At 63.4% G+C, this 55638-nt stretch carries 60 protein-coding genes and 1 tRNA gene (1 of these 61 only partly in view); 25 read left to right on the top strand and 36 right to left on the bottom strand.

Annotation, left to right across the window (positions count from 1 at the left end; genetic code table 11):
• From BUA05_RS01575 to miaA, 5 genes are all read right to left on the bottom strand, one after another.
• Positions 1–21: the 5' end (the start) of an alpha-hydroxy acid oxidase gene (locus BUA05_RS01575; protein ID WP_072673075.1), read on the bottom strand. The gene continues 1128 nt to the left of window position 1, outside the view; the window shows 21 of its 1149 coding nt (coding positions 1–21); its start codon is at positions 19–21; the stop codon falls past the left edge of the window.
• Positions 22–88: 67 nt separating this feature from the next.
• Positions 89–1270 (bottom strand): ketol-acid reductoisomerase, encoded by a 1182-nt coding sequence (ilvC, locus tag BUA05_RS01570; protein ID WP_483866614.1) that lies wholly within the window; start codon positions 1268–1270, stop codon positions 89–91.
• The gene (gene ilvN, locus BUA05_RS01565; RefSeq protein ID WP_072672920.1) at positions 1239–1754 is read right to left on the bottom strand and encodes an acetolactate synthase small subunit; all 516 of its coding nucleotides are present in this window, start codon (positions 1752–1754) and stop codon (positions 1239–1241) included. Before ilvN ends, ilvC begins: the two co-directional genes overlap by 32 nt.
• A gap of 27 nt (positions 1755–1781) precedes the next feature.
• Positions 1782–3569: a biosynthetic-type acetolactate synthase large subunit gene (gene ilvB / locus BUA05_RS01560; protein ID WP_245790041.1), complete on the bottom strand. Its 1788-nt coding sequence runs from the start codon at positions 3567–3569 to the stop codon at positions 1782–1784.
• A 145-nt stretch (positions 3570–3714) separates the two neighbouring features.
• Positions 3715–4671, bottom strand: a complete 957-nt coding sequence (gene miaA, locus BUA05_RS01555) for a tRNA (adenosine(37)-N6)-dimethylallyltransferase MiaA (protein ID WP_072673074.1) — start codon at positions 4669–4671, stop codon at positions 3715–3717.
• Here miaA and serB point away from each other — a divergent pair.
• Positions 4664–5536 carry a phosphoserine phosphatase SerB gene (gene serB / locus BUA05_RS01550; RefSeq protein ID WP_072673073.1) on the top strand — a complete coding sequence of 291 codons (873 nt, stop codon included), beginning with the start codon at positions 4664–4666 and terminating at the stop codon, positions 5534–5536. The two genes, miaA and serB, sit on opposite strands and share 8 nt — an antisense overlap.
• Before the next feature lie 140 nt (positions 5537–5676).
• On the top strand, positions 5677–6513 hold the full coding sequence (locus BUA05_RS01545; protein WP_072672918.1) for a Coq4 family protein: 837 nt from the start codon (positions 5677–5679) through the stop codon (positions 6511–6513).
• Between the two features lie 9 nt (positions 6514–6522).
• Here BUA05_RS01545 and BUA05_RS01540 read toward each other — a convergent pair whose 3' ends face one another.
• The gene (locus BUA05_RS01540) at positions 6523–7209 is read right to left on the bottom strand and encodes a nitroreductase family protein (protein ID WP_072672917.1); all 687 of its coding nucleotides are present in this window, start codon (positions 7207–7209) and stop codon (positions 6523–6525) included.
• A 107-nt stretch (positions 7210–7316) separates the two neighbouring features.
• Between BUA05_RS01540 and BUA05_RS01535 the strand changes: the two genes are divergently transcribed.
• Positions 7317–8114 carry a Coq4 family protein gene (locus BUA05_RS01535; RefSeq protein WP_072672916.1) on the top strand — a complete coding sequence of 266 codons (798 nt, stop codon included), beginning with the start codon at positions 7317–7319 and terminating at the stop codon, positions 8112–8114.
• A 6-nt stretch (positions 8115–8120) separates the two neighbouring features.
• Here the strand turns inward: BUA05_RS01535 and purL are convergent, their stop codons facing one another.
• The 3 genes from purL to BUA05_RS01520 are packed head-to-tail and all read right to left on the bottom strand — an operon-like array spanning position 8121 to position 11513.
• Positions 8121–10385, bottom strand: a complete 2265-nt coding sequence (purL, locus tag BUA05_RS01530; protein WP_072672915.1) for a phosphoribosylformylglycinamidine synthase subunit PurL — start codon at positions 10383–10385, stop codon at positions 8121–8123.
• A 30-nt stretch (positions 10386–10415) separates the two neighbouring features.
• Complete coding sequence (locus BUA05_RS01525) at positions 10416–11090, bottom strand: hypothetical protein (protein ID WP_072672914.1); 675 nt, start codon at positions 11088–11090, stop codon at positions 10416–10418.
• 9 nt (positions 11091–11099) lie between these two features.
• Positions 11100–11513, bottom strand: a complete 414-nt coding sequence (locus tag BUA05_RS01520; protein ID WP_072672913.1) for a DUF2177 family protein — start codon at positions 11511–11513, stop codon at positions 11100–11102.
• Positions 11514–11594: 81 nt separating this feature from the next.
• On the opposite strand from BUA05_RS01520, the gene BUA05_RS01515 reads away from it, so the two are divergent.
• The 11 genes from BUA05_RS01515 (at position 11595) to BUA05_RS01465 (ending at position 21337) form a co-directional block, all read left to right on the top strand.
• Positions 11595–11864 carry an exodeoxyribonuclease VII small subunit gene (locus BUA05_RS01515; RefSeq protein ID WP_072672912.1) on the top strand — a complete coding sequence of 90 codons (270 nt, stop codon included), beginning with the start codon at positions 11595–11597 and terminating at the stop codon, positions 11862–11864.
• A gap of 4 nt (positions 11865–11868) precedes the next feature.
• Positions 11869–12780, top strand: coding sequence for a polyprenyl synthetase family protein (locus BUA05_RS01510; protein ID WP_084662422.1), 912 nt, complete (start codon positions 11869–11871; stop codon positions 12778–12780).
• A gap of 25 nt (positions 12781–12805) precedes the next feature.
• The gene (gene coaD, locus BUA05_RS01505; protein ID WP_072672910.1) at positions 12806–13318 is read left to right on the top strand and encodes a pantetheine-phosphate adenylyltransferase; all 513 of its coding nucleotides are present in this window, start codon (positions 12806–12808) and stop codon (positions 13316–13318) included.
• Positions 13319–13402: 84 nt separating this feature from the next.
• Positions 13403–14140, top strand: a complete 738-nt coding sequence (locus BUA05_RS01500; RefSeq protein WP_072673072.1) for a peptidylprolyl isomerase — start codon at positions 13403–13405, stop codon at positions 14138–14140.
• Positions 14141–14182: 42 nt separating this feature from the next.
• Complete coding sequence (gene queA / locus BUA05_RS01495; protein ID WP_072672909.1) at positions 14183–15220, top strand: tRNA preQ1(34) S-adenosylmethionine ribosyltransferase-isomerase QueA; 1038 nt, start codon at positions 14183–14185, stop codon at positions 15218–15220.
• Between the two features lie 10 nt (positions 15221–15230).
• Complete coding sequence (locus BUA05_RS01490; protein WP_072672908.1) at positions 15231–16175, top strand: ABC transporter ATP-binding protein; 945 nt, start codon at positions 15231–15233, stop codon at positions 16173–16175.
• Positions 16175–16942 (top strand): ABC transporter permease, encoded by a 768-nt coding sequence (locus BUA05_RS01485; RefSeq protein ID WP_072672907.1) that lies wholly within the window; start codon positions 16175–16177, stop codon positions 16940–16942. The genes BUA05_RS01490 and BUA05_RS01485 overlap by 1 nt, the downstream gene beginning before the upstream one ends.
• A 162-nt stretch (positions 16943–17104) precedes the next feature.
• Positions 17105–17641: an outer membrane beta-barrel protein gene (locus BUA05_RS01480; RefSeq protein WP_072672906.1), complete on the top strand. Its 537-nt coding sequence runs from the start codon at positions 17105–17107 to the stop codon at positions 17639–17641.
• A gap of 120 nt (positions 17642–17761) precedes the next feature.
• Positions 17762–18895: a tRNA guanosine(34) transglycosylase Tgt gene (gene tgt / locus BUA05_RS01475; RefSeq protein ID WP_072673071.1), complete on the top strand. Its 1134-nt coding sequence runs from the start codon at positions 17762–17764 to the stop codon at positions 18893–18895.
• A 54-nt stretch (positions 18896–18949) separates the two neighbouring features.
• Positions 18950–20974 carry an alpha/beta hydrolase family protein gene (locus BUA05_RS01470; RefSeq protein ID WP_245790040.1) on the top strand — a complete coding sequence of 675 codons (2025 nt, stop codon included), beginning with the start codon at positions 18950–18952 and terminating at the stop codon, positions 20972–20974.
• Positions 20975–21025: 51 nt separating this feature from the next.
• Positions 21026–21337, top strand: coding sequence for a chorismate mutase (locus tag BUA05_RS01465; RefSeq protein WP_072672905.1), 312 nt, complete (start codon positions 21026–21028; stop codon positions 21335–21337).
• On the opposite strand, the gene BUA05_RS01460 is transcribed toward BUA05_RS01465, so the two are convergent.
• The 8 genes from BUA05_RS01460 to rpiB form a co-directional block, all read right to left on the bottom strand.
• Entirely contained in the window at positions 21327–21569 is a 243-nt protein-coding gene (locus BUA05_RS01460) for a hypothetical protein (protein ID WP_072672904.1), read from the bottom strand. The two genes, BUA05_RS01465 and BUA05_RS01460, sit on opposite strands and share 11 nt — an antisense overlap.
• A complete protein-coding gene (locus BUA05_RS01455; RefSeq protein WP_072672903.1) occupies positions 21539–21964 on the bottom strand; it encodes an NAD(P)H-dependent oxidoreductase in 426 nt (141 codons plus the stop codon). The genes BUA05_RS01460 and BUA05_RS01455 overlap by 31 nt, the downstream gene beginning before the upstream one ends.
• 109 nt (positions 21965–22073) lie before the next feature.
• Positions 22074–22688 carry a 30S ribosomal protein S4 gene (gene rpsD, locus BUA05_RS01450; RefSeq protein ID WP_072672902.1) on the bottom strand — a complete coding sequence of 205 codons (615 nt, stop codon included), beginning with the start codon at positions 22686–22688 and terminating at the stop codon, positions 22074–22076.
• A gap of 178 nt (positions 22689–22866) precedes the next feature.
• A complete protein-coding gene (locus tag BUA05_RS01445) occupies positions 22867–23613 on the bottom strand; it encodes an RNA methyltransferase (RefSeq protein ID WP_072672901.1) in 747 nt (248 codons plus the stop codon).
• 9 nt (positions 23614–23622) lie between these two features.
• Positions 23623–24099, bottom strand: coding sequence for a transcriptional regulator NrdR (gene nrdR, locus BUA05_RS01440; RefSeq protein ID WP_072672900.1), 477 nt, complete (start codon positions 24097–24099; stop codon positions 23623–23625).
• An 8-nt stretch (positions 24100–24107) separates the two neighbouring features.
• Positions 24108–24323, bottom strand: a complete 216-nt coding sequence (locus BUA05_RS01435) for a hypothetical protein (protein ID WP_072672899.1) — start codon at positions 24321–24323, stop codon at positions 24108–24110.
• 22 nt (positions 24324–24345) lie between these two features.
• On the bottom strand, positions 24346–25668 hold the full coding sequence (gene glyA, locus BUA05_RS01430) for a serine hydroxymethyltransferase (RefSeq protein WP_072672898.1): 1323 nt from the start codon (positions 25666–25668) through the stop codon (positions 24346–24348).
• On the bottom strand, positions 25665–26144 hold the full coding sequence (rpiB, locus tag BUA05_RS01425; RefSeq protein ID WP_072673069.1) for a ribose 5-phosphate isomerase B: 480 nt from the start codon (positions 26142–26144) through the stop codon (positions 25665–25667). Before rpiB ends, glyA begins: the two co-directional genes overlap by 4 nt.
• 128 nt (positions 26145–26272) lie before the next feature.
• Between rpiB and BUA05_RS01420 the strand changes: the two genes are divergently transcribed.
• Positions 26273–27412: a sterol desaturase family protein gene (locus BUA05_RS01420; RefSeq protein WP_143150228.1), complete on the top strand. Its 1140-nt coding sequence runs from the start codon at positions 26273–26275 to the stop codon at positions 27410–27412.
• 31 nt (positions 27413–27443) lie between these two features.
• Here the strand turns inward: BUA05_RS01420 and rpoD are convergent, their stop codons facing one another.
• From rpoD to BUA05_RS01405, 3 genes are all read right to left on the bottom strand, one after another.
• On the bottom strand, positions 27444–29477 hold the full coding sequence (gene rpoD / locus BUA05_RS01415) for an RNA polymerase sigma factor RpoD (RefSeq protein ID WP_072672897.1): 2034 nt from the start codon (positions 29475–29477) through the stop codon (positions 27444–27446).
• Between the two features lie 63 nt (positions 29478–29540).
• Positions 29541–31427 carry a DNA primase gene (gene dnaG / locus BUA05_RS01410; protein WP_072672896.1) on the bottom strand — a complete coding sequence of 629 codons (1887 nt, stop codon included), beginning with the start codon at positions 31425–31427 and terminating at the stop codon, positions 29541–29543.
• 62 nt (positions 31428–31489) lie between these two features.
• Complete coding sequence (locus BUA05_RS01405) at positions 31490–31942, bottom strand: GatB/YqeY domain-containing protein (protein ID WP_072672895.1); 453 nt, start codon at positions 31940–31942, stop codon at positions 31490–31492.
• 140 nt (positions 31943–32082) lie between these two features.
• On the opposite strand from BUA05_RS01405, the gene carA reads away from it, so the two are divergent.
• The 4 genes from carA (at position 32083) to greA (ending at position 37878) form a co-directional block, all read left to right on the top strand.
• Entirely contained in the window at positions 32083–33261 is a 1179-nt protein-coding gene (carA, locus tag BUA05_RS01400; protein WP_072672894.1) for a glutamine-hydrolyzing carbamoyl-phosphate synthase small subunit, read from the top strand.
• Between the two features lie 59 nt (positions 33262–33320).
• Positions 33321–33629 carry a hypothetical protein gene (locus tag BUA05_RS01395; protein ID WP_143150227.1) on the top strand — a complete coding sequence of 103 codons (309 nt, stop codon included), beginning with the start codon at positions 33321–33323 and terminating at the stop codon, positions 33627–33629.
• A gap of 295 nt (positions 33630–33924) precedes the next feature.
• The gene (gene carB, locus BUA05_RS01390; RefSeq protein WP_072672892.1) at positions 33925–37278 is read left to right on the top strand and encodes a carbamoyl-phosphate synthase large subunit; all 3354 of its coding nucleotides are present in this window, start codon (positions 33925–33927) and stop codon (positions 37276–37278) included.
• A 123-nt stretch (positions 37279–37401) separates the two neighbouring features.
• The gene (gene greA, locus BUA05_RS01385) at positions 37402–37878 is read left to right on the top strand and encodes a transcription elongation factor GreA (RefSeq protein ID WP_072672891.1); all 477 of its coding nucleotides are present in this window, start codon (positions 37402–37404) and stop codon (positions 37876–37878) included.
• A 32-nt stretch (positions 37879–37910) separates the two neighbouring features.
• On the opposite strand, the gene BUA05_RS01380 is transcribed toward greA, so the two are convergent.
• From BUA05_RS01380 to BUA05_RS01355, 6 genes are all read right to left on the bottom strand, one after another.
• The gene (locus BUA05_RS01380) at positions 37911–38399 is read right to left on the bottom strand and encodes a GNAT family N-acetyltransferase (RefSeq protein WP_072672890.1); all 489 of its coding nucleotides are present in this window, start codon (positions 38397–38399) and stop codon (positions 37911–37913) included.
• Positions 38400–38410: 11 nt separating this feature from the next.
• A complete protein-coding gene (locus BUA05_RS01375; RefSeq protein WP_072672889.1) occupies positions 38411–38641 on the bottom strand; it encodes a DUF4170 domain-containing protein in 231 nt (76 codons plus the stop codon).
• A gap of 68 nt (positions 38642–38709) precedes the next feature.
• Positions 38710–39288 (bottom strand): hypothetical protein, encoded by a 579-nt coding sequence (locus tag BUA05_RS01370; protein WP_072672888.1) that lies wholly within the window; start codon positions 39286–39288, stop codon positions 38710–38712.
• Positions 39285–39671, bottom strand: a complete 387-nt coding sequence (locus BUA05_RS01365; protein WP_072672887.1) for a hypothetical protein — start codon at positions 39669–39671, stop codon at positions 39285–39287. Before BUA05_RS01365 ends, BUA05_RS01370 begins: the two co-directional genes overlap by 4 nt.
• Positions 39668–40108: a phage holin family protein gene (locus BUA05_RS01360; RefSeq protein WP_084662404.1), complete on the bottom strand. Its 441-nt coding sequence runs from the start codon at positions 40106–40108 to the stop codon at positions 39668–39670. The genes BUA05_RS01365 and BUA05_RS01360 overlap by 4 nt, the downstream gene beginning before the upstream one ends.
• 36 nt (positions 40109–40144) lie before the next feature.
• Positions 40145–40765 (bottom strand): dehydroquinate synthase/iron-containing alcohol dehydrogenase family protein, encoded by a 621-nt coding sequence (locus BUA05_RS01355; protein ID WP_072672886.1) that lies wholly within the window; start codon positions 40763–40765, stop codon positions 40145–40147.
• A gap of 172 nt (positions 40766–40937) precedes the next feature.
• Between BUA05_RS01355 and eno the strand changes: the two genes are divergently transcribed.
• Positions 40938–42224 carry a phosphopyruvate hydratase gene (eno, locus tag BUA05_RS01350; RefSeq protein WP_072672885.1) on the top strand — a complete coding sequence of 429 codons (1287 nt, stop codon included), beginning with the start codon at positions 40938–40940 and terminating at the stop codon, positions 42222–42224.
• On the opposite strand, the gene BUA05_RS01345 is transcribed toward eno, so the two are convergent.
• The 4 genes from BUA05_RS01345 to ribB all read right to left on the bottom strand — a co-directional run bounded on the left by BUA05_RS01345 (position 42221) and on the right by ribB (position 44928).
• A complete protein-coding gene (locus BUA05_RS01345; protein ID WP_245790039.1) occupies positions 42221–42637 on the bottom strand; it encodes a MarR family winged helix-turn-helix transcriptional regulator in 417 nt (138 codons plus the stop codon). The genes eno and BUA05_RS01345 overlap by 4 nt on opposite strands.
• Positions 42638–42878: 241 nt before the next feature.
• Entirely contained in the window at positions 42879–43091 is a 213-nt protein-coding gene (locus BUA05_RS14655; protein ID WP_143736636.1) for a hypothetical protein, read from the bottom strand.
• 162 nt (positions 43092–43253) lie between these two features.
• Complete coding sequence (ribH, locus tag BUA05_RS01340; protein WP_072672884.1) at positions 43254–43676, bottom strand: 6,7-dimethyl-8-ribityllumazine synthase; 423 nt, start codon at positions 43674–43676, stop codon at positions 43254–43256.
• Positions 43677–43680: 4 nt separating this feature from the next.
• A complete protein-coding gene (gene ribB / locus BUA05_RS01335) occupies positions 43681–44928 on the bottom strand; it encodes a 3,4-dihydroxy-2-butanone-4-phosphate synthase (protein ID WP_072672883.1) in 1248 nt (415 codons plus the stop codon).
• A gap of 81 nt (positions 44929–45009) precedes the next feature.
• On the opposite strand from ribB, the gene BUA05_RS01330 reads away from it, so the two are divergent.
• Genes BUA05_RS01330 through BUA05_RS01320 form a run of 3 tightly spaced genes read left to right on the top strand, consistent with a single transcriptional unit; the run spans position 45010 to position 46195 of the window.
• Entirely contained in the window at positions 45010–45507 is a 498-nt protein-coding gene (locus BUA05_RS01330; RefSeq protein WP_072672882.1) for a tyrosine-type recombinase/integrase, read from the top strand.
• Between the two features lie 35 nt (positions 45508–45542).
• Positions 45543–45866 (top strand): type II toxin-antitoxin system RelE/ParE family toxin, encoded by a 324-nt coding sequence (locus tag BUA05_RS01325; RefSeq protein WP_072672881.1) that lies wholly within the window; start codon positions 45543–45545, stop codon positions 45864–45866.
• Positions 45867–45871: 5 nt separating this feature from the next.
• Positions 45872–46195 carry a helix-turn-helix domain-containing transcriptional regulator gene (locus BUA05_RS01320; RefSeq protein ID WP_072672880.1) on the top strand — a complete coding sequence of 108 codons (324 nt, stop codon included), beginning with the start codon at positions 45872–45874 and terminating at the stop codon, positions 46193–46195.
• A 797-nt stretch (positions 46196–46992) separates the two neighbouring features.
• Here the strand turns inward: BUA05_RS01320 and BUA05_RS01315 are convergent.
• From BUA05_RS01315 to BUA05_RS01290, 6 genes are all read right to left on the bottom strand, one after another.
• Positions 46993–47068 (bottom strand) — tRNA-Lys (locus tag BUA05_RS01315).
• 130 nt (positions 47069–47198) lie between these two features.
• Complete coding sequence (rodA, locus tag BUA05_RS01310; protein WP_072672879.1) at positions 47199–48332, bottom strand: rod shape-determining protein RodA; 1134 nt, start codon at positions 48330–48332, stop codon at positions 47199–47201.
• The gene (mrdA, locus tag BUA05_RS01305) at positions 48329–50518 is read right to left on the bottom strand and encodes a penicillin-binding protein 2 (protein ID WP_072672878.1); all 2190 of its coding nucleotides are present in this window, start codon (positions 50516–50518) and stop codon (positions 48329–48331) included. The genes rodA and mrdA overlap by 4 nt, the downstream gene beginning before the upstream one ends.
• The gene (locus BUA05_RS01300) at positions 50515–51069 is read right to left on the bottom strand and encodes a rod shape-determining protein MreD (RefSeq protein ID WP_072672877.1); all 555 of its coding nucleotides are present in this window, start codon (positions 51067–51069) and stop codon (positions 50515–50517) included. Before BUA05_RS01300 ends, mrdA begins: the two co-directional genes overlap by 4 nt.
• Positions 51069–52010, bottom strand: coding sequence for a rod shape-determining protein MreC (locus tag BUA05_RS01295; protein WP_072672876.1), 942 nt, complete (start codon positions 52008–52010; stop codon positions 51069–51071). The genes BUA05_RS01300 and BUA05_RS01295 overlap by 1 nt, the downstream gene beginning before the upstream one ends.
• Before the next feature lie 47 nt (positions 52011–52057).
• Positions 52058–53101 carry a rod shape-determining protein gene (locus BUA05_RS01290; protein ID WP_072672875.1) on the bottom strand — a complete coding sequence of 348 codons (1044 nt, stop codon included), beginning with the start codon at positions 53099–53101 and terminating at the stop codon, positions 52058–52060.
• Between the two features lie 203 nt (positions 53102–53304).
• Here BUA05_RS01290 and mutL point away from each other — a divergent pair, with 203 nt between their 5' ends.
• The gene (gene mutL, locus BUA05_RS01285; protein ID WP_072672874.1) at positions 53305–55173 is read left to right on the top strand and encodes a DNA mismatch repair endonuclease MutL; all 1869 of its coding nucleotides are present in this window, start codon (positions 53305–53307) and stop codon (positions 55171–55173) included.
• A gap of 206 nt (positions 55174–55379) precedes the next feature.
• Positions 55380–55638: helix-turn-helix domain-containing protein (locus BUA05_RS01280; protein WP_245790049.1), on the top strand; the 259-nt coding region annotated here is incomplete at its 3' end.

Genomic DNA, 55638 nt, shown 5'->3' with positions numbered 1-55638 from the left:
GTGGCAATCGGAAAGGCGCATGGCGGTGCTGTCGCGCAAGGCGCAGCGCGGGGCAAGCCCGATGCGCTGCGCCTTGTGCGCGCCGGCGTCAGTTCCTGGTCTTGTCGACCAGCTTGTTGGCGCTGATCCACGGCATCATGGCGCGCAATTCGGCCCCGGTCTTTTCGATCGGATGCGCTTCGGCAGCCTTGCGTGCGGCCTTGAGTTCGGGCTGGCCAGCGCGGTTATCCAGCACGAAGTTCTTCACAAAGCGGCCCGACTGGATATCGGCCAGCACACGCTTCATTTCGGCCTTGGTTTCATCGGTGATGATCCGCGGGCCGGTGGTGATATCGCCATATTCGGCAGTGTTGCTAATCGAATAGCGCATGTTGGCGATGCCGCCTTCATACAGCAGATCGACGATCAGCTTGGTTTCATGCAGGCACTCGAAATAGGCCATTTCGGGCGCGTAACCAGCTTCGGTCAGCGTTTCGAACCCGGCCTGGATCAGGTGGGTGATCCCGCCGCACAGCACCGCCTGTTCGCCGAACAGATCGGTTTCGCATTCTTCCTTGAAGTTGGTTTCGATGATGCCCGAACGCCCGCCGCCAACCGCGCTGGCATAGGCAAGCGCAACGTCATGCGCCGCGCCGCTGGCATCCTGATGGATCGCGATCAGGCAGGGGACGCCGCCGCCGCGCACATATTCGCTGCGGACGGTGTGGCCCGGGCCTTTGGGGGCGATCATGATCACGTCGATATCCGACGGTGCCTCGATCAGGCCGAAGTGGACGTTGAGGCCATGGGCAAAGGCCAGCGCAGAGCCGGGCTTGAGGTGGCCCTTGATGTCGTTTTCCCAGATGCCGGCCTGATGTTCATCGGGCGCGAGGACCATCAGGATATCGGCCCACTTGGCCGCTTCGGTGTTGGTGAGCACCTTGAAGCCCGCCTCAGCCGCTTTCTTTGCGGTGGCAGAGCCTTCACGCAGCGCGATGGCGACTTCGGCAACGCCTGAATCGCGCAGGTTCTGGGCATGGGCGTGGCCTTGCGAGCCGTAGCCGACGATGGCGACCTTCTTCGGCTTGATCAGTTTGAGATCGGCATCGGCGTCGTAATAGACTTTCATTATTTCGTCCTTGCTTTCCTTTGATCGTCTCCCCGGCCTTGAGCCGGGGCCCCGCTGCCTTCCTGTTTTGTCGAAGGAAGCGGGATCCCGGGTCAGGCCCGGGAAGACGGAGTTGAATTCCTGTCCGTGCTCAGGCCCCCTGCGGCCCGCGCAGCATCCCAACCACGCCGGTGCGGCCGACTTCGACCAGCCCCAGTTCGCGCATCAGAGCGATGAAGCTGTCGACCTTGTCGGGCGGGCCGGTGATTTCAAAAATGAAGCTTTCAGTGGTGGTATCGACCGGACGGGCGCGGAAGATATCGGCCAGCCGCAGCGCCTCGACCCGCTTTTCGCCCGTGCCGGTGACCTTGATCAGCGCCAGCTCGCGTTCGACATGCGGGCCGGCAGTGGTGAGATCGGTGACCTTGTGCACCGGCACCAGCCGTTCCAGCTGCGCCTCGATCTGGTCGATCACCTGCGGCGGGCCGTTGGTGACGATGGTGATCCGGCTGACACCGTGATCTTCGGTGATGTCGGCCACGGTCAGGCTGTCGATATTATAGCCGCGCGCAGTGAACAGGCCGGTGATCTTGGCAAGGATCCCCGGTTCATTGTCGACCGTGATGGCGAGCACGTGGCGCTCGGAGGCTGCTTCAGCGATTTTCATTTTTGCGGTCTTCCCCGAAACAGCGCCCTAGACGAGCGCCTTGGCTTCGTCGTCCATCGTCCCGTCGACCTTGTCTCCGTAGAGGATCATGTCGGTGTGCGCCGCGCCTGACGGGATCATCGGCAGGCAGTTGGCATCCTGCGCGACAAGGCAATCAACCATAACCGGGCCATCATGGGCGAGCATCGCGGCGATGCCTTCATCCAGCTCGCTTTCGTCATGGATGCGGATGCCCTTCCAGCCGTAAGCCTCGGCCAGCCGGACGAAATCGGGCAGGCTGTCGGAATAGGAGTTCGAATAGCGGCTTTCATAGGTCAGTTCCTGCCACTGGCGAACCATGCCCATATATTCATTGTTGAGGATGAACACCTTGACCGGCAGGCGGTATTGCGACGCGGTGCCGAGTTCCTGAATGTTCATCTGAATCGACGCTTCGCCCGCAATATCGATCACCAGCGCATCGGGGTGGCCCAATTGCGCGCCAATGGCAGCGGGAAGGCCGTAACCCATCGTGCCGAGCCCGCCGCTGGTCAGCCACTTGTTCGGATCGTCAAAGTGGAAATATTGCGCCGCCCACATCTGGTGCTGGCCGACCTCGGTCGAGATGATCGGCTTGACCGAATGCGTCAGGGCATAAAGCCGCTCGATCGCCTTCTGCGGCATTATCATGTTCGGGTGCTTTACCGAACGTTCCGGATAGGCGAGGCATTCGCGCGCGCGCCAGCCCGCGATCCGCGCCTTCCATTCGCCCAGATCGCGGGGTTTGCGGGTTCCCCATGCCTCAAGCATCTGGCCCAGCACCGTGCCGCAATCGCCGACAATCCCCAGTTCGACAGCAACGGTCTTGTTGATCGAGGAACGGTCGATATCAATGTGGATCTTGCGCGAATCCGGCGAGAAGGCATCAAGCCTGCCCGTCACCCGATCATCAAAGCGCGCGCCGATGCAGACCATCACGTCGGCCTTGTTCATCGCCATGTTGGCTTCAAAAGTGCCGTGCATCCCCAGCATCCCGAGCCAATCGGGATGCACGCTCGGAAAGGCGCCAAGGCCCATCAGGGTCGAGGTTACCGGCGCACCGGTAATGTCCTGAAGCTGGCGCAACAGCTCGCTTGCATGTGGGCCGGAATTGATCACCCCGCCGCCGGTGTAAAGGATTGGCCGTTCGGCAGCAGCGATCATCTCGATCGCCTCGATGATCTGATCGGCAGGGGCGACCATCTGCGGGGCGTAGCGATGCGACCCCGCGCGCAGGAAAGCGCGGTTTGTCGACGGGATGGCGATCTGCACGTCCTTGGGAATGTCGATCACGACCGGGCCGGGACGCCCGGTGGTGGCGATGCGGAAGGCCTCGGAAATGGTGGCGGCGAGATCTGCCGGGTCTTTGACCAGATAATTATGCTTGGTGCAGTGGCGGGTGATGCCGATGGTGTCAGCTTCCTGAAAGGCATCGGTGCCGATCAGCGCGGTCGGCACCTGTCCGGTGATCACCACCAGCGGGATCGAATCCATCCACGCATCGGCGATGCCGGTGATCGCATTGGTCGCGCCGGGTCCGGAGGTCACCAGCACCACGCCGGGCTTGCCGGTGGCGCGGGCATAGCCTTCCGCCGCATGGGCCGCGCCGGCTTCGTGCCGCACCAGTATGTGGCGGATGCGCTCATCCCCGAACAATTCATCATAGATCGGCAGCACCGCGCCGCCGGGGTAGCCGAACACGAATTCGACCCCCTGTTCGATCAGGCTTTGCACAAGGATCGCCGCCCCGCTGCTGGCGGGGTTGTCGGGTCGGGCAGGATCCGGCTGGCCGGGCACGAGAAACTCCATTCCATGTGATCAGGGCTGGGCGGCACGCCTCACGCGCGCCGCGCTAAACAACAAAAACCGGCCCGAGGCAGGGATTATCCGCTTCGGACCGAGTCGCCACGCTGCTATAGGTTATAATGTGACAGGTCAACCTTTAATTACGTAATAATGATGCAAAATGACTGCCAATGTCGATATTTTCAGACTGGGTGCCGGGCGCGATCCGCGCCCAATCCGCCGGTGTCTGGCGCCGGAACCATGTGTATTGGCGCTTGGCATAGTTGCGGGTTGCCTGGCTTCCGGCCGCAATCACGGCCTCGCGGGTGAGATCCCCGTCAAGCAAGGCCGCGATCTCCGGCACGCCGATGGCGCGCATTACCGGCAGATCGGGGTCAAGCCCGCGCGCAATCAGCGCCTCGACCTCGGTCACCGCGCCCGCCTCCATCATCGCCGCGAAGCGCCGGTCGCAGCGTTCATACAGCCATGCGCGGTCGGGCAGCAGCAGCAGCGGGTGAAGCGCCACCTCCTCGGCAATCCCGCCCGCCTTGGCCAATTGCCAGTCGCCCAGCGTCACCCCGGTCGAACGTTTGACCTCAAGCGCGCGGGCGATCCGCTGCCGATCGCCCGGATCAAGCTCTGCTGCGCGCAGCGGGTCTTCCATTTGCAGCAGCTTGTAGGCGCCATCTTCGGGCAGGGCGCGCACCATGGCCCGCACCTCGGGATCGATTTCGGGAATCGGCGCAATCCCTTCAAGCAGCACCTTGAGATACAGCCCGGTGCCGCCGACAAGGATCGGCACGCCGCCGCCCGCATGGATATCGGCGATTTCCGCCTTCGCGCTGCTTGCCCATGCGGCGGCCGAACAGGGCTGCGATCCGTCCCATGCGCCGAACAAGCGGTGTTCGATGCCCTCCATCTCATCATCCGCAGGGCGGGCGGAAAGCACGCGCAGATCGGCATAGACCTGCGCGCTGTCGGCATTGACGATCACGCCCGTGCGACCGGCATCGGCCAGCCGGTGCGCCAGATCAAGCGCAACCGCGCTCTTGCCGCTGGCGGTCGGCCCTGCAATGAGCGCGACCGGTAAGGTTGGAGAAGAAACGATGCTCATTGCCCGGCTGATAGCAGACACAGCGACAAGGGAAACACGCCTTGATGCGCTGGTCGATGCGCTGAAGGGCGAAGGGGCGGCGCTGGCCTCGGCGGCGATGCTGGCGGGCGAGGAAGTGCTTGAACTGCGCTTTGCACAAGGTGAGCCTGCCACGGTGCTGGCCGCGATTGATCGCCACTTCGCGCCTGCCGACATGCTGGTAAGCCGCGACACCATCGCCGTGCCGCAGGTGTTCGTATCGGACATGGATTCGACCATGATCGGGCAGGAATGCATCGACGAGCTGGCCGATTACGCCGGACTGAAACCGCAGATCGCCGCCATCACCGAACGCGCGATGCAGGGCGAACTCGATTTCGTCGCCGCGCTGCGGGAACGCGTCGCGCTGCTCAAAGGGCTTGGGGAATCGGCGATCAGCGATTGTCTGGCAGACCGCATTACCCCCATGCCGGGCGCGCGCACGCTGGTGGCGACGCTGGCGGCGATGGGTGCGCGCAGCGTGCTGGTAACGGGGGGCTTCCATCACTTTGCCGATTCGGTCGGCGCGATGCTCGGGTTTGATCGGGTGGTGGGCAACCGGCTGGAAGTCAGCGGGGGAAAGCTGACCGGCGGTCTTGTCGGTGCGATCACCGATAGTGCGGTGAAGGCGGCCGTACTGCGCGAGGAAGCGGGCGAGCGGCAGGTCAGCCTCGCCACAGGAGACGGGGCAAATGACATCCCGATGATCGAGGCGGCGACCTATGGCTTTGCCTATCGCGCCAAGCCCAAGGCGCGGGCGGCCGCCAATGGCCGGGTCGATCGCGGTGATCTGACCGCGGTGCTCAGCCTGCTGGGCATTCCGCGCAAGGACTGGCGGGGCGCCTGATCGTTTCCTGACTCAGCCGGGCAATGGTTCATCGCAGAAAGGGGTTTGATTCGGGCTGCGAATCGCTTATTTACACTGATGTAAGCATTGTATGGCATTTCCCCCCGTACTTCGCCTTTGCCACTTGAGGATCGACGCCGATGACCACCGCCGCCCATGATTCCAGCCGGATGTTCGCCGCCGATGGCACCATCCTGCGTCATCCCGACCGCGTCCCGCCGCGTTATCGCCCCTTGCGTGCGTGGAAGAATTTCCGCCTGCTGATCGCGGACAAGGAAGACACCAGTCTGGTCTTCAAGATCTTCGAATCGCTCCCCTCGCGCACGTTCCTGCCGCGGGTTGAGGAACTGGCGCTGTCCCCGCACGGCGAAGAACTGCGCCGCAGCGAACCGCGCCTGCCCGAAATTCTGGATGATCACGCCGCCTTGCGCCGGACCCCCAAGGGCAGCCTTGCCCACGCCTATTGCGATTTCATGGAGGCCGAAGGTTTGAGCGCGGCGGGCCTTGTGGCCGAAGCGGAGAGCCTGGGGCGACCCAAATATCCCGATCTGGTGCAATGGTTCATGGAGCGTTCGCGCGATACGCATGATCTGTTTCATGTGCTGACCGGTTATGGCCGCGATGCGCTGGGTGAACAATGCGTGTTGCTGTTCACCCACGGCCAGTCACCCAGTCATGGCCACCTGCTGATCGGTTATGCCGGGGCGGCCAATATCAAGAAGATGATCAAGGGCAGCAAGGCGCCGGTGCTGGGCGCCGTGCGGCAGGCGCATCGCACCGGCAAGGGCGCGCCGCGGCTGATCGAACAACCGATCCGCGAACTGCTTGCCCAGCCGCTCGACGCGGTGCGCGCGCAGATGAACATCCCCGCGCCAACCAAATACCGCGAATGTCACCGCATCTGGAAAGCCGAGGGGATCGACCCTTACAACCTGCTCGCCAGCGAGAATGCGCCGCAGGAAATGGCAGCGGCATAATCTGCGCGGCTATCGCCAGCTCGCAATCTGTTCGAGCGGCTTCTTGATCAGCGCCTTGGCCGGCACGGTCGCATCGGCTGCCGGGTGGCCGGTGACCACGATCATCAGCGGCTTTTCCCATTCGGGCCGCCCGCAAATGTCGCGCAGGAACCCCATCGGCGATGGCGTGTGGGTCAGCGTTGCCAGCCCCGCTTCGTGCAGGGTCGCCAGCAGCATTCCGCAGGCAATCCCGACGCTTTCATTGACGTAGTAATTCTGCGTCTGCCCGTCCTCGGCGATCCCGCCCTTGCGCTGGGCGAACACCACGATCAGGTAGGGCGCGGTTTCGAGGAAGGGCTTGTCCGCATCTGTCCCGAGATCATTCAGCGCCGCGAGCCATTCCGCACTGGCCTTGGGATCATCACCATCCGCGCCGTAGAACCTCCGTTCCTCCGCCTCGGCCGCTTCGCGGATAGCGCGTTTGCTTTCGGGCGAGGCGATCACCGCAAAATGCCAGGGCTGGTGATTGGCCCCCGATGGCGCGCTGCCCGCCGCCAGAATAGCCGCCTCGATCACTTCGCGCGGGACCGCTTCGTCAGAAAAGCAGCGGCACGTTCTGCGCTGCCGCAATCTTTCGGCCATCGACCGGGCGCGAGCGATGGCCGTGTCATCGGCAAGGCGGGGCAGGGTGTAGGGAAGCGTCTTATGGTCTGGCATTGGCGGACTTTGGACCTCGATCAACGGCGTGACAAAGACTTTACTGACATTAATGTAAGTGGCATATGCTGAACCTAGTTCGCGACTCGCACAAAGGACGTTACACCATGGCGCTGATCGATCTTCCGCTGGTTGCCCCCGATCGCAAGATGGCGGGGTTTCGCCCGTTCAAGGTGCTGCACCATTTCGGCAAGCTGGTCGAGGACAAGGAGGACACCGAACAGGTGTTCCACATTATCGAGGCGACCAAGGGCAAGCGCAGTCACCGGCAGGCGTGGGATTTTATCCAGTCGCCCGAAGGCCAGCGCTACCTGCGCGGCGAGGTTGATATCCCGGCGATGCTGGATGATCACGCCCGCTGGGCCGATTGCGGGCCGAACAGCGTTGCGGCGCACTACATCGCCTTCATGAAGCGCGAAGGCCTGTCGGCGGCCGGGCTGGTGGCGGAAAGCCACAAGTGGGCACCGCCCGAACAGCGCCACAAGGATCTCACCGAATGGTATTTCGAGCGGCTGCGCGACACGCATGATCTGTTCCATGTGCTGACCGGCTATGGCCGCGATGCGCTGGGCGAGGCGAGCCTGCTGGCCTTCAGCTACCAGCAGAACCACAATTTCGGACTGCTGTTCATCGCCTATGCCGGCGCGCGCCAGATCGGGAAGGTGAGCGGCACCAAGGCGCCAATGTTCGCCGTGATCAGGGAAGGGCGCAGGCTGGGCAAGGCCGCGGCCAAGATTTCGCATCAGGATATCGAAGCGCTGATGCGCGAGGATATCGGCGCGGCGCGGGTGCGGCTGAATATCGGTCAGCCCGAAATGTACCGCCAGTGTCTTGCGATCCTCGAAAGCGAAGGCATCGCGCGCGAACGGCTGACACTCGGCGGGGCAGGGGCGCAGGCGGCCTGAGCCGCGTTACCCCTCCATCCATTCATCGAAGAACCGCTGGTTCGCCGCGCGCAATTCGCCAAGCGGCACGCCCAGCACGCTATCCCCGCCGACCGTGCCGACGCGCTGGAATCCGATCTGCGCCGTATCCTCGTCACGGGTGCCCTTGGCGAGCGCGGCGTTAAGGGCTTCCACATCGGGCACCGTCACCAGATAGCGGCCCTGATCCTCACCAAACCACCATTGTGCCGGGGTGTAATCGGGATTGCCCGTCAGATCGGCTTCCGCGCCGATGCCCCCCGCCAGCGCCATTTCCGCCAGCGCCACGGCAAGGCCGCCATCGGAAAGGTCATGCACCGCATTGACCAGCCCATCGGCGATCAGTTCGTGGATGATTTCGCCTGCGCTGCGTTCCACGGTGAGGTCGGTCGGCGGGGTGCGGCCGGCTTCCATGCCCTTGACCACGCGCAGCCACAGCGACTGGCCGAGGTGCGAGCGGGTCGGATCGGGCTTAGCCCAGAACTCCGGCCCGACGAGGTAGATTGCGTCCCCTGCCTGCTTGAAATGCATTGTCATCATCTTGGTGAGGTCATTGATGATGCCCACCCCGCCAATCGCCGGGGTGGGCAGGATCGCAGAACCGCCGCCGGTCGCCTTGCTCTCGTTATAAAGCGACACGTTCCCCGACACGATCGGGAAATCGAGCGCGCGGCAGGCATCGCCCATGCCTTCGAGCGCGTGGACGATCTGCGCCATGATCTCGGGGCGTTGGGGGTTGGCGAAGTTGAGGCAATTGGTCACCGCGAGCGGTCGCGCGCCCACGGCGCAGAGGTTGCGGTAAGCCTCTGCGATGGCTTGCTTGCCGCCTTCATAGGGATCGGCAAAGACATAGCGCGGGGTGCAATCGGTGGTGATGGCGAGCGCCTTGCCCGTCCCGTGCACCCGCACCACGCCCGCATCACCCCCGGTCTGGAGCGTGTCCGCGCCGACCTGCGAATCGTACTGTTCCGCAATCCACCGGCGCGAGGCGAGATCGGGTGAGGCTATCATGGCCAGCAGATCGGCCGCGATATCGTCGCTCACCGGAACTTCGGCGAGCGGCGTGACCTTGGCCCAGACCTTGTAGTCCTCTTTCGACAGGTAAGGCCGGTCATAGAGCGGCGCATCATCGGCGAGCGGGGCCAGCGGAATGTCGCACACCACCTCGCCATTGAATTCCAGAACCATGTGCCCGGTATCGGTGACTTCGCCGATCACCGCGAAATCCAGCTCCCACTTGGTGAAGATCGCCTCGGCCATCGCCTCCTTGCCCGGCTTGAGCACCATGAGCATCCGCTCCTGGCTTTCGGACAGCATCATTTCATAGGGCGTCATGCCGTCCTCGCGGCAGGGCACCTTGTTCATGTCGAGCCGGATACCCGCGCCGCCCTTTGATGCCATTTCGACGCTGGAGGAGGTCAGCCCCGCCGCGCCCATATCCTGAATGGCAACGATGGCGTCGGTCGCCATCAGTTCGAGACAGGCCTCGATCAGCAGCTTTTCGGTAAAGGGATCGCCGACCTGCACGGTGGGGCGCTTGGCCTCGGCATCCTCGCCAAAGTCGGCGCTGGCCATGGTCGCGCCGTGGATCCCGTCGCGCCCGGTCTTGCTGCCGACATAGACGATCGGGTTGCCGATGCCGGTGGCGGCGGAATAGAAGATCTTGTCCTGATCCGCGACGCCCACGGTCATCGCGTTGACGAGGATATTGCCATCATAGGCCGGGTGAAAATTGGTTTCGCCCGCCACGGTCGGCACGCCGACGCAATTGCCGTAGCCGCCGATGCCTGCGACCACGCCCTGCACCAGATGCTTCATCCTGGGGTGCTCGGGCCGTCCGAACCGCAGCGCATTGGCGTTGGCGATGGGGCGCGCGCCCATGGTGAAGACGTCGCGCAAGATCCCGCCCACGCCGGTCGCCGCGCCCTGATAGGGTTCGATGTAACTCGGGTGGTTGTGGCTCTCCATCTTGAAAATGGCCGCCAGTTTCGTCCCATCTGGTCCATCGCCAATGTCGATCACGCCCGCATTCTCGCCCGGGCCGCAGATTACCCACGGGGCTTCTGTGGGCAGCTTTTTCAGATGCAGGCGCGACGATTTGTAGCTGCAATGCTCTGACCACATGACCGAAAAGATGCCGAGTTCCACAAGGTTCGGCTCGCGGCCCAGCGCGTGCAGGACGCGCTCGTATTCCTCGGCGGAAAGGCCGTGCTGTTCGACGATTTCGGCGGTGATGGCGGAAGATTCAGTCATGCGGGTCGGCTCCTTGGCTCGCCCCCTAAATCACTGCTCGCCGAAGGCCAAGCCGCCGCGTTTGTGGAACCAGCGATTCTCCCCGACCCAGACCGCCATCGCCGTCAGGATCGCGAAAGCGAACAGCGCCTGAAGATACAGGAACGCGCCCGCTTGTTCAGGATGGGGGCCGAACCAGTTGATCGCCTGAAGCAGCAGCATCACCGCCAGCAGCACCAGCGGCGGGCCGACGGGGCCGCGCGTCTTGCTGACATAATAGGCAAAGGCCGCCCCCGTCAGCGCCAGTTCCAGCGGCATGGCGATCGCCGGGTAATTCCACAGGCCGAGCCCCAGTCTGGGCGGATCGCCGTCGATCGTCAGGTCAGGCACATGCACCACCCAGTCAAGCGGCCAGTGCGAAAGCACCACCAGACCGGCCAGCATCCCGGCAAACAGGCTGCGCCGTCCCAGCGCCACCACGGCAAGGCAGGCGATCGCCCATACTCCCGTCCCGATCAGGCTGTGGGTATAGGGCATGTGATAAAGATCGAGCGGGACCATCACGCTTGCCGCCGGATCGACCCGCAGTTTCTCAACCCCGATCAGCGCGAGCGCGAAAAATCCCCAGTCGACCAGTTGCGCAGCCACGAACAGCGTGCCGAGGCGCGGGCTTTGCGGGCTGATGGCTGCCGCGATGAAAGCCGGGGCAAAGTGGCCGATGAACATTGCGGACGGTCAGGCCGCAGCCGGGGCGAAACGCAAGGCCACCCAGGTCGCCACCGCGCTCGCCGTGCCGGTCGCAAACGCGCCCCATAGGATGTCGAGCACGCTGATATGGGTCGCCCACACCTTGAACACGGCCTGCGATGTCAGGTCGAAGGTAGCATAACACAGCGCGCCCAGCAGGATGCCGTTGAGCAGCGCGGCCTGCACCGTGCCGGTTTCGATGCCGGGTTTGATGGCGAACCATGTCATCCCCGCAAGATAGATCAGATAGAACACGCCGGCGGCGGCCATGTTGAAATCCTTGGCCATGATATCGCCGATCACCGGGCGATAGAGATTGCCCGCCGCCCAGCGCAGCCAGATCGCATCCAGCACGCCAAAGGCGAGCGCGGCGGTGCCATAGGCGATGATCCATTTGGTCATGTTCGTTTCTGTCCCGGTTTGTCCCGCCCTGATGCGCGCCAGCCTTGACCGGACAGGGTGGCCGCGTCAATGCTCGCACCCATGGATGAGGGCAATAACGCCGCCGGGTCGGCGCAGGACATTTCGCAGATGAGCTTCGAGCAGGCGCTCGCCGCGCTCGAGACGATCGTGCAGCAGTTGGAACGCGGCGACGTGCCGCTTGATCATTCGATCAGCCTGTACGAACGTGGCGAGGCGTTGCGGGCCGCGTGCCAGCAGCGGCTGGATGCGGCGCAGGCGCGGATCGAGAAGATCGTTACCGGCGCCGATGGACGGGTAGGCGGCACGCGCCCGCTCGATTCGGATGGCTGAGCCGATGCTTGCGGGGGTGGAGACCGATATTCTCGGACACGGGCTGAAACGCGTTCAGGCCGATATCGATTCGCTGTTCGATGCGCTGCTGCCGGTGCCGGAGGATACCAGCGCCCGCCTGATCGAGGCGATGCGTTATGCCGCGATCGGCGGGGGCAAGCGGGTGCGCCCGTTGCTCGTCGTCAGCACCGCCAGCCTGTTCGGCGTGTCGCGCGATGCCGCCTTGCGCGCAGGCGCGGCGATCGAGGCGATCCATGTCTATTCGCTGATCCACGATGATCTGCCCTGCATGGACAATGATGATCTGCGCCACGGCAAGCCGACGCTGCACAAGGTCTATGACGAGGCGACCGCGGTGCTGGCAGGCGATGCGCTTCACGCGCTTGCCTTCGAGATTCTCAGCCACAGCGAAACCAGCGCCGATCCCTTCGTCCGCAGCGAGCTGATCGCGACACTGGGGCAGGCTTCCGGAATGCACGGCATGGCCGGCGGACAAATGATGGACATGGTCGCGGACGAGGAAGGCGTGACCTATGACCTTCACACCATCACCCGGCTGCAACAGCTCAAAACCGGCGCGCTGCTGGCCGCCAGTGTCGAAATGGGCGCGATTCTCGGCAAGGTGGCGCCGCAGGGCCGGGCGCATCTGCGTGCCTATGCCCGCGATATCGGGCTGGCCTTCCAGATCGCCGACGACCTGCTCGATGTGACGGGCGATGCGGACAAGGCCGGCAAGGCGCTGCGCAAGGATGAAGGGCAGGGCAAGCAGACCTTCGTCACCCTGATGGGCGTGGACAAGGCCCGCGAACAGGCGCGCGCGCTGGTGGATCAGGCGGTCCTGCGGCTCGCCTCCTATGGCCCCGAAGCCGATATCCTGCGCGCGCTCGCCCGATTCATCGTCGATCGCGACCGCTAATCTGCAAGTCACAAGGACAATCACCATGACATGCCGCGTCGGGATTTATCCCGGAACCTTCGACCCGATCACGCTGGGCCATGCCGATATCATCCGGCGCGGTGCCAAGCTGGTGGATGACCTCATCATCGGGGTGACGACCAACCCTTCCAAGAACCCGATGTTCTCCACCGAGGAGCGCTTCGCCATGGTCGAACGCGAAGTCGCCCGGATGGGGCTGGACAATGTCAGGGTGGTGGGTTTCAACGCCTTGCTGGTGAAATTCGCGCAGAAACAGAGGGCGTCCGTCATCATCCGGGGGCTGCGCGCGGTCGCCGATTTCGAATATGAATATCAGATGGCCGGCATGAACCAGCAGCTCGACGACAATATCGAAACCGTGTTCCTGATGGCCGATGTCTCGCTGCAACCGATCGCGTCCAAACTGGTCAAGGAAATCGCGATCTATGGCGGGGACATCACCCGGTTCGTCAGCCCCCCGGTACGCGCCGAAGTCGAGGCGCGGGTGCGCGAAACCGGGACCAAGGGCGATTATTAGGCACGCAATGTCGACAGGTCTGGCTTCATTCATTGAAGTGTCAGCCGGGCATGGCTAAAGGGCGCGTCTGATACGGATGAAATGATGATCAAAGCCACGTTCACCTCCGCGCTTGGTGCGCTCTTCCTGCTTGCTGCGGGCACCCCGTCGCTTGCCCAGGATGGCGACGCAACGTCATCTGCGGGAACCTCCGCCGAGGATGGGGATCAGGACGGGGACGGGGACGGGGCAGAAGCCGCCATTCCGTCCTTCAACTATGCCCCGATCAATTATGATCCGGCGGTCGAGCCCGAGAATGTCTGGGTGATCGACCTGTCGAATGGCGAACGGGTGAAGATCCGCCTGATGCCCGAATGGGCGCCCGAACATATCGAGCGGATCAAGACACTGACCCGCAGCGGCTTTTACAACGGGGTGATTTTTCACCGCGTGATCGATGGTTTCATGGCGCAAAGCGGCGATCCGACCGGCACCGGGCAGGGCGGCAGCGAACTGCCTGATCTCAAGGCTGAATTCAACCCGATGCCGCATGTGCGCGGGACCGTGGCAATGGCCCGCGCCTCCGAGGAAGACAGCGCCAACAGCCAGTTCTTCATCGTCTTCTACCCGCGTTTCAGCCTTGACAAGCGCTACACCAATTTTGGTCGCGTGATCGAAAACATGGATGCGGTCGACACGATCAACCGGGGTGAGCCCCCCGCCGATCCGAGCTATATCCTGCAAGCCTCGCTGGCGAGCGACAATCTACCGCCGCCACCGCCGCCCGCGCCCAGGGATGATGCGCCAGTCACTATCGACATGCTGAGCGGGCCGCTGGGTTAAAGTTCTTTCCTGCGCCCTGTCAGCGCATTATGCGCGGCGGCGATGAAAGTAGACCTGTTCGATTTCGATCTTCCGCAGTCACGCATTGCGCTGCGCCCGGTGCGCCCGCGCGATGCGGCGCGGATGCTGGTGGTGCAGGGCAGCGATGCCCCCTTCGAGGATCGGGGCGTGCGTGATTTGCCCGCGCTTCTCAATCCCGGCGATGTGCTGGTGTTCAACGATACCCGCGTGATTCCCGCCCAGCTTGAAGGCCGCCGTGCCGATGGTGAGGCGAAGATCGGCGCGACTTTGCACAAGCGGATCGACCTGCGCCGCTGGCAGGCCTTCATCCGCAATGCCAAGCGGGTCCGGCAAGGCGATCAGATCATCTTCGGCGGCGGGGTGACGGCGCTGGCCGAGGAACGGCTTGGCGATGGTTCGATCACGCTGTTGTTCGAGGGTGAGGAGCCGGTCGAAGTCCTGCTTGATCGTGCAGGCACCATGCCGCTGCCGCCCTATATCGCGTCAAAACGCGGGGTCGATGCACAGGATCTGGAAGATTATCAGACCATGTTCGCCGCCGAAAAAGGCGCTGTGGCCGCGCCCACGGCATCGCTGCATTTTACCCCGAGGCTGGTCGATGCGCTGGACGCCGCCGGGATTGGGCGGGCGATGCTGACGCTGCATGTCGGGGCAGGCACCTTCCTGCCGGTCAAGGCGGACGATACCGACGATCACCAGATGCACGCCGAATTCGGGCGCATTTCGCAGACCACTGCCGATCAGCTCAATGAAGCTCGCGCCAAGGGGGGCAGGATCATCGCCGTTGGCACCACATCTCTGCGCCTGCTTGAAAGCGCGGTCGATGAAAACGGCATCATCCAGCCCTTCGCCGGGGACACTGCGATCTTCATCACGCCGGGCTACAGATTGCGTGCGGTCGATGGGTTGATGACCAATTTCCACCTGCCCAAATCGACTCTGATGATGCTGGTCAGCGCCTTGATGGGGCGCGACCGGATGATGGCGGCCTATGCCCATGCCATCGCCAATGAATACCGGTTCTATTCGTATGGTGACTCATCGTTGCTGCTGCCCTAGCGCTGGCGGGATGAGCGAACCCATCCTTTCGATCCGCGGCCTGACCAAGACCTATAAGGGCGGCATCCGGGCGCTCGACAAGGTTGATCTGGATATCCGCGCCGGAGAGATCTTCGCACTGCTCGGGCCGAACGGGGCGGGCAAGACGACGCTGATCGGTGCGGTTTGCGGGTTGGTGCGGCCCACGGGCGGCACGATGACCGCTTTCGGGCATGATCTGGCGCGCGACTGGCGGGCCGCGCGGGCGCGGATCGGGTTGGTGCCGCAGGAGCTTGCCACCGACATGTTTGAAACCGTGTGGCGCGCTGTCACCTATTCGCAAGGCCTGTTCGGCAAGCCTTACGATGCCGCGCGGCTTGAGGAGATCCTCAAAAGCCTGTCGCTGTGGGACAAGAAGGACGCGCAGATCCGTGCGCTTTCGGGCGGGATGAAGCGCCGCGTTCTGATCGCCAAGGCGCTGGCGCATGATCCCGAATTGCTGTTCCTTGATGAACCCACCGCCGGTGTGGATGTGGAACTGCGCAAGGGCATGTGGCAGCAGATCGCCGCGCTCAAGGAACGCGGCGTGACCATCATCCTCACCACCCATTACATCGAGGAAGCCGAGGAAATGGCCGATCGCGTGGGGATCATCCGCAGCGGGCGCATCCTGATGGTGGACGAAAAACACGCGATGATGGAACGGCTCGGCACCACCGAAGCGGTGATCGATCTGGCCGCGCCGCTGGCCGCGCTGCCACCGGATATTGCCGCGTTCCCGGTTGAACTGGGCGAGGGCGGCAGGCGGCTGATCTATCGCGGCGGCAGCGCCGGTGAAGGTGGTGGCCGGGCGGAGGTGGCGCAATTGACGCAGGCGCTGACCCGCGCGGGCATCGCCTATACCACCCTCGACATCCACGACAGCTCGCTTGAAGACATTTTTGTCGGCCTGCTGGGCGAAGGGGAGCCGGCGTGATGCATTTCAACCTGCGCAGCGCGCTCTCCATTTATCGCCGCGAAATGAGCCGCGCGTTCCGCACCGCATTCCAGTCGATCCTATCGCCGGTGCTCACCACCTCGCTCTATTTCGTGGTGTTCGGATCGGTGATCGGCGCGCGGATGGAGCCGATCGGCGGCGTGCCCTACGGGGCCTTCATCATCCCCGGCCTGCTGATGCTGACCCTGCTGGGCGAAACCACCAGCAATGCCAGTTTCGGCATCTACATGCCGCGCTTTACCGGCACGATCTACGAATTGCTGTCAGCCCCTGTGGGCGTGGCCGAAACGCTTGCCGGGTTTGTCGGCGCGGCGGCCACGAAGGGGCTGATACTGGCGGCGATCATCCTTGGCACGGCGACCTTCTTCGTCGATTACCAGATCGCCCATCCGATCTTTGCTGCGCTCTACATCATGCTGGTGGCAGCAAGTTTTGCGCTGTTCGGCTTCATCCTGGGCATCTGGGCGGATTCGTTCGAAAAGTTGGGCATCATCCCGCTGCTGATCCTCACCCCGCTGACCTTCCTTGGCGGCACCTTCTATTCGATCCGCGATCTGCCCGCCCCGTGGGATGCGGTGGCGCTTGCCAATCCGATTGCCTTTCTGGTGAGCGGGCTGCGCTGGACGTTCTACGGCACATCGGATGTGCCGATTGCGGTTTCGCTGGGGCTCACGCTCGGTTTCCTTGTGCTGTGCGTCGTGATCATCGCGGTGATCTTCCGCACCGGATGGCGCCTGCGCGAATGAAGCAGGCCATCGGGCCTGCGCCTCTGGTCGAACGGCAAGCACCATCCGTCTGACCCTGGCGGCAATTGGTCGTCCCGTTCATGTGACAGAAAGTGACCGAATCCTAATCGCTTGCTGGCTACCGCACCCCCTGCGGCAGGCAAGAAAAAAGGATATAAACGCATGAGGAAAATCGCAATCACCACGCCCGCAGTCATCGGCGCCGCGATTGCCATGATCGCGCTTCCGGCAGCCGCCCACGCGCAGTCGAATGATGGACCTGAAGTCTATGTTGGCGCATCTGCCGGGATCCACGATCTCGGGCTGGGACTGCCCGATGATAATGGCGGCATCTACGGCATCGTCGCCGGTGTCGATGTGCCGGTCGGCCAGACCTTCTTCGTCGGTGCCGAAGGCAATTTCCACATTGGCGATGGCGCGATCGATAATGAATACGGCATTGCCGCGCGCGCCGGTGTGCGCGTCGGCGAAAGCGGCAAGATCTTCGTGCGCGGCGGTTACCAGAAAGTCGATCTGGATCTTGGCAACCTGCTGGGCGTCAACCCGCTGGTGGGCTTTGACAGTTCGGACGGCGATTATCTCGTCGGTGCCGGTGTCGAATTCGGTCTGGGTGAAAGCCCGGTGCGTTTCCGCGCCGGGATCGACACCATCGCATTTGACACCACCCGCGCGACGGTGGGCCTGCTCTTCGCCTTCTGAGGCTGAGCCACCCACCAGATTCACGGCCGGAGCAGCCCCCGCGCTGCTCCGGCCTTTTTGCTGCTCCTCTCGCGAAGGCGTGACAGCGCGCGCAAGCAGCGCTAGCGGGCAGTCGCCATGATCGCTCCGCGTTTCTCCTTCACCCTCCACGCCGTCGACGGCAAAGCGCGCACCGGCACGATCGCGATGCAGCGCGGGGAAATCCGCACGCCTGCCTTCATGCCGGTCGGCACAGCGGCCACCGTCAAGGCGATGAAGCCCGAAAGCGTGCGCGCCACCGGGGCCGATATCATCCTCGGCAACACCTATCACCTGATGCTGCGCCCCGGCGCGGAGCGGGTGGCGCGGCTTGGCGGGCTGCATGATTTCATGAACTGGCCGCGCCCGATCCTGACCGATAGTGGCGGCTATCAGGTGATGAGCCTCAGCGAACTGCGCAAGCTGACCGAACAGGGCGTGGAATTCCGCAGCCATCTCGACGGCTCGAAGCACATGCTGACCCCGGAACGCTCGATGGAAATCCAGCGATTGCTCGGTTCCGATATCGTCATGGCCTTTGACGAATGCCCGCGCGCCGACCGCCCGAAGGACGAAATCGCCGCCAGCATGGAATTGTCGATGCGCTGGGCAAAGCGCAGCCGCGAAGGGTTCGACAGCGGAGAGGAACACGCGATGCGCGCCGCATTGTTCGGCATCCAGCAGGGCGCGCTGCACGAAGACCTGCGCCGGATCAGTGCCGATGCGCTCACCGACATCGGCTTTGATGGCTATGCCGTGGGCGGGCTGGCCGTGGGTGAGGGGCAGGAGGCGATGTTCGGCGTGCTCGACTATGCGCCCGACATGCTGCCCGCAGATCGCCCGCGCTACCTGATGGGGGTGGGCAAGCCGGATGATCTGGTCGGCGCGGTCGAGCGCGGGATTGATATGTTCGATTGCGTGTTGCCGACCCGTTCGGGCCGCAACGGGCAGGCGTTTACCTGGGACGGGCCGCTCAATCTGCGCAACGCCCGCTTTGCCGAGGATACCGGCCCGCTTGATTCGCGCTGCACCTGCCCGGTCTGCACCACCTACAGCCGCGCCTATATCCACCATCTGGTGAAATCGGGCGAAATGCTCGGCGCGATGCTGCTGACCGAGCACAATCTGTGTTTCTATCAGGCGCTGATGGCGGCGATGCGCGATGCCATTGCCGCTGGCGGTTTTGCCAGCTTTGCCAGAACCTTCCGCCGCGATTATCTGCGCCAAGGGGCTTGATTGCAGCGCGGCTTGGGATAGCCTGATGCTCTTGCAGCGAGGGGGCAAGGGGTCGTGAAATTCGCGCGAAATGGCAGCGGCACTGCTTTGGCCGCCGCCATGATGACGGGGGCCATCGCCATGCTGGCCGCCCCTGCTGCCGCGCAGGAGAGCGATCTTGAAACCGCCGCCGCCCTGTTCGGTGTGCGGGAGACCGTGCTCGACATTTCGCTGTCGCCTTCGGGCACAAAGGTCGCTTTTATTGGCGCAGGGCCGGAGCATGCCGAGGGCCTCAATGTGATCGACCTTGCCGGCGACGCGACCATCAGGCCGATTCTCGGTAATTCCGAAAAGATCGCTGATCTCGACTGGTGCGAATGGGCCAGCGACGCGCGATTGGTATGTCAGGTTGCAGGCATGGCCGATGGCGGTGACGGGATGCTGATCCCGTTTGACCGGTTGTTTTCGATAAATGTGGACAGCGGCGAGGTCACCGAACTGAGCAAGCGCCAGTCGGCCAGAGCGATCGGGTTTGCCCAGCAAGGGGGCGATGTACTCGCGCTCGATGTGGGCGGCGAGGCCGGGCAGATTCTCGTCTCGCGCGATTATGTACCCGAACGCGGCGGCGCTGGCCGGATTTCCAGTGATGCTGAGGGCCTCGGGGTCGATATGATTGATGCCGCCTCGGCCAGGCGCAAGGTGCTCGAAAGTGCCGATCCGGCGGCGCAGCGTTTTGTCGCGGACGAGGCCGGGCAGGTGCGGATCAAGGTGCGCGCCAAGTATGACCGTAATGGCCGGCTGACCGGTGACTACAATTACTTCTACCGCGCAATCGGCAGCTGGGGCTGGAAGACGCTGGACAACCTCTCGATCGAAGGGCGGGAAGTGCCGTGGTTTACGCCGGTATCGGTCAATAGTACGCGCAATGTCGCAATCGGATTCATCCGCAAGGGCGGTTATGATGCGATTGCCGAATTCGCGCTTGATGGCAGCGGCACGGGCGCCCTTCTGATGGCGCGCGAGGATGTCGATGTCGATACACTTATCAGGATAGGTCGCCAGCGCCGCGTGGTCGGGGCGAGCTACGCCACCGAAAAGCGCGCCATCGCCTATTTCAGCCCCGAACTCGCGAAGCTGGCGGAAGATCTGGGAAAGGCGTTGCCCGATCAGCCGATGATCAACATCGTCGGAGCGAGCAGCAACGAACAGCAATTGTTGCTCATCGCCTCAAGCGACACCCAGCTGGGCATGGTCTACCTGTTCGATAAAGGCAAACGCACGCTCGAACCAATCCTGCCGGTGCGCGCCGAACTTGCCGAGCGGGAAATGGGCCGGATGCAACCGGTCACCTATCCCGCGGCGGACGGGACGCAGATCCCGGCCTATCTCACGCTGCCACCGGGTTCGGACGGGAAGAACCTTCCCGCCATCGTGATGCCGCACGGCGGGCCATCGGCGCGCGATGAATGGGGGTTCGACTGGCTGGTGCAGTTCTTCACCGCGCGCGGGTTTGCCGTGCTCCAGCCGAATTACCGCGGATCATCGGGTTACGGCGCGGACTGGTACGGGCGCAACGGGTTCAAGGCGTGGGACGTGGCAATCGGCGACGTGAACGATGCCGGGCGCTGGCTGGTGAGCGAAGGTGTTGCCCGGCCCGATCAGCTTGCCATCGTCGGATGGTCCTATGGCGGTTATGCCGCGCTGCAATCACAGGTGCTTGATCCTGCCCTGTTCAAGGCGGTGGTGGGAATCGCCCCGGTCACCGATCTGGCCTATCTGGCTGAGGACAAGCGCGGCTATACCAGCTTTCGTCTGGTGCGCGATTTTATCGGGCAGGGGCCTCATGTCGATGCCGGCAGTCCGCGCCGCCATGCCGATCAATTCGCCGCGCCGGTCGCGCTGTTCCACGGCACCCGCGATCTCAACGTCGATGTGCGCCATGCGCGCTCGATGGAAAAGGCGCTGAAGGATGCGGGCAAGCCGGTGATCTATCACGAATATGAAGACCTCCAGCATGGCCTCGGCGACAGCAAGGCCCGCACCGACATGCTTGCGATCATTGGCCGCTTTCTTGACGAGGCGCTGGGTCGGGGCGGGTAAGCGCGGGAAGGCACTCGACAAATCCGGCATTGAACGCCTAGGGCGAAGGCCATGAACGACATTCCCCTGAGCCCTGAGAATTGCACCACCATGGCCGAGGTGCGCGCCGGGGTCGATGCGCTTGACCGTGAACTGGTGGCACTGCTGGCAACCCGCTTTGGCTATATGCGCGCGGCCGCCCGGATCAAATCGAACCGCGATGCGGTGCGTGACGAAGACCGCAAGGCTAGCGTCATCGCCGCCGCCGTTGCTGCGGCCGAGGCGCAGGGCATCCCCGGCAATGTCGTTGGCGACATCTGGGAACGCCTTGTCGAAGGCTCGATCGCCTATGAATTCACCGAATGGGACCGGATCAGGGACTGACTTCGCGGTTCAGGAAGGCAGCGAGGCTCGGCTGCTTCTTCTCGGGCGCCTTCTGCCGGATCGAGCGCGCCAGCCTGGCGACCCGCTGCTCCCACTTCGCGATATTGCGCGGCGGGGTGGTTTCGCCCACCGGGCCGAGCGACAGCGTGCGCACCGGGGCAAAGCCGCAAAACCCGAGCACCTGCCCCTTCCAGCGGCGGATCAGCGGATTGCCGTAATACCAGCGCAGCACGAAGGGGGGGTGTCCATCGTCGCGATCAGATCGGCTGACCGGCCCTGCATCAGCTTGTCCCACCACGGATCGCCGAGGTGATAGGCGAAGGTGAACCCGGGCAGGAACAGCCGGTCGATGAGGCCCTTGAGCTGGGCAGGCTCGGCCCCCCACCACATCGGGAAGGCGATCACCAGATGATCGCAGGCATCGAGCTGCTCGGCGAGCCGAAGGATATCCGGCTCCCACTCGGTGCGCTGCCGGTAGCCGTGGCGCAGCACCGGGGTGAAGGCGAGATCGCGCACGGCAATGCGGGTGACCTCTGCGGTTTCGGGCAGGGCGGCAGCATAGGCATCCAGCAGATGCGTTGTCAGGCGGCCTTCATCCGGATGCCCATCCAGCAGCAGCACTTTCATGATCGCATGGCCTCCCTCAACAGCAGGCCGATCATCGCAACGCGCGCCCCAAAAGAAAAGGGCGGCTCCAGCGGAGCCGCCCCATTCGTGTGTCGTCGGTGTGCGCCGATCAGCGCGAGTAGAATTCGACCACCAGGTTCGGTTCCATCGTCACTGGATAGGGTACTTCGTCGAGCTTCGGCACGCGGGTGAAGGCCACCTTGTCGTTGCCGTCGGGCGCGACGTAGTCGGGAATGTCACGCTCGGCGAGGCTCTGCGCCTCGATCACCAGCGCCATTTCCTTGGCCTTGCTGCCGAGGCTGATGACATCACCCACATCGATCCGGCGCGAGGCGATGTTGCACTTCACGCCGTTCACATAGATGTGACCATGGCTGACGACCTGACGCGCGGAGAAGATGGTCGGCGCAAACTTGGCGCGGTAGACCACCATGTCCAGACGGCGCTCAAGCAGGCCGATCAGGTTCTGGCTGGTATCGCCCTTCATGCGCGAAGCTTCGGCATAGGTGCGCTTGAACTGCTTTTCGGTGACGTCGCCGTAATAGCCCTTGAGCTTCTGCTTGGCGCGCAGCTGCAGGCCGAAGTCGCTCATCTTGCCCTTGCGGCGCTGACCGTGCTGGCCGGGGCCGTAGGAACGCTTGTTCACCGGGGAATTGGGGCGACCCCAGATGTTTTCGCCCATCCGGCGGTCAAGCTTGTACTTGGCGCTTTTGCGCTTCGACATATGTCTTCCTTCAAATTGCTGATCCACCCCGTTGGTGGACATTCAACCCGGCATCGCACCATCAGGCCGAACCGCCTGATGCGGCCACTGCTTCACCGGGGTGCAGGGCCAATTGCGAAGGCGCGCGCATAGCAGGATGGGGCGCAAGGTCAAGCCTTGCAGGAGCGGCGCGTTGCGCTCAGTCGCGGATCTTGCGATCGAGTGTGGTGAGAACACCGCGCAAGGTGCGCACTTCAAGATGATTCCAGCCTGGCTTTGTCAGCACCCCGCGCAAGGTGCGGCGCGTCGCTTCGGCGCGGCCCTCAGGCAGGAAATAACCGCGCGGTTCCAGCAGCTTTTCGAAATGGGCGACCAGTCCGTCAAGCTCGTCCTGCGGGGCGGGGGGCAGCGTATCCTCAAGCGTGGGCTGCACCAGCACCGGATCAACGCCCGCCGTCTCACGCCCGATCCGCGACCATTCATAGGCCACTAGGATCACCGCCTGGGCGAGATTGAGCGATCCGAATTCGGGATTGATCGGAATGGTGATTATATTGCGGGCCAGCGCCACGTCCTCTGTCTCCAGCCCCGAACGTTCCGGGCCGAACAGGATCGCGTGCCGCCCTGCGAGCGAATGCACCTGCCGCCCGGCCTCGTCGGCCCCGATCACCGGCTTTGTGACGCCGCGCTTTCTGACCGTGGTGGCATGGACATGGGCGCAATCGGCGACCGCTTCGGCGGTGGTGGCATAGACCTTTGCCTGTTCGAGCACCATGTCGGCCCCTGCCGCAGCAGGCCCGGCAGAAGGGTTGGGCCAGCCATCACGCGGGGCTACCAGCCGCATCTCGGCAAGCCCGAAATTGAGCATCGCGCGCGCCGCCTTGCCAATGTTTTCGCCCAGTTGCGGACGCACCAGCACAATCACCGGCCTGTTGGGTTCGGTCATGTTTTGCGCTTATTCCTTAGCCGCTTGTTGCACAGTGCTGGCAAATTCCTCGAAGTCGCGCGCTTCGGAGAAATCGCGATAGACCGATGCAAAGCGGATATAGGCGACCGAATCGATCTGGCGCAGCCCCTCCATCACCAGCTCGCCAATACGCGAGGACGGCACCTCGGCCTCGCCCGAGGTTTCGACCTGCCGCTGGATGCCCGAAATCAGCTGATCCAGCCGCTCCTGCTCGATCGCCCGCTTGCGGCACGCGAGCGCCACGGATTGTTCAAGCTTGGAGCGTTCAAACGGTTCGCGCCGTCCGTCTTCGCCATTGATGCCCGATTTAACCACAACCACTTCGCGAAGCTGCACGCGTTCGAAGGTGGTAAAGCGCGCCCCGCAGGACGAACACTGACGCCGCCGCCGGATCGAGGCATTATCCTCGGTCGGGCGGCTATCCTTTACTTGCGTATCATCATGGGCACAGAATGGACAGCGCATTCAGAAGGTTACTTCCTGATCCTCTGATATAGTGCGAAACCCGCACCGGCAAGGCCGCCGAGGATCGGGCCGCCAATGATCAGCGCTCCGGCCACCGCGCCGATGCCTGCACCCAGCAATACCGGTTTGGTCGAGGGATGGTTCAGGCCTTCTTTGGCCATGCCGGAAAGCTCATCCTTCGCCTCAGCTGTCCAGTCCGATCCGCCGTTCTTCGGTTCTTTCATGGTCGTTCGCTCCTTTGCGCCATCACATTCCGGGATAAACAGGAAATGCCGCACAAAGGGCGCTGACCCGCTGGCGTACGCTTTCTTCGATCTGCGCGTCGCCCTCGGGGCCATTTTTCGAAAGCCCTTCAACCACTTCAGCGATGAGCTTGCCAATCACTGCGAACTCTTCCGGGCCGAAACCGCGGGTGGTGCCTGCGGGCGTGCCCAGACGGATTCCGCTGGTGACGAAGGGCGAGCGCGTGTCGAACGGGATGCCGTTCTTGTTGCAGGTGAGCCATGCCCGATCGAGACCCTTTTCGGCGTCCTTGCCGGTCACGTCTTTCGCGGTGAGATCGACCAGCATCGAGTGATTGTCGGTGCCGCCGCTGACGATCCGCAACCCGTGCTCTTCAAGGCTGGCTGCCAGCGCATGCGAATTTTCGACGATGCGGTGGGCGTAATCGCGGAACGACGGATCGAGAGCCTCCTTGAACGCGACCGCCTTGGCCGCGACGATATGCATCAACGGGCCGCCCTGCAGGCCGGGGAACACCGCCATGTTGAGCGGCTTGGTGTATTTTTCGTCATTCCACAGGATGATGCCCGAACGTGGACCGCGCAGCGATTTGTGGGTGGTCGAGGTGACGATGTCGCAATGCGGGAAGGGCGAAGGGTGCGCGCCGCCAGCCACAAGGCCGGAAATGTGGCTCATGTCGCACAGCAAAATCGCGCCCACTTCATCCGCGATGGCGCGGAAGGCCGGGAAATCCCACTGCCGCGAATAGGCCGTGCCGCCGCAGATGATCAGCTTGGGCTTGTGCTCGCGCGCGGTGGCGGCGACGGCTTCCATGTCGATCCGCTCGTCATCCTGCCGCACGCCGTAGGAGACAGGATTGAACCACTTGCCGCTCATATTGACGGGCGATCCATGGGTGAGGTGGCCGCCGGAGTTCAGATCCAGCCCCATGAAGGTGTCGCCCGGATTGAGCAGGGCGAGAAACACCGCCTGGTTCATCTGGCTGCCGGAATTGGGCTGAACATTGGCAAAATTGCAGCCAAACAACTGCTTGGCACGATCAATCGCCAGCGTTTCGACCACGTCGGCATAGTCGCAGCCGCCGTAATACCGCTTGCCCGGATAGCCCTCGGCATATTTGTTGGTGAAGACCGAACCGGCGGCTTCGAGCACGGCACGGCTTGCGATGTTCTCGCTCGCGATCAGTTCGATCTTGTCGCGCTGGCGGGCGAGTTCGCTGGCGACCGCTGCGGCGATTTCAGGGTCGGCGTGGGCGAGGTCGTCATGCCAGAACCCATCCATCGGGGTTTGGGTGCGGGCGGCAAAATCAATCGGGGCAGTGCTCATTGATGGGTCTCGATATGATCGGGCAGGAACGGGGGCTTGCCAAGCTTGCCCACCCGGCGCTGATGGCGCCCGGCAGGATCGCCGGCATCGGCGAATTCGGTGTCCAGGAAGGTGGCGATGCAGCTCTTGGCCATCTCTATCCCTACGAGACGCGCGCCCATTGCGATGCAATTGGCATCATTATGCTTGCGGGCGAGCGCGGCAGAAAGCGGTTCGGACACCAGCGCGCAGCGCACTTGCGGGTGGCGGTTCGCGCTCATCGAAATGCCGATGCCGCTGCCGCACAGGCCGATGCCGAATTCGGCTGTGCCTTCGGCGACGACTTCGGCGAGCCGGTAGCCGTAATCGGGATAATCGACGCTGTCGCCCGGCGCGCAGCCGAGATCGGCAACTTCGTGCCCTTCCTCTACAAGCCATTCGGCGAGTTCGGCTTTCAGGCTGGTGGCGGCATGATCTGATGCAATGGCGATACGCATGGCGCTGCCATAGTCGTTGGGGCGGCGATTCTCCACCCCGTAGAACACGCTTTTCGACGGACCGCGCAGCTTATCCTTTACGGCGTGGAAAGGGAGGGGCTGATAATGCCCAGCGGATGGAGCATCCCGTGCCTCGCCCCACCGCCGAACAATGGCTGGCGCGCGTTTTTGCGGACGCTGCGCCGCGCCATTTCGGCACGGGCTGGATCAGCGGGGTGCTGGGCATCGTGCTGGCGCTGCTGGCGCTGCTGGCGGTGTTGTGCCTGCATTTCCCGCAATATCTGACCTTGCCGGAGCTGCGGGAGCGATATCCGCTGGGGCTGGTGCGGCTTGCGATTGATGTCGGGCTGCTGGCGGCGCTTGCGCTGGCGGGGCTTTCGATGCTGCTGCGGCGCAGGAAGGCGCTGGGGATTGCAGGCCTTGCGCTGGCCGGGGTGGCGCTGGCGCTGGGAGCGGGTGGCGTCGAAATTCCGCGCGGAGATGTGAGCACCATCTATCTTGGGCTCGATTGGTTTGTGCTGGGGGTGCTGACCACGGCGGCGGTGTTCGTCCCGCTGGAGCGCGCCTTTGCGCTGCAGCGCGAGCAGGGCGCCTTCCGGCGGGGCTGGCTCACCGACACGCAGTATTTCTTCGCCAGCCATGTGTTGGCGCAGGTAATGAGTGTCGCGGTGTTGGCGCCTGCTGTGGCAGTTGGAGAGGTGCTGGCGGTGCCATCAGCGCAAGCCGCCGGGCAGAGCCTTCCGGTGGTGGTGCAATTCGCCCTCGCGGTGCTGGTCGCCGATCTGGCACAATATGGCGTGCACCGCGCCTTCCATGCCGTCCCGTTTCTGTGGCGCTTCCACAAGGTGCACCACTCGGTCGAAGCGATGGACTGGCTCGCCGGTTCGCGGCTGCATCTGGTCGATGTTGTCGTGACGCGCGGGCTGGTGCTGCTGCCGCTGGTGGTGATGGGGTTCGATCCTGTCGCGGTCTACGCCTACCTCGCGCTGGTGAGTTTCCACGCGGTGTTCATCCACGCGAATTTTGCGCCGCGCTGGGGCTGGCTGGAGCGGTGGGTGGCGATGCCCCGCTTCCACCACTGGCACCACGGGGTGGAGGCTGAGGCGCGGGACGTGAACTTTGCGGTGCATCTGCCGATGATCGACCGCTGGTTCGGGACCTATTACCTGCCGGAAGGGCGCTGGCCCGAGGGCTACGGGATTGCGGGCGAGCATGCGCCGGAGGGCTGGGTGCGGCAGTTGGTTTGGCCGTTCGAACGCAAAGCATGAAAAACCCCGCCGAAGCGGGGCCTTTCACAACTCACTGATCGAGGAATGACCGCATCTTGCGTGACCGGCTCGGGTGCTTGAGCTTGCGCAGCGCCTTCGCCTCGATCTGGCGGATACGTTCGCGCGTCACCGAGAACTGCTGGCCGACTTCTTCCAGCGTGTGATCGGTGTTCATGCCGATGCCGAAGCGCATCCGCAGCACGCGCTCTTCGCGCGGCGTCAGTGAGGCCAGCACGCGGGTGACGGTTTCCTTGAGGTTCGCCTGAATTGCGGCGTCCACCGGGATGATCGCGTTCTTGTCCTCGATGAAATCGCCGAGGTGGCTGTCTTCCTCGTCCCCGATGGGGGTTTCGAGGGAGATCGGCTCCTTGGCGATCTTCATCACCTTGCGCACCTTTTCGAGCGGCATGGAAAGGCGCTGCGCCATTTCCTCAGGGGTCGGCTCGCGGCCTTCCTCGTGGAGGAACTGGCGGGAGGTGCGCACCAGCTTGTTGATCGTTTCGATCATGTGCACCGGAATGCGGATGGTGCGGGCCTGATCGGCGATCGAACGCGTGATCGCCTGCCGGATCCACCACGTCGCGTAGGTGCTGAACTTGTAGCCCCGGCGGTATTCGAACTTGTCGACCGCCTTCATCAGCCCGATGTTGCCTTCCTGAATAAGATCAAGGAATTGCAGGCCGCGGTTGGTGTATTTCTTGGCGATGGAAATCACCAGACGCAGGTTCGCCTCGACCATTTCCTTCTTGGCGATGCGCGCCTCGCGCTCGCCTTTTTGCACCATGTTCACGATGCGGCGGAATTCGGTCAGGCTCATGCCGGTTTGCGCGGCGATGTCGGCGATTTCGGCACGGATGCGTTCAATCGCGGCTTCCTCGCGCTCAGCGAAGGCGGCCCATTTCTTGTCCTTCTTCGCGCGTTCCTTGATCCACGCGTCGTCCATCTCGTTGCCGAGATAGGAATTGAGGAAGTCGATACGCTTGATCTTGTGGCGTTCCGCAAGGCGCAGCATCTGCCCGCCCAGCGTCGTCAAACGGCGGTTGAAGGCATAGAGATTGTCGACCAGAAATTCGATCTTGGTCGCGTGGAACTGCACGCTTTCGACCTCGGCGGTCAGTTCTTCGCGCAGCGCTTCGTATTTCTTTTCCTTCGCTGCGGGAAACTCATTGCCCGCCGCCAGCGTGTCGACCCGGTCACCCTGCAGTTTTTCGAACGCGTGGAACAGTGTGGTGATGCGGGCAAAGGTTTCGAGCGCTTCAGGCTTCAGTGCGGCTTCCATCTGCGCGAGGCTGAGGGTGTTGTCTTCCTCCTCTTCCTCTTCGCGCTTGGGCTGGCCTTCGCCGTCCTCGTCATCATCATCCGCTTCGGGCTCGTCCTTGACCTCGTCATCCTCGCGGATCGTCGGGCCGGCGGTGGCTTCGGAGATTTCGCCGTCGTCGTCATCATCCTCGGCGCCATCGGCCATCTTATCGGCCGGCGGCTCCTTCGACAGCATCGCATCGAGATCGAGGATCTCGCGCAGCTGCATGTCGCCATTATTGAGCGCTTCGGACCAGTGGATGATGGCGTGGAAGGTGATCGGGCTTTCGCACAGGCCGATGATCATCATGTCGCGGCCAGCCTCGATCCGCTTGGCGATGGCGATCTCGCCTTCGCGGCTGAGCAGTTCGACAGCGCCCATCTCGCGCAGATACATCCGCACCGGATCATCGGTGCGTTCGCCGGTGACGAGCTTCTTGTTGCCGGCGCGGGCGTCCTTGCTCGGGCCTTTCTTCTCGTCGTCGTCCTCGTCGTCCTCGTCGTCCTCGGCGACCAGCGGTTCAACCTTTTCGCCGTCATCTTCGGTTTCGGCTTCGGCTTCCTCGTCGTTCTCGACGATCTGCACGCCCATTTCGGACAGCGCGGTCTGCACGTCCTCGATCTGGTCGGGGCTCATCTCGCCCGAAGGCAGCGCTTCGTTGAGCTCGTCATAGGTGACATAGCCGCGCTTCTTGGCCTTGCTGATCAGCTTCTTGATGGAAGCCTCGTTGAGATCGATCAGCGGGGCATCTTCTTTTTCGGCCATATTGTTCAATCAATCCGTTGCCGGGCTGCCGGTTCCTGCTGTGCGCCGGAGCCTGCGGCCAGTTTATCCCATGTCTTCCGCCGGAGCGGAGTCGTCACCCGTGGCCGCCGGAGCAGCCTTTCTGCGCCCAAATGCCTTGAGACGCTCGTCAACTGTCATGAGCTGTGCGCGCAGCCTGGTCTGTTCGGCAAACGATCCTTCGGGATCGCTGTCGAAACGGGCTATCGTGGCCGCAAGCGCAGCCTCAAGCGCCGGCCGTTCGACCAGCAGCGACACAGCTTCGGCCAGTTCCTCGCACGCAGCGCCGGTGGATGTGCCTTCATCAAGGAAGGCGTAACGGATGTCTGCCGGCGGGGCAGGATGACCTAGCGAATCGCATATGGCGCTTGGGGGCCGCGAATCAAGCATTTCTGCAAGCTCGAACAGCGATTCGACCAGAGGCGCGGCTTTGTGGTCATGCCGGGCGAGGGCAGAAAGCGCCTCGGCATGCCGGGTGATCTCCTGCGGAAAGCGGGTAAGGCCGGCCGCGACCGCCGCCAGCAACCCCTGCCGCTGGCCGCCCGCCATGATTCCCGAAAGCCGCGCGCGCGCATCCTCGGATAGTCGCGGCGGCGCCGTTGGTGCGCCGCGCCAGTCCGGGCGCTGACCGCGCGGCTGCGGTGCAAAGGCAGGGCGCGCTGGACGGGGCGGATAGGCGAAGGCGGAAAAACGATCACCAAGTTCGCGGCGATACAGCGCCTTGATCTCGGGATCGCCGATTGTGTCGACATGCGCCATCAGCCGCGCTTTCAGCCCGGCCTTGGCCTCGGGCGTGGAAAGCGGCTGCGCATCGCGTTCGGCCTGCCACAGCGTGTCCACGAGGCTGGCGGGACTGGCGAGCAGCTGCTCCATCGCGCCCTTGCCCTGCGCCTTGATCAGATCATCGGGATCAAGCCCGGCGGGCAGGCGCACGATGCTGAGCGAGCGCATCGGGGCAAGCAGGGGGAGGGCGCGCGTGATCGCCCGCATCGCCGCGCGCTGGCCTGCCGCATCGCCATCAAAGCACAAGACCGGCGCATCAACCATGCGCCACAGCAGTTCGAGCTGCATTTCGGTGAGCGCCGTGCCGAGCGGGGCGACCGCATCGGCGATCCCCGCATTGGCGAGCGCGATCACGTCCATATAGCCTTCGACCACGATCACCCGCCCGCTCTGGCGTGATGCCGGGGCGGCGCGGTGGAGGTTGTAGAGCGTGCGGCCCTTGTCGAACAATTCGGTGTCTGGCGAGTTGAGATATTTCGCCACGCCTTCGCGCTTGTCGAGGATGCGCCCGCCAAAGGCGATCACCCGCCCGCGCGCGTCCTGAATCGGCAGCATCACCCGGCCCCGGAACCGGTCATAGCGTTCACCCGCTTCGTTGGCGGCGCGCATTCCGGCGCCTTCGAGCATATCCTCGCCAAACTGGGTCAGTGCTTTGGGCAGCGCCTGCCGGTCATCCGGCGCCCATCCGAAGCCGAATTGGCGCATGATCGCCGGGCTGAAGCCTCGCCGTTCGAGGTAATCGCGCGCTGCCTTGCCGCTGGCACCGCCGAGGCTATCGACAAAGAACGCCTGCGCTGCATCGGTCACATCGATCAGGCTGGCGCGCTGTTCGGCGCGCCTTGCCATTTGCGGATCGGGGGCGGGGACTTCCATTCCGGCTTCGGCGGCCAGTTCCTTGACCGCGTCCATGAATTGCAGCCCGGCATGATCCACCATCCAGCTGATCGCATCGCCGTGCGCCCCGCAGCCAAAGCAGTGGTAGAACTGTTTCTGGTCGTTGACGTAGAAGCTTGGTGTCTTTTCATCATGGAACGGGCAGCATCCCTTCCACTCGCGCCCGGCACGCGTCAGCTTGACCGACCGCATGACGAGCGAAGACAGCGTGATCCGCGCGCGCAGTTCGTCCTTCCATTGCGGGGTGATGGCCATGAGTGGTTAGGTGCGCCCGAACGCCTGCGGGTTCAAGCGTCCCCTGTGGATGTGTCTGTGACTTACGAAAGCGCCGCCTTGACCAGCGTGCTCGCCAGCTTGCCGTCAAGCACCGCGCCATGGCGGGCCTTCAGTTCTCCCATCACCGTGCCCATGTCCTTCATGCTGGACGCGCCGGTTTCCGCCTTGATCGCTTCGATTGCGGCGACCGTTTCCGCCTCGCTCAGCATTTGCGGCAGGAATTCCTCGATCACGGTGAGTTCGGCGCGTTCCACCGCCGCCAGTTCTGCGCGCCCGCCAGCGTCATACATCTCAATCGATTCGCGGCGCTGCTTGGCCATCTTCTGGAGCACGCTGACCACCAGTTCATCGTCCGGAATCGCCTTTGCCGAGGTCCGTTCCTCGATATCGCGGTCCTTGATCTTGGCGCTGATCTGGCGGAGCGCGGCGGTGCGGTCTTTTTCGCCCGCTTTCATTGCGGTGATGGTGGCGGATTTGATATCATCACGGATCATGACGTGTTTCCTGTGGATGGAACTTTGGCGCGCGCCTCTAACGCAATTATCGGCCCAAGCCTAGGTTGACGCGCGGGGCCATGGAGCCTAGCGGACGAAACTTAGCAACATCGCTGGCTTTATCTGCAACGGAGCGCCCCATGGCCGACCCCGCATCTTTCCGCGCGCAACCTTCCGGCGCGACCGGTTGCCTTGTCCTGGCCGATGGCACGGTGATCTGGGGCCGCGGGTTCGGTGCGGTTGGCTCTGCGGTGGGCGAGGTGTGCTTCAACACCGCGATGACCGGCTATCAGGAGGTGATGACCGATCCCAGCTACGCTGCGCAGATCGTCACCTTCACCTTCCCGCATATCGGCAATGTCGGCGCGAATCCGGAAGATTTCGAAAGCCGGGTCGAAGGCGCGGTTGGCTGCGTGGTGCGCGAGGACGTGACCGAGCCGAGCAATTTCCGCAGCACGGAACGCTTTGTCGAATGGATGGCAAAGGCGGGCAAGATCGGTCTTTCGGGCGTCGATACCCGCGCGCTCACCCGCCGCATCCGCCAATCGGGCGCGCCCAATGCGGTGATCGCCCATGCGCCGGACGGCAAGTTCGACATTCCTGCCTTGATAGCGCGCGCGCAGGGCTGGGCCGGGCTGGAGGGGATGGATCTGGCCATCCGCGTCACCCGCGACAGTCAGGAAAGCTGGGAGGGCGGATATTGGCGGCTCGGCCATGGTTACGGCCGCGCCGCGCGTGACGCGACCCCGCATGTGGTCGCGGTGGATTACGGCGCGAAGGACAATATCTTCCGCAATCTGGTGAAGGCCGGCGCGCGGGTGACGGTGGTGCCTGTGAAAACCTCGTTTGACGAGATCATGGCGCTGGCTCCTGATGGCGTGTTCCTCTCCAACGGCCCCGGCGATCCGGCGGCTACGGGGGAATACGCGGTGCCGGTAATCGCCGCGCTGCTGGAGGCCGACGTGCCGCTGTTCGGCATCTGTCTGGGGCACCAGCTCCTCGCACTGGCCGCGGGCGCGAAGACGATCAAGATGCACCAGGGCCACCGCGGCGCGAACCATCCGGTGCAGCGCGTGGGCGAGGGCTGGGGGGAGACGTCTGGGCTGGTCGAGATCACCTCGATGAACCACGGCTTCGCGGTGGATGTCGACACGCTGCCGGAGAATGTCGAGCAGACCCATGTTTCGCTGTTCGACGGGACGAATTGCGGGATTGCGATCAAGGGCAAACGGGCCTTCGCGGTGCAGTATCACCCTGAGGCATCGCCGGGGCCGCAGGATTCATTCTACCTGTTCTCGAAGTTTGTGGGGGGGCTGTGATGTTTCCGCAGATAGACCGAATTGCTGAGACAACGCGCCAAGTGGCCACAAAAAGTGCCATGAACCCGATGCTCTGGATTTCCGGTCTGACCACTCCATTCGCAATTGGCGCGGCGGCCATGAGTGATGGGCCAATGCAGTATTTTTTCGCTGTTCTTGCCTTCGTGCCGATTGCCTACTCGATCAGAGCTTATGACTTCTGGATGAAAAAAGATCCCGACCGGCTTCAATCTGAACGGTATCTTATTGAACGGCAGATTGTCGGACGTATTGGCTATAAATCCGATGATGGAGTGGTCGAGGCTGAAGTCTCCAGTCAGCCGATATTGATTGAAAATCCAAAATTGGACGCAGGAGATGTGCAGTGAGGACATTTTCCCTTTCTCATGATCCCTTCGATCCCAAGATTTCACCTAACCAAGTCCAAGAAATTGTCAGAAATAACAGATATATAATTAACTGGTATTTTCCGTTTGCTGGAACCTGTATCTTCAAATCTGAAGTCGGGATTCACACCTTGGCCCCGTCATTCCGGGCAATGCTGAATGGTGCTCCATTCATTTTGAGTGAAGTTGAACCCCACAATATGGGTGGCGCTCAGGATCAAAGCATTTGGAATTGGATCAATTCCGGCCAGCTTCCTTCTTTGCCGAGTGCTCAATAATGCCCAAAAGAACCGACATTTCCTCGATCCTCGTCATTGGCGCTGGCCCTATCATCATCGGGCAGGCGTGCGAGTTCGATTATTCCGGCACGCAGGCGATCAAGGCGTTGAAGGAGGAGGGCTACCGCGTCATCCTTGTCAATTCCAACCCGGCGACGATCATGACCGATCCGGAATTCGCCGACGCGACCTATATCGAGCCGATCACGCCCGATATCGTCGCCAAGATCATCGCCAGGGAACGGCCCGATGCGTTGCTGCCCACCATGGGCGGGCAGACGGCGCTGAACTGCGCGCTGGCGCTGGATGCCGATGGCACGCTGGCGAAATACGGCGTGGAGATGATCGGGGCCAAGGCCGACGCCATCGACAAGGCGGAAAACCGGATGCGTTTCCGCGATGCGATGACCGGCATCGGCCTCGAAAGCGCGCGGTCGGGCATCGCCAACACGCTCGAAGAAGCGCGTGTGATCCTTGAGCGCACGGGCTTGCCCTCGATCATCCGCCCCAGCTTCACGCTTGGCGGCACGGGCGGCGGGATCGCTTACAACAAGGCGGAATTCGACCAGATCGTGCGCGAAGGCCTCGATGCCTCGCCCACCACCGAAGTGCTGATCGAGGAATCGCTGCTCGGGTGGAAAGAGTTCGAGATGGAGGTGGTGCGCGACCGCAAGGATAACGCGATCATCATCTGCGCCATCGAAAACGTCGATCCGATGGGCGTGCACACCGGGGACTCCATCACCGTCGCTCCGGCGCTGACGCTGACCGACAAGGAATACCAGATCATGCGCAATGCGAGCATTGCTTGCCTGCGCGAAATCGGTGTCGAAACAGGGGGTTCCAACGTCCAGTTCGCGGTCAATCCCAAGGATGGCCGGTTGATAGTGATCGAGATGAACCCGCGCGTGTCGCGGTCTTCCGCGCTGGCATCCAAGGCGACCGGCTTCCCCATCGCCCGCGTCGCGGCGAAACTGGCGGTAGGATATACGCTGGACGAACTGACCAACGAAATCACCGGGGCGACACCTGCCAGTTTCGAACCCACCATCGATTACGTCGTTACCAAGATCCCGCGCTTTGCCTTCGAGAAGTTCAAGGGCGCGGCCAATGACCTTTCGACCGCGATGAAATCGGTCGGCGAGGTCATGGCGATCGGCCGCAATTTCGCCGAATCGATGCAGAAGGCGCTGCGCGGGCTGGAGACGGGCCTTGATGGCTTCAACCGCGTGCCCGAGCTGGAGGGTGCAAGCCGCGATGTCATCAATGCCGCCCTGTCGCGCCGCACGCCTGATCGGTTGCTGAAGGTCGGGCAGGCCTTCCGCGAGGGGCTTACGTTGGAGGACATCGCCGCGGTCACCTTCTACGATCCGTGGTTCCTGCGCCAGATCGAGGCCATCATCGCTGCCGAGCGCGAGGTGCAGAAGGATGGGCTGCCACGCGATGCGCAAGGGCTGCGGCGGTTGAAGGCGATGGGCTTTTCCGACCGGCGGCTCGCCACGCTGGCGGTGCGCTCTGTCGGCGTGGCGGGCGGTATGGGCGAGACGCAGGCCAAGCGGTCTGGCCTGCTGCATGATGCACTGGTCGCCATGGCCGGGGCCACCAGTGAGGACGAGGTGAGGGCGCTGCGCCACAAGCTCGGCGTCTTCCCGGTGTTCAAGCGGATCGATAGCTGCGCCGCCGAGTTCGAGGCGATCACGCCCTATATGTATTCGACCTATGAAGCCCCCAGCTTTGGCGTTTCCGGTTCTTTTGGGCCTGAATGCGAGGCCAATCCGTCCGACCGGCGCAAGATCGTCATCCTCGGCGGCGGGCCGAACCGGATCGGGCAGGGGATCGAGTTCGATTACTGCTGCGTCCATGCCTGTTTCGCGCTGGGTGAGGAATGGCATGGCCCGGCCTTCGAGACGATCATGGTCAACTGCAACCCGGAAACCGTCTCGACCGATTACGACACCTCCGACCGGCTTTATTTCGAGCCGCTGACGGCTGAAGACGTGCTCGAAATCCTGCGGGTGGAACAGCAGAGCGGCGAGCTTGTGGGCGTGATCGTGCAGTTCGGCGGGCAGACGCCGCTCAAGCTGGCGCAGGCGCTCGAGGATGCGGGCATCCCCATTCTCGGCACCTCGCCCGACGCGATCGATCTTGCCGAAGACCGCGAACGCTTTGCCAAGCTGGTAGCCAAGCTGAAGCTCCAGCAGCCCGAAAACGGGATTGCCCGCAGCCGTGACGAGGCAGCGGCGGTGGCCGCCCGTATCGGTTATCCGGTGCTGCTGCGCCCGTCCTATGTGCTGGGCGGACGGGCGATGGAGATCGTCGATTCCGAAGCGCAGCTCGATGATTACATCGCCACCGCGGTCAATGTGTCGGGCGACAGTCCGGTGCTGATCGATCAATATCTGCGCGATGCGATCGAATGCGATGTCGATGCGGTGTGCGATGGCACCGAAGTGCGGGTGGCCGCCGTGATGCAGCATATCGAGGAAGCCGGGGTCCATTCGGGTGATTCTGCCTGCACCCTGCCGCCCTATTCTCTGCCCGCCGAAATCATCGCCGAAATGGAGCGACAGACCGAAGCGCTGGCCTTTGCGCTCGGCGTGAAGGGGCTGATGAATGTGCAGTTCGCGGTGAAGGATGGGGTCGTCTTCCTGATCGAGGTCAACCCGCGCGCCAGCCGCACCGTGCCGTTCGTCGCCAAGGCGACCGGGCAGCCAGTGGCCAAGATCGCCGCGCGCGTCATGGCGGGCGAGCCGCTGTCGAGCTTCGAGCCGTTCAAGCGTGATCTGCCCTACATGTCGGTGAAAGAAGCGGTGTTCCCCTTTGCCCGCTTCCCCGGCTGTGACCCGGTGCTGAGCCCGGAAATGAAATCGACCGGCGAAGTGATGGGCATTGATGAAAGCTTCGAGGCGGCCTTCCTCAAGTCGCAGATCGGGGCGGGCATGAACCTGCCGCGCGCGGGCACGCTGTTCGTTTCGGTCAAGGATACCGACAAGCCGGCAATCCTGCCGGCGGTGCGGCGCCTGATCGAGCATGGCTTTACCGCCATCGCCACCGGCGGCACGCAAACCTGGCTGGCCGAACAGGGCCTTGCCGTGGAACGGGTCAACAAGGTCGCCGAAGGCCAGCCGCACATCGTCGACCGGATCATCGATGGCGACATCGCGCTGATCTTCAACAGCACCGAAGGCTGGCAGTCGCTGATGGACAGCAAATCGATCCGTCAGGCGGCGCTGGCGGGCAAGGTGCCCTACTACACCACCGCCACTGCTTCGGTGGCGGCGGCGGCGGCAATTGCCACGGTCGGGCCGGAGCAGCTTGAAGTCCGGTCATTGCAGGACTATTATGATGTCTGACTGACCTCGCCCTCCCCGACATTCTGATCCGTCGTGGCCGCGTTTTCGTAAAATGCGGTCTTCCACCAATGGGTTTATTTTTTGCCGGGCAGGGCCAAGAGCACACAGGAAGAGACAAAGGCGATGGCAACCATGGAAAAGGTCCCGATGCTGGCCGAAGGTTACGAGCGGCTGACCGCCGACCTCAAGGTGCTGCGCGAGGAGCGCCCGAGGATCGTCGAGGCAATCGAGGAGGCGCGCGCCCACGGCGACCTTTCGGAAAATGCCGAATATCACGCTGCCAAGGAACGGCAGGGTCAGGTCGAAGCCATGATCGGCGATATCGAAGGCATGGTCAGCCGCGCGCAGATCATCGATCCGACCACGCTGTCGGGTGACAAGATCATCTTTGGCGCGACCGTGACCCTGCTTGATGAAAGCGACAAGCCGGTGCGTTACCAGATCGTTGGCCAGACCGAGGCCGATGTCGGTCGGGGCCGCATTTCCTACAACTCGCCGCTGGCCCGCGCGCTGATCGGCAAGCAGGTGGGTGACGAGATCGAGGTGACGGTGCCTTCGGGCGAGAAGTTCTACCTCGTCGACAAGATCGAGTTCATCTGACGCTGGGGCGTTGTTCGCGGCGCAGCGCCGGATCAGGACAGCGGCTTGTTCATCGCGTAATTGTGGATCGCGACGTTCCGTCCCGCGTGAGCCACCGTGAAATCGTTGCGCTGAACCAGCCGAAAGCCGGCGCGGGCGAATACCGGGCGGGCCAGTTCGCTCGCTTCGGTGAACAGCCGGGTCATGCCTGCCGCCAGTGAACGCGTTTCGGCCTCGGCCAGCAATTGCCGGGCCAGCCCGCGTCCCGTGTGATCGGGGTGGCAATAGAGCATGTCGATATGGCCACCGGGCTCCAGCAGCACATAGGCCACTGGTTCATCGGCCGCATCGGTTGCGACAAGGATGATGTCCCCCTTGGCCGCGCTGGCAACGAACCGCTCCGGCCCCGGATGGCGTGCGACCCACGCGGCGACCTGCGCAGGTGCATAGGCGCGCGCGCCGGTCGTGCGGATCGCCGCCCCGGTCAGCACCGCGAGTGCTCCGGCATCATCTTCGCGCATCAGGCGGATGACGCCGGCCACGCGCAAGCGCCCTATTCTTCCGGGGTCAGCAGCTTGTGGATGTGCACCACGACATATTTCATCTCGGCATCATCGACCGTGCGCTGTGCCTGTGCGCGCCACGCATCGGCGGCGGATTCGTAGGAGCTGTAAACGCCGACGACGTGGATGCTTTCCGGGTCCTGGAATTCAATCCCGCGCGGATCCTTGACGCGGCCACCCATCACGAGATGGAGCCGCTGGGTGGGGGTGGTTTCTGCCATGTTGCTTGTCCCTGGGGAGAAAGGATGCGCGGGGCTTTAGCGGCTCTCGCGGCAAGGGCAAGCCTGTGTCAGCTTTTGATTTTGCTGACTGTGTCACGCACGGCGCGGGTGGCCTTGCGCCTTGCCTTGCGGGCCGTGTGGCGGGCGCTGTCGGTGGCGGCTTCGACCACTTGGGTTGCATCGCGGCGGACGCGGCGGGCGGCGGACCCGGCATCGTCGCCAAGATCTTCGACCTTGTCCTGCCCGGCGCGCGCGGTTTCGAGCAATTCGTCCACCAGCTTCATGATCCAGGCTAGCGCCGCATCGCCGATCAGCGTGCCGAGTTGCGTCCCGCCGCGCGCGGCCACGCCCTTGACCCCGGCGGCTGCGCTGCTCGCTGCGCCCGAGGCTGCGGTGCCGACGGCGCCAGCAGCCCGGGTGGCAACGCGCCGTCCCGGACGGGTGGCAAGGCCGACCAGCAGGCCGATCACCACCGCGCCGCCGATCACGGTCAACGGGTGAGCGCGGGTATATTCGGTCGCTGCCTCCGCCGCCTCGCGCGCCTGATCGGCCAGCGTTCGCTCGGCATTGCGGCGCTCGCTCGCCTCGATCTTTGCGCGCAGGGCATCGCGTTTGTCGATGGTGGTAAGTGCGGCCTTGTCATTCATGGTGTTTCTCCTTCGGCGGCGGGCGCTTCGGCGTTTTCGCGTGGCCCGTCCTCACCGGTATTTTCCTCGATCATATCGTCGCCATCATCCGTATCGATCAGCGCCAAGATCGGCCCGCGCATCAGCCACAGCATAATCGCACCCATCAGCAAGGCGAGCACGCCGGGATTGTCGCCGGCACGCTGACGGGCCTGTTCAAGCACGTCACCTGCTCCATTGCGGACGCGCGAGGTGATGGTGGAACCGACGCTGGATGAAACGCGGCTCGCCACGCCCTGTTCGCCCAGGCTGGCGCGCAGGCGGGCGACGTCATCCTCCAGCACCGCGCGGGCGGCATCGCGCAAGGCGCGATCCTCGATGAAGCGGGGGGGCAGGGCGGTCATGCGCTGTCACCCCCGCCATTGCCGAACAGCACGGCGAGCAGACCTGCATCCTTGCGCGCGGCCAGCACCAGCCCTGCCACACCCACAAGCATCACCCCGACCACGATCGCAATTGCGCCCCAGATCGTGACCAGCGGTGCCAGCGCAATCACCGCGCCCACCGCCAGCGCGATCAGCGCGATGTGCAGCAGCACCAGCGCCAGCACCAGCAGCACCAGCGCGCGGCCAGCGGTCTTGCCAGCGATGGCCGCGCGGGTTTTCTGAAAGGCAATCTCGGCCTCGGCATAGGTGCGCGCATCTTCTGCCAGGACGGTGATTTCCTCGCGCAGCGCGGCAAGCGCGTCCTCGGCGGCGGCGAAACCGCTATCGGTCGCGCCGTCGCACGCGCCGGCCGCATCGACCGGCGGCTCGGGATGGCCGTGTTCAGTGTCCTCCATTGGCGGGTCCTGCAAGGGTCAGGGTCTCAGGCCCGATCAGTCGCGCTTGCCGCCCAGCATCCGCGCGATGAAAAAGCCGACCACGGCTGCAATTCCCACCGCCACACCGGGGCTTTTGCGCACAAATTCGCGTGCATCATCGCTGATCTCGTCAACGCTCTTGGCTTCAATCCGGGCCGATGTTTCAGCCAAGCTGCGTGATGCCTTGCGGGCATAATCGCCATATTGCTCGCCCAGCCGCTCGTCGATCTGCTGCGCGCTTTCGCCTACGACCTTGCCGAGTGATGCAATCGCGTCGCTTGTCACCTTCTTGCCCTCGACCGCCAGTTCGCCTGCCTTGCCCATGGCCTGATCGCCGTAGGTTTTTGCCTCGCTCACCAGATCGCCGCTTTTGGCCTTGGCCTGTTCGCCATAGGTTTCGACCCGGGTTCCCGCTTCGGCGCGCAGGGCTGCGGCCCCGGCCTTTGCTTCTTCAAGCGCAGCGTTGAAGCGGCTCTTGGCTTCGGCCGTGTGGCCAGCAGGCGCTGCGGGCGCGGCATCCGCGCCGCGCGATGTCGCGCCGGTCTTGCGCGATGCGGCCTTGGCCGGGCTGCTGCTTCTGGTGGTGGCGCCCTTTGCGGACTTGGCCGGGGTCTTCTTGGTGGTTGTGTCTGCCATGACGTTGGTCCTTGTTTGCAAAGTGTCCGGGCATGGGCGCCGCGCCCGCTTGCGCCGGAGACTTCCCGCGCATAGGGACGACGGTGAAAGGCGTGCGACTGAGTCAATAAGCCAGAATCATGCCATCGAAAGTGTCTTACCATCCTACAACACATTCCTGCCGGAGCCAAACATGACTGCCATCATCGACCTGCACGGCCGCGAGATTCTGGACAGCCGCGGAAACCCCACTGTCGAGGTCGATGTGTTGCTGGAAGACGGCAGCTTTGGCCGTGCGGCGGTGCCATCGGGCGCGTCGACCGGCGCGCATGAGGCGGTTGAGCTGCGCGATGGCGATCCGGCGCGCTACCTTGGCAAAGGCGTGCTGGGGGCGGTTGACGCAGTCAACAACGAGATCCGCAATCTGCTGATCGACAATTTCGATGCCGAGGACCAGCGCGACATTGATCTGTCGCTGATCGCGCTCGACGATACGCCCAACAAGGCGCGACTGGGCGCGAACGCGATCCTCGGCACCAGTCTTGCTGTGGCCAAGGCGGCGGCCAATGCGCGCGGGCTGCCGCTCTATTCCTATCTTGGCGGGGTATCGGCCCATGTGCTGCCGGTGCCGATGATGAACATCATCAACGGCGGCGAACATGCCGACAACCCGATCGACATTCAGGAATTCATGATCATGCCGGTTGGCGCTGACAGCATCGCCGAAGCTGTGCGGTGGGGCGCAGAGGTGTTCCACACTTTGAAGAAAGGCCTCGCGCAAAAGGGTCTGGCCACCAGTGTTGGCGATGAAGGCGGCTTTGCGCCCGATCTTGCCAGCACCCGCGCGGCGCTCGATTTCATCATGGAATCGATTGCCAAGGCGGGCTTCACCCCGGGCGAGGACATCGTGCTAGCGCTGGATTGCGCCGCGACCGAGTTCTTCAAAAACGGCAAATACGAAATTTCGGGCGAGGGGTTGAGTCTGTCGGGCGAAGAAATGGCCGATTACCTTGCCAAGCTCTGCGCCGATTACCCCATCCGCTCGATCGAGGACGGGATGAGCGAGGATGATTTTGCAGGCTGGGCGGCACTTACCGCGAAGATCGGCCATAATGTGCAACTGGTGGGTGATGATCTGTTCGTCACCAACCCCGCACGCCTGTCCGACGGGATAGCCAAGGGGCTGGCCAATTCGCTGCTGGTCAAGGTCAACCAGATCGGCACGCTGACCGAAACGCTGGCCGCGGTCGATATGGCGCACCGCGCGCGCTACACCTGCGTGATGAGCCACCGTTCGGGCGAGACCGAGGATGCGACCATCGCCGATCTCGCGGTTGCCACCAATTGCGGGCAGATCAAGACCGGATCGCTCGCGCGGTCGGATCGGCTTGCCAAGTACAACCAGTTGATCCGCATCGAAGAAGAACTGGCAGACAGTGCGTTCTATGCCGGGAAGGGCTGCTTCGGCTCATTGATCTAGGGTTCGGCACCCACCGCGTCGAAGAACCGTTCCATTGCTGTAACGCCGGCGGGGGTGAGCCGCACCAGCACGCGGCGTTGATCTTCCGCGTCGCTTTCTCGCACAACAAACCCTTCATCCGCGAGCACGCCAAGCCAGCGCAGCCCGGTTGTGGCGGGGGCGGCCGATCCGATGCAGGCGCTGGATACAGAAACCGGCTTGCCTTCGACATGGGCAATATACAGGTCCAGCAGGATGTCCCATGCGGGTTCGCCAAACAATTCGGGATTGCCGAAGATGGCAGCGCGTTTGCGCCGCAGGGCGTAGGCCTGCCGGGCGATCCAGAGATAGCGATGCCTGCTGCGAGGCGTGCCGCCCGATGCAGCTTTCATGCCGGGTGAGCCGGGCTGTGCGTCTTCTGACAACTCACGCAATCTCGCCGCGATCGCCACCAGCTCTTCGGCAAGCGGATGTAAGTCCGATGATTGCAGTGGAGCTGCATCATCAGCATTCGGTATTTCGGCGCCGGATGACGCTTCAATCACCTTTCCGCTCCTGTACCAAGCTCTGCTCGATCGTGAATCTACGCTGTGCCACTTATGGGATCTAACCACGCGTAGGGGTTTTGGCTTTAAGGGTAAATACGTATGTATTTATTTTTACTTAGGAAATTTCCTACGCCTCTGGTCGGCCTGGGTCTGGCTGGAATGTCTCGGGAGCGGACGTGGCATCGGCCAGTTCAAGCCGCAATTGCTGGATTGACGCATCCAGATGAGCCGCACCAATATGCAAACCCATCCGGTCAAGTTCGGCAAGCTGCTGTTCGAGCGTTCCGATGATGCAAGACAAGTTGGAAAGATCCAATGCCGGTGGGGTAGCGTTTTCCAAGGTTAAATCCCGAAGCTGGCTGCACGAAGCTGCTAACCCGTGCGACCGGCGAGCAACAGCAGAAGCTGATCGGATATCGCGTTAACGGCCTACGGAAATCTACACAGGGAAACTACCTAATTGCGGTCGGGTGTCAAAATGGAACGGCTTTGTCTCCGCCAGTCAACGCCCGAAACGGTGCTGCAGCGCGTGCAGTGCCAGCGCCGCTTTTGCCGCCTCGCCGCCCTTGTCCTTCTGCCCCGGATCCGCGCGCACCAGCGCCTGATCCTCGTTTTCGACCGTCAGGATGCCGTTGCCGATGGCGATGCCGTCCATCGTCAATGCCATGATCGCGCGTGCGCTCTCGCCGGCGACGATCTCGAAGTGATAGGTCTCGCCGCGAATGACGACTCCGATCGCGACAAAGCCATCATATTGGTCGCTTTCAGCCGCGAGCGCGATGGCGCCGGGGATTTCCAGCGCGCCGGGCACAGTCAGCACCTCGGCTTCGTGCCCCTCCGCTGCCAGCGCGGCGCGCGCGCCGGCGATCAGCATGTCGTTGAGATGGGCGTAGAAACGCGCTTCGACAATCAGGATGCGGGCCATTGGGTTACTCCGGAATGGGGTGAAAGCTGGTAATGGTCAGGCCATAGCCCTCAAGCGCGACCAGATCGGGGCGGCTGTTTGACAGCAGCACCATGTCCGATACGCCCAGATCGACCAGTATCTGGGAGCCGATGCCGATATTGCGCAATTCCTCGTCCGGACGCCATTCACCGGTGCCGACGCGCCCGGTCAGGATCACGATCACGCCCGATCCATGCTCGCCAATCGCTTGCATCGCGCGTTGCAGCGTGCGCTTGCGCGGGCCGGGTTGGCCCAGCACATCGTCGAACACCGAAATCGGATGGACGCGGGCGAGGGTGGGCTCGCCGGGGATGACATGGCCTTTTTGCAGGACATAGGCCTCGTTGCCTTCGACCCGGTTGCGATAGGTGATCATCCGCCACTGGCCACCATAATCGCTTTCGAAGCTGCGCTCGTTCAGCCGCTCGACCAGATGATCATTGCGCATCCGGTAGGCGATGAGGTCGCGGATCGTGCCGATCTTGAGGTCGTGCCGCCTCGCGAAGGTCACCAGATCATCAAGCCGGGCCATGGTGCCGTCCTCGTTCATGATCTCGCAGATCACGCCCGAAGGGTTGAGTCCGGCAAGGCGCGAGATGTCGACCGCGGCCTCGGTATGGCCGGCGCGCACCAGTGTCCCGCCATCGCGCGCCATCAGCGGGAAGACGTGGCCGGGGGTGACCAGATCGTCTGCGCTCTTGGTGGCGTCAATCGCGACCGAAATGGTGCGCGCGCGGTCAGCCGCGGAAATGCCGGTGGTCACGCCTTCCTTGGCCTCGATCGAGATGGTGAAGGCGGTCTGCATCGATTCCTTGTTGTTGCGGCTCATCGGTTGCAGGCCGAGGGTGTCGACCCGGTCCTTGGCCAGCGCGAGGCAGATCAGGCCGCGGCCATGGGTGGCCATGAAGTTGATGGCTTGCGGGGTCGCCATTTGCGCCGGAATGATAAGATCGCCTTCGTTTTCGCGGTCCTCGTCATCGACCAGGATATACATCCGTCCGTTGCGCGCCTCGTCGATGATCTCGTCGATGCTGGCGAGCACCGGGCGATCATCATTGGCATCCAGAAAGGCCTCAAGCTTGGCGAGGGTTTCAGCCGTCGGGTTCCAGCTGACCTCGGCGCAATCGCGCAAGGTGTTGGCGTGGAGACCGGCAGCCCGGGCAAGACCAGCGCGGGTCATGCCGCCCGATGTGACCAGTTCGCGAACGCGTGTGATAGGTGATGTGCTCATAGGTCTGCACTATCACAGCAAAATGTGATTGCAAGGGGGCGTGCCTAGGGCGACGAGGCCCTGGAGGTCGGAGCAGCGGATGTGCGCCTGCTGATCCTGACGATGCAGCGGCGGCAGGAGGTTGCCGAAATGGATTGGAGCGAGATCGACTTCGACGCCCAGACCTGGCCCCTTCCTGCCGAGCGCGCCAAGAATGACGAGGCCCATGTCGTCCCACTATCGCCGTTCGCGCTCGACGCGCACATGCTTCGCATCATGACCGAGCGGCTTGGCCATTTCAGCCCAGAACCCTCGCCGGTCGTGATCCCTGATTGGCGGTTCCACGATATCCGCAGGACGGGTGCAACCAATCTCCAAGCGCTTGGTATTCCGATCGAGGTGACCGAGGCCGTACTCAATCATATCAGCGGGACGAGGGCAGGGGTGGCGGGCATTTACAACCGCTATCGATATGACCCCGAAAAGCGTGCTGCACTGGCGGATTGGGATGCACGATTGCAGGAAATGCTGCGTAACACCGCTGTGCCTGCATCAGGCCGATTGACCAATGGTAACATATACAATACCCATGTATTATGATTGTGCAAGAACATGTATTATGATTGTGCAAGAATATGTCCGGCGAGGATGGCACATGCCCGTTTCGGAGCTGGTTTGACGATCTCGATGTCCAGGCTGCGGCCAAGGTGGCAACCGCCATTATCCGCATGGAACTGGGCAATCTATCGAACGTCAAATGGATTGGCGGGGGACTTGGCGAGTATCGGATCGATTGGGGCCCGGGATATCGGCTCTATCTGACAAAGGAAGGCGATCAGTTGATCATCCTGTTCGTGGGCGGGGGCAAGAAGCGGCAGCAAGCGGATATCAGGCAGGCGGGCGCATTGCTCGATGAATACAAGGGCCGGAAGGCCGAGGCGAAGAAGACAAGGAATTAGGCAAAGTGGCGCTGACACGCGATTTCAAGGAAACGGTGAAGGGGCGGGCTGCGCGCGATCCTTCCTTTGCCAAAGCGATGCTCGACGAAGCCGCGACCGCCTTCCTCAATGGCGAGCCACATGTTGCACGCCTGATCCTGCGCGATCTCGTCAATGCCTCGGTTGGGTTCGAGGATCTTGCAACTCAAACCAATAAGCCGAGCAAGAGCCTGCACCGGATGCTCTCGGAAAGGGGCAATCCCAGCATGGACAATCTCGCGGCGATCTTTAGGGTGGTCAGCAAAATACTCGGCGTGGCCTTCGAAGCACGTGGTATTGAGGCTGCCTGACGATCTGGCTGCGCCCCGAAGTATGAGCGGACATCCAAAGTACCATTTCCAAAAACGTATTTTTTTTGGCTATCGATCCCGCCGCTGTGAAATAGATGCCAACCAAACCGTCATTCCAGGCTAGGCGAGCGTTTGGCGAACTCATTGTATTGTCACACCGCTCATAAGCCCGGTGGAGCGTAGGTAACCGTGCATTGTCTTCGGTTGTTGTATAGCGCTTCGAGTCGCGGCGCGTATCGAGAACCTGCATATCCATGGGAAATCTCCATGACGGCTGGCCGGGAGCCTTTCTCTCGACCCTCAATCCGTCACGGCGAAGCCCGCCAAACTCTCACTCTCAACTCTCAAGCCTTGTAGTTGCACGAGCGACCAGCGAGATCGCCATGGTAAAAAGCCGCACCCTGAAAGAGGCGGAGCATCGTGCCATCGCTTGCGCAGGCGGAGAGCCGGGGCCTGGCGGCTTTCCCGGCCTGCGCTTCGGACGATGTCCGCCGGATCAGAGTGCGTGCGGGGCCCCATGCGTCAGACACCGCGCCCTCAGGAGCAGGGCAGGCAGCCCTGCGGGACAGAGCGCGTCAGCAGCCCCGCTCCTCATTTCGGGGCGTTGCGGGGTGTCCCCGCTGAGGTGGGTGTGAAGAAGACGCGCAGCGGCTTCGACCAGGGAGGAAGCGTCCTCCCGCACATCGAAATCAAGCCTCTACGCCAGCCTACGAAACCCGTTGATTACGTGGCGATTACGTGGCTCTCGACAGCCTCTTGGGAGGGGTGTATCTTTGCACCTAAGTCGTTGAGAACTTTGGTGGACGCACTAGGGCTCGAACCTAGGACCCGCTGATTAAGAGTCAGCTGCTCTACCAACTGAGCTATGCGTCCATTCCGACGTTCCCCGCATGGGGGCCGGACAGCGAATGCGAGTGCCAAAATGCCGCTCGATTCGCGTGAGGCGCTGCATTTAGCGCGGCCAGCGCCGATGACAAGGGGATAATCGCGGGAAACGCCTGCTTCAGCCCGCCAGTCCGCGCCGCGGGGCGTTCTGGTTCCAGCGGTTGACCATCATCAGTACCCCGATGCAGATCATGTTGGTCAGCATCGACGATCCGCCATGGCTCATCCACGGCAGCGGGATGCCGACCACCGGCGCCATGCCCATCACCATCAGCAGGTTGACCGCGACATAGAAGAAGATCGTCACCACCATCCCTGCCGCCAGCAGGCTGGCAAAGCGATCATCCGAATCCTGCGCCACCTTCCACCCCCAGCGCAGGATGATGGCAAAGGCGGCCAGCACGAACAGCCCGCCGGCAAAGCCCCATTCCTCGGCCATGGTGGCAAACACGAAGTCCGTGTGCGGTTCTGGCAGGTAGTTGAGGTGGCTTTGCGACCCTTCGTTGAAGCCCTTGCCGAAAATCCCGCCCGATCCGATCGCGATCTTCGACTGGGTGATGTGGTAGCCTGCGCCCAGCGGATCGGCTTCGGGATCGAACATCGTCAGCACCCGGCGCTGTTGATATTCCTTGAGCCCGTAAAAAAAGGCGAGCGGTGCGATCACCATTCCCGCCGCGCCGCCGGCGATGAACCAGCGCAGCGGCAGACCCGCCAGCAGCATCACCATCGCCCCGCCGAACCCGATCGCCAAAGCAGTGCCGAGATCGGGCTGCAGCAGCACTAGGCCCATCGGCATCGCCACCAGCGCGCCGGGGATCAGCAGCGCGCGCCAGGTATTGGTCATGCCCACCGGCAGGCTGTAATAGAACATCGCCAGCGTCACCACGATGGTCGGCTTCATCAGCTCCGAAGGCTGGAGCACCATGAAGCCCAGATCGAGCCAGCGCTGGCTGCCCCCCCGCAATGCCCCCATTGCTTCGACCGCGATCAGCATCAGCAGCACGATGATATAGGCGGGATAGGTCAGCATCCGCACGAGGTCGCGCGGGAAGGCGGTGATGATCATGGCCATGATCATGAAGGCGCCAAAACGCAGCAGATGCGACGTCGCAAAGGGCACCATCGCCCCGCCAGCAGCCGAATAGAGCACCGCCGCACCAAAACCGACCAGCGCGAAAAGCGGGATCAGCATTTCCCAGGGCTGGCGGGCAATGGGTTCAGGAACAATTCCCGAAACGGTCACGGTGTTCATTCTGCAACGCCTCCCTCGGACAAGGGGGCGGACGCGGCGGCAGGCGCAGCCGTAGCCGCTGGCTCTGGCGCAGGCGGTGCTGGGGATTGCGCAGGCGCATCCGGCAATTCCGAAGGCGGTGATACCGGCGGCGTGCCTGAGGGATTGGCTTCTGGCCGCGGGGCGATTGCATCATCGGCAATCGCCTCCGATTGCTCGGCGGCGACGCGGGCTTCGGCCTCGACCCGGTCGAAGATCTCCTCGTCGCGGCGCGGCGGGCGGCGCACTTCGGCCCCGCGCTCGGCAGCATAGGCAGCATAGCGCGTTTCGAGCCGTTGCTGCGCGGTGCCGCCCCACTGTTTTTCCAGCGCGGCAAGTGCCTCCAGCCCCTTGGCCGGGTCGAACAGGAAGGTCGTGACATCGCGGGCAATCGGATAGGCGGCGCCCGATCCGCCGCCATGCTCGATCACCACCGCCCCGGCATAGCGCGGGTTGTCATAGGGGGCGAAGAAGATGAACAAGCCGTGGTCGCGATATTTCCATGGGCCGGTCTTGCCGTTGGAAATGCTGAGCGAGACGACCTGCGCCGTGCCCGTCTTGCCCGCGATCTGGACACCATCAATTGGCAGCCGTGCGCGTCCGGCGGTGCCGGGGCCATTGACCACGTCGCTCATCGCCTGCCGGACATATTCGACCTGATCGGCGGGAAAATCGATGGTGTCGAAGCCCTTGGGCTTGGTGTCGAGTGTGAGGCGCGGCATCACGTGGCGGCCGGTTGCAAGGCGCGAAGCCATGACCGCCAATTGCAGCGGGCTCGATAGCATGTAACCCTGCCCGATGGTGGCATTGACCGTGTCGAAGGTCTGCCATTCGCGGCCCCACTTGTTCATTTTCCACGCCGGGTCGGGGACGGTGCCATAGAACTGGCTGGTGACGGGGAGGGGGAATTCCTGCCCCATTCCGCAGCGCCGCGCCATCGCCGCGATCGGGTCCATGCCGACGCGCTGCGCCATCGCATAGAAATAGACATCGCAGCTTTGATAGATGCCCTTGGCCATGTTGACCGCGCCGTGGCCGCGCCGGTTCCAGCAGCCGAACACGCGGTTGCCGACGCGCAATCCGCCGCCGCAATATACGGTTTCCTCAGGGTCGACGCCCTGCTGCATCAGCGCCATCGACACCATCGGCTTGACCGTGGAGCCGGGGGGATAGAGGCCTTTGAGAACCTTGTTGCGCAGCGGCACGCGTTCATCGTCGCGCAGCATCGCATATTCGACACTGCCGATCCCGTCGGAAAAGGAATTGGGATCGAAGCTGGGCATCGAGGCCATGCACAAGAGGTCGCCGGTGAGGCAGTCCATCACCACCACCGATCCGCTTTCCAGCCCGATGCGGCGCGCGGCGTAATCCTGCAACGGGCCATCGATGGACAGGCGAACGGGCGCGCCCTGAATATCCTCGCGGGTTTCCAGATCGCGCACGATCCGCCCGCGTGCGGTAACCTCAACCCGCCGCGCGCCCGGGATGCCGCGCAATTCCTTTTCGAACTGTTTTTCAAGCCCGTCCTTGCCGATCTTGTAACCCGGCGTGATGAGCAGCGGATTGGGGTCTTTTTCAAATTCCTCGGCCGAAGCGGGGCCGACATAGCCGATCAGGTGGCCGACGCTGGAGGCGGTGGGGTAGAAGCGCGAAAACCCGCGCTGCGGCACCACCCCTTGCAGATCGGGCAGGCGCACGCTCAACGCGGCGAATTGTTCATATTCAAGCCCGCTGGCCACCTCGACCGGCTGAAACCCGCGCGACTGGGCGACCTTGTCCTTGATATCGGCAATGCGCGTGGCGGCAAGGCCCAGCAATTCGCCCAGCCGATCAATTGTCCCTTCGGGATCGGCCAGCCGTTCGGGAATGATGTCGACCCGGAAATCGGCCCGGTTCGATGCTAGCGGGGCGCCATTGCGATCAAGGATCCATCCCCGGCGCGGCGGGATCAGGGTAAGATTGACCCGGTTGCTTTCGGATTCGAGGCGGTATTTCTCGTTCTCGGCAATCGCGAGATAGCCCATGCGCGCGGCCAGCAGCACGCCGATGCCGCCCTGAACCGTGCCGATCAGCACCGCCCGCCGTTCGAAGGAACTGCGCAGGATCGAGGCGTTGAGGATTCTGGCGGGGCGCCGTGGGCGCTTCCCGCCGGAGAGGAACGATTTCACCCGATCCTCCGTGCCCGGGCGAGCCGGAATCGGTCCAGACTGGCCACCATGCGTGCCAGTATCGGGTAGAGCAGCACGGACAGCAAGACCTGTGGCAAGGCGACCACCAGCAGTTCCGACGTGAGCTCGCCCCCCGATACCAGCAAGGCCGCAAACCAGTACAATATGGCGACCAGCGCGGCGGTGAACCAATCCTGCCAGAAGCCGCGCCAGGGAAAGCGCGCCTCGATCAGTTCGATGCCGATCATGGCGAGCGACCACAGCAGCACCGCGCTGCCGAACGGCTGTCCGCTGACGAGATCGTCGAAGGCTCCCAGCGGCGCTCCGGCCCACAACGGCAACAGGCCGGGACGCATCAGCCGCCACGCGAGCAGCGTCAGAAAGCCGAGCGGCGGCAGCAACGGCATCACGTCGGCGATCAGCAGCACCGGCACAAGCGAGCCGAGCATGATCGAAAGATAGGGCACGCTGCCAGCGCGCAGGGGTGACTGGGTGCGGTTGATGCGGCTGCCATAATGGTCGGAACGCGCCCGCGGGTTGAGCCGCTCCATCACTCGCCGTCCTGTTCGGAAGCGTTCCCGCCCGGCTGCGGCGACGTTTCCGGTGCGGGGTCAAGCGGATCGCGCGGTCTGCGCAGCGCGCGCACCGCGTCAGGCTGGTAAATCGGCTCGACCACCACATAATTGGTGGCGGAAGGTTCGGCCAGCAGCCGCGCCATGCCCCCATCAGGGGTGATTTTCGTAATCAGCGCCACCGCCACGCCTGAGCGGTAATAGCCGCCAGCGCCGCTGGTCACCATCAGATCGCCCACTTCAAGCGGGTTGATACCGAGATTGATCAGCCGCACTCGCAGCAGGCCATCGCCGCGGCCTTCTGCAAAGGCGACCACGTCATCCTTGGCGCGGCGCACCGGCAGCACGCTTTCGCTGTCGGTCAGCAACAGCACCCGGGCCGAGTTGCGCCCTGTTTCCAGCACCCTGCCAATCACCCCGCGTTCCGAGACGACCGGCATTCCCGGAACAACACCATCGCTGCGTCCGACGCCAAGAAAGGCCATGCGTCGGCCGCTGGTCGCAGTCGAACCGACCAGCCGCGCGGTTGCCACGGGTGTCGCCTCGCCTTCCTCCAGCGCCAGCAGCGATTTGAGCCTGCGGTTTTCCGCCGCGATCGCATCGGCTTCGGCAAGCCGGATGCGCGCCAGTTCGACCTCTTCACGCAAGGCAGCGTTCTGGCGTCCGATGCGCAAATAGCCCGTGATGCCATCGAACAGGCCCTGGCTGCCGGAGCGAGCCGCGGCGGTGACTTCTCCTGCTGGTGCCACTGCATCGCTCGCTACCCCGCGCACGGGCGCAAAGGCAGCAGGCTGCCATAGCGACAACAGCAGCAACGCGAAGCCCAGCAACGCCCCCGCGCCGGCCAGCAGGTAGCCGGTGAACAGCGAGAATTGTGCCTTCTTCGAGAAGCCTGACCGTCGCGATGATGGCGGAGCCATGGCTTATAGTCCCTTCTGCCAGATCCTCCGGCTCAAGCTGGGGCGCCTTACGCCGTCATCAGCACGCCGCGATAGATCGGATCTTCCATGGCGCGGCCGGTGCCAAGCGCAACGCAGGTCAGCGGATCTTCCGCGACCGAGACCGGCAGGCCGGTTTCTTCGCGCAGGTGTTCATCCAGCCGCCGGATCAGCGCGCCGCCGCCCGTCAGCACGATGCCCTGGTCGACGATATCGGCGGCGAGTTCGGGCGCGGTGTTTTCCAGCGCGATCCGCACGCCTTCGACAATCGCGCCGATCGGTTCGGACAAGGCTTCGGCAACATGTGCCTGATTGATCGTGATTTCCTTGGGCACGCCGTTCACCAGGTCTCGGCCCTTGAGCGTGATGATTTCGCCGATCCCGTCTTCAGGCACCATGGCGATGCCGTAATGCTTCTTGATCCGTTCCGCCGTGGCATCGCCGATCAACAGGTTGTGGTGGCGGCGGACATAGCTGACGATGGCTTCGTCCATCTTGTCGCCCCCGGTGCGGACCGAGGTGGTGTAGGCCAGCCCGCGAAGGCTCAGTACGGCAACTTCGGTGGTGCCGCCGCCGATATCCACCACCATGCTGCCAACCGGTTCGGTCACCGGCATGTCCGCGCCGATGGCTGCCGCCATGGGTTCAAGGATCAGGTGCACTTGCGATGCGCCCGCGTTGGACGCTGCATCCCGGATTGCGCGCTTTTCCACCGAGGTCGACCCCGAAGGCACGCAGATCACGATTTCGGGATAGCGGAACAGGTTGCGCTTGCCATTCACCTTGCGGATGAAATGCTTGATCATTTCCTCGGCGATTTCGATGTCGGCGATCACGCCGTCACGCAAGGGCCGGATCGCCTCGATGCTGTCGGGGGTCTTGCCCATCATCATCTTGGCATCATCGCCCACGGCCTTGACCCGCTTGATCCCGTTGATCGTCTCGATTGCGACCACCGAGGGTTCGTTGAGGACAATCCCCTGATCCTGCACATAGACAAGGGTGTTGGCGGTCCCGAGATCGATCGCCATATTCTGCGAGCCGAACTTGAAGAGATTGGACAGGAAGCTCATTTCGGTTGGTTTTCCAGTGGTGGCGGGGCGGGATGCGCAGACCGGATATGGGGCACGGCTGCGCGGATTTCGACCCGGTTATGACATGACCTCACGCGCCTAGCGAATCCCTGCGCAAAACGCCAAAATAATTGTCCACGCGTTTGGTGATTTCTGCGCACTTGCCCTCGAATTTGCGACCACTGCCCGCTAGCGTGCGACAAATGCCCGAAATCCGCCGCCTCCCGTCCGCCTTGGTGAACCGCATTGCCGCGGGCGAGGTGGTTGAACGCCCGGCTGCAGCGCTGAAAGAACTGATCGAAAACGCGATTGATGCAGGCGCGCGGCGAATCGGCGTGACGCTGGCAGACGGCGGTTTGCAGCGGATCGAGGTAGTCGATGACGGCTGCGGCATGGGGCCCGAGGCGATGGCTTTGGCGCTGGAACGGCACGCCACATCGAAACTGCCCGATTCGCTGATCGGCCCGGATGGCGCGATCGAACTGGTCACCACGCTGGGCTTTCGCGGCGAGGCCTTGCCCTCCATCGCCAGCGTTGCGCGCCTGACCATCGAAAGCCGCGAGACGGGCGCCGCTGAAGGCTGGCGGCGGGTGATCGATCATGGGGCGGTGCTGACGGATGAACCGGCGGCGCTGCCGCCCGGCACGCGGGTGCGGGTGGAGGAATTGTTCGACAAGGTGCCCGCGCGCCGCAAGTTCCTGCGCACCGCGCGCAGCGAATATGCCGCCTGCCTTGACGTGGTGCGGCGGCTCGCGATGGCGCGGGCGGATGTGGGCTTTACGCTGGAGACGGTTGGCGACGCGGGCGGCAAAGAGTTCAGGCGCACGGTGCTCAGCCTGCAGGCGGGCGAGGAGCTGGCGACCCGCGTGGCGCGGATCATCGCGCATGAATTGAAGGACAATTCGGTTCCCATCGCACTCACGCTCGATACGCCCCACGGCACGATGCAGCTGACCGGGATCGCAGGCCTGCCGACCTATAATCGCGGCGTGGCCGATCACCAGTATCTGTTCGTCAATGGCCGCCCGGTGAAAGACCGGCTGCTGGTGGGGGCGGTGCGCGGGGCCTATGCCGACATGCTGGCGCGCGATCGCCACGCAGTGCTGGCGCTCTTCCTCGACCTGCCGCCGCAAGATGTCGACGTGAACGTGCACCCGGCCAAGACCGAGGTGCGCTTCCGCGACAGTGCGGGCGTGCGCGGGTTCATCGTTTCGGGTCTGCGGCAGGCGCTGGCGACGGGGGATCGCCGGTCTGCGCAGGGGCCGGATCGCGGGGCGATGGCGCGGTGGCAGGCAGAGCCGGTTTCTTCCCTCGCACCGCCTCCAGCGGCACTCGCCAGCATTTTTTCGGGTCGCGACTGGACGGCCCCGCACGCGCGTCTTGGCGACGCGCGTGCCGATTGGAATGCGCCGGTCGCAGCCTCACCGCAAGGCCGCGCCGAGGAAGCTGCGCCCTTGCCGGACCAGGCGGCGCAATACCCCCTCGGCATCGCGCGCGGGCAGGTGGCGAACACCTATATCGTCGCCGAATCCGCCGATGGGCTGGTGCTGGTCGATCAGCACGCCGCGCATGAACGGCTCGTGCTCGAACGCCTGCGCGCTGCCGGGGCAGGGGAGGCCAACCGCCGTTCACAGGTGCTGCTGGTCCCCGATGTGGTTGAACTGGACGAGGTCGATTGTGACCGGTTGGAAGACGCCGCCGAAGGGCTGGCGCGTTACGGCCTTGTCATCGAACGCTTCGGCATTGCAGCAATGTTGGTGCGCGCGGTTCCGGCAGCGATTGCCAAGGCCGACAGCGCGAAACTGCTGCGCGATCTGGCCGACGATATTGCCAAGCACGGGGCCCAGGAAGACAGCGGCGCGCTGCTGCTGGCCGAACGGCTCGAACTGGTGCTGGCGACCATGGCCTGCCACGGATCGGTGCGGGCAGGGCGGGTGCTGAGCGTGGCGGAAATGAACGCGCTGTTGCGCGAGATGGAGGCAACCCCGCGGTCAGGCCAGTGCAATCACGGACGGCCGACATGGGTGAAGCTGAGCATGGAAGACGTCGAGAAGCTGTTTGGGCGGCATTGAGGGGTGGTTGCTAGCCTGCAGCCGATTTCAATCAACTTTACGGCGCTGGTTGCTCGAATATGCCGAGAGGTGCCACTACCGATATTGTAAACACCAGATGAGGTCTGTGCTCAGGTAATACCAACCTGCATAATTTCTGACTCACGGGGATTCCCAAGGCTGCGGAAATCTGACTCAATGGCGCTGTGACATTGGAGATCGGCGCCATGGGAAAAGCGATTGGCTTGCGGGAAGATTTTGACGGCGCTGCGCTGCGACGATTGTCGCGGATGACGAGGAGCGCGAACCAGGCGCGGAGGCTGTTGGCCCTGGCCGAGATTTATGACGGCGGCAGTCGGAGTGCGGCGGCGCGGATCGGCGGTGTGGGGCTGCAGATCGTGCGCGACTGGGTGCTGCGGTTCAATGCCCGCGGGCCCGACGGACTTCTGGACGGCAAGGCGCCCGGCCCTCGCTCGCGGCTGAACG

It is taken from the genome of Erythrobacter sanguineus (assembly GCF_900143235.1).
Taxonomy (GTDB): domain Bacteria; phylum Pseudomonadota; class Alphaproteobacteria; order Sphingomonadales; family Sphingomonadaceae; genus Erythrobacter; species Erythrobacter sanguineus.
The sequence above is the reverse complement of the archived record's forward strand: the minus strand, read 5'-3'. Positions and strand labels throughout refer to the sequence as shown.

Coding starts and splice junctions, on each gene's coding strand:
- ilvN (WP_072672920.1), bottom strand. CDS start 1,754: ATGAAAATCGCTGAAGCAGCCTCCGAGCGCCACGTGCTCGCCATCACG.
- serB (WP_072673073.1), top strand. CDS start 4,664: ATGCTCATTGCCCGGCTGATAGCAGACACAGCGACAAGGGAAACACGC.
- miaA (WP_072673074.1), bottom strand. CDS start 4,671: ATGAGCATCGTTTCTTCTCCAACCTTACCGGTCGCGCTCATTGCAGGG.
- BUA05_RS01545 (WP_072672918.1), top strand. CDS start 5,677: ATGACCACCGCCGCCCATGATTCCAGCCGGATGTTCGCCGCCGATGGC.
- BUA05_RS01540 (WP_072672917.1), bottom strand. CDS start 7,209: ATGCCAGACCATAAGACGCTTCCCTACACCCTGCCCCGCCTTGCCGAT.
- BUA05_RS01535 (WP_072672916.1), top strand. CDS start 7,317: ATGGCGCTGATCGATCTTCCGCTGGTTGCCCCCGATCGCAAGATGGCG.
- purL (WP_072672915.1), bottom strand. CDS start 10,385: ATGACTGAATCTTCCGCCATCACCGCCGAAATCGTCGAACAGCACGGC.
- BUA05_RS01525 (WP_072672914.1), bottom strand. CDS start 11,090: ATGTTCATCGGCCACTTTGCCCCGGCTTTCATCGCGGCAGCCATCAGC.
- BUA05_RS01520 (WP_072672913.1), bottom strand. CDS start 11,513: ATGACCAAATGGATCATCGCCTATGGCACCGCCGCGCTCGCCTTTGGC.
- BUA05_RS01515 (WP_072672912.1), top strand. CDS start 11,595: ATGGATGAGGGCAATAACGCCGCCGGGTCGGCGCAGGACATTTCGCAG.
- BUA05_RS01510 (WP_084662422.1), top strand. CDS start 11,869: ATGCTTGCGGGGGTGGAGACCGATATTCTCGGACACGGGCTGAAACGC.
- coaD (WP_072672910.1), top strand. CDS start 12,806: ATGACATGCCGCGTCGGGATTTATCCCGGAACCTTCGACCCGATCACG.
- BUA05_RS01500 (WP_072673072.1), top strand. CDS start 13,403: ATGATCAAAGCCACGTTCACCTCCGCGCTTGGTGCGCTCTTCCTGCTT.
- queA (WP_072672909.1), top strand. CDS start 14,183: ATGAAAGTAGACCTGTTCGATTTCGATCTTCCGCAGTCACGCATTGCG.
- BUA05_RS01490 (WP_072672908.1), top strand. CDS start 15,231: ATGAGCGAACCCATCCTTTCGATCCGCGGCCTGACCAAGACCTATAAG.
- BUA05_RS01485 (WP_072672907.1), top strand. CDS start 16,175: ATGCATTTCAACCTGCGCAGCGCGCTCTCCATTTATCGCCGCGAAATG.
- BUA05_RS01480 (WP_072672906.1), top strand. CDS start 17,105: ATGAGGAAAATCGCAATCACCACGCCCGCAGTCATCGGCGCCGCGATT.
- BUA05_RS01465 (WP_072672905.1), top strand. CDS start 21,026: ATGAACGACATTCCCCTGAGCCCTGAGAATTGCACCACCATGGCCGAG.
- BUA05_RS01455 (WP_072672903.1), bottom strand. CDS start 21,964: ATGAAAGTGCTGCTGCTGGATGGGCATCCGGATGAAGGCCGCCTGACA.
- rpsD (WP_072672902.1), bottom strand. CDS start 22,688: ATGTCGAAGCGCAAAAGCGCCAAGTACAAGCTTGACCGCCGGATGGGC.
- BUA05_RS01445 (WP_072672901.1), bottom strand. CDS start 23,613: ATGACCGAACCCAACAGGCCGGTGATTGTGCTGGTGCGTCCGCAACTG.
- nrdR (WP_072672900.1), bottom strand. CDS start 24,099: ATGCGCTGTCCATTCTGTGCCCATGATGATACGCAAGTAAAGGATAGC.
- BUA05_RS01435 (WP_072672899.1), bottom strand. CDS start 24,323: ATGAAAGAACCGAAGAACGGCGGATCGGACTGGACAGCTGAGGCGAAG.
- glyA (WP_072672898.1), bottom strand. CDS start 25,668: ATGAGCACTGCCCCGATTGATTTTGCCGCCCGCACCCAAACCCCGATG.
- rpiB (WP_072673069.1), bottom strand. CDS start 26,144: ATGCGTATCGCCATTGCATCAGATCATGCCGCCACCAGCCTGAAAGCC.
- rpoD (WP_072672897.1), bottom strand. CDS start 29,477: ATGGCCGAAAAAGAAGATGCCCCGCTGATCGATCTCAACGAGGCTTCC.
- dnaG (WP_072672896.1), bottom strand. CDS start 31,427: ATGGCCATCACCCCGCAATGGAAGGACGAACTGCGCGCGCGGATCACG.
- BUA05_RS01405 (WP_072672895.1), bottom strand. CDS start 31,942: ATGATCCGTGATGATATCAAATCCGCCACCATCACCGCAATGAAAGCG.
- carA (WP_072672894.1), top strand. CDS start 32,083: ATGGCCGACCCCGCATCTTTCCGCGCGCAACCTTCCGGCGCGACCGGT.
- BUA05_RS01395 (WP_143150227.1), top strand. CDS start 33,321: ATGAACCCGATGCTCTGGATTTCCGGTCTGACCACTCCATTCGCAATT.
- carB (WP_072672892.1), top strand. CDS start 33,925: ATGCCCAAAAGAACCGACATTTCCTCGATCCTCGTCATTGGCGCTGGC.
- greA (WP_072672891.1), top strand. CDS start 37,402: ATGGCAACCATGGAAAAGGTCCCGATGCTGGCCGAAGGTTACGAGCGG.
- BUA05_RS01375 (WP_072672889.1), bottom strand. CDS start 38,641: ATGGCAGAAACCACCCCCACCCAGCGGCTCCATCTCGTGATGGGTGGC.
- BUA05_RS01370 (WP_072672888.1), bottom strand. CDS start 39,288: ATGAATGACAAGGCCGCACTTACCACCATCGACAAACGCGATGCCCTG.
- BUA05_RS01365 (WP_072672887.1), bottom strand. CDS start 39,671: ATGACCGCCCTGCCCCCCCGCTTCATCGAGGATCGCGCCTTGCGCGAT.
- BUA05_RS01360 (WP_084662404.1), bottom strand. CDS start 40,108: ATGGAGGACACTGAACACGGCCATCCCGAGCCGCCGGTCGATGCGGCC.
- BUA05_RS01355 (WP_072672886.1), bottom strand. CDS start 40,765: ATGGCAGACACAACCACCAAGAAGACCCCGGCCAAGTCCGCAAAGGGC.
- eno (WP_072672885.1), top strand. CDS start 40,938: ATGACTGCCATCATCGACCTGCACGGCCGCGAGATTCTGGACAGCCGC.
- ribH (WP_072672884.1), bottom strand. CDS start 43,676: ATGGCCCGCATCCTGATTGTCGAAGCGCGTTTCTACGCCCATCTCAAC.
- ribB (WP_072672883.1), bottom strand. CDS start 44,928: ATGAGCACATCACCTATCACACGCGTTCGCGAACTGGTCACATCGGGC.
- BUA05_RS01325 (WP_072672881.1), top strand. CDS start 45,543: ATGTCCGGCGAGGATGGCACATGCCCGTTTCGGAGCTGGTTTGACGAT.
- rodA (WP_072672879.1), bottom strand. CDS start 48,332: ATGAACACCGTGACCGTTTCGGGAATTGTTCCTGAACCCATTGCCCGC.
- BUA05_RS01300 (WP_072672877.1), bottom strand. CDS start 51,069: ATGGAGCGGCTCAACCCGCGGGCGCGTTCCGACCATTATGGCAGCCGC.
- BUA05_RS01295 (WP_072672876.1), bottom strand. CDS start 52,010: ATGGCTCCGCCATCATCGCGACGGTCAGGCTTCTCGAAGAAGGCACAA.
- BUA05_RS01290 (WP_072672875.1), bottom strand. CDS start 53,101: ATGAGCTTCCTGTCCAATCTCTTCAAGTTCGGCTCGCAGAATATGGCG.
- mutL (WP_072672874.1), top strand. CDS start 53,305: ATGCCCGAAATCCGCCGCCTCCCGTCCGCCTTGGTGAACCGCATTGCC.